The organism is Limosilactobacillus reuteri, assembly GCF_002254085.1.
In the GTDB taxonomy this organism is placed as follows: Bacteria; Bacillota; Bacilli; order Lactobacillales; family Lactobacillaceae; genus Limosilactobacillus; species Limosilactobacillus reuteri_K.
Window position 1 is genome coordinate 57,672 of the sequence record NZ_NGPY01000044.1, and the last position, 57,671, is coordinate 115,342.

Below are 57,671 nucleotides of genomic sequence, written 5' to 3' on the forward strand. Positions count from 1 at the left end.
CATAGTTATTCTGTGGGTTAATATTTGTACCTGGTATATTACGGTTAAAGGTATCGTTTTGACTTGAGTTTGTCCCATAGTGACTGTTAAATTGGTCATTGCTTACATTAGGATTATTAACTTGCTTGCTAAAATCATTATTAGCAATATTAGGGTCATTCGGATCCATTGTAGGTGATTGATTCATTTGGTCCGCCCATTGACTGTTTTGTGCATCATTGATGCCAGCAGTATTTGAGCTAACTTCATTTGCATTATTCATTTGATCCGCCTGCTGTTGGAAATTACCGTCCGCTGGTTCATTCCCTAATAGGCTATCCCAGTTACTTGAATCCTGGAGGCCATTATTAGCTGCTTCCTGTGAAGGTGTTGATGAGTCAACGTTAGCAGTAGAATCCGCATTATTAATCTGATCAGCTTGATCTGCAAAACTTGCGTTAGCACCAGTTGTATCTGGATCATCAAAGTTAATCCCAGCTGGTTGTTGATCTTGACCGTCAACTGCCTGACCATTATCAACTAATCCTTCATTTGCTGGATTATCTACTGTATCTGGGGCTGCAGTTGAGTTGGTATTGTAGCTGCTACTGCTTCCTTGACTATTACCCTCATAATTATCTGATGATTGACTGTTTCCATATGAACTATTGTTAGCTTGTCCATAGCTAGATGATTGACCCTGACTAGTATTTGAACTATTACCTTGGTTATTTGTTTGACCATTGCTAGTTGAAGTATTAGTGCCATAACCGTTACTTTGAGATTGTCCAGTAGCAGTGTTAGTACTATCAGACTGTCCGGTTGAATTACTGTTACTCTGTGCAGAGTTACTACTTTGATTTTCTGACAAACCAGTAGCGGTATTTTGTGATTGAGCATCACTAGTACTGAGTCCAGTATTATTAGATGTACTGTTATTAGTACTATTAGCAAAGCCTCCCATTTGTGATGAATCAGTATTGTTATTCTCAGATAAGCCAGTAGCCTTATCGGTTCCATGAGACTTAGAACTATTATTAGTAATCCCATGAGCATTACTCTTATTTAACATACCACCAAGCATTGAGACACCTTTACCTGCACTACGCATAGCAAGGCCACCAACAGCACCTGCCATGGCACCAGTGGCCATTAACTGTCCGGCTTCTTCACTAAGACCTTGAGATACTCCAGTAACACGTTCAAAATAAGAAATCCCGGCGAAAGCAGCATAGCCACCAGCTGCATAAATAATTGCAATTGCTAAACTTCGCTCAATCCAGTTTAGATTATCTGGTAGTTTAGTTGGAGTTACGTTAATAAAGATAAAGTAAACTTTAATAATCAGAACCAATAGTACTAATGAAAGGAACCAGCCAACTAATGAACTAAGGAAATCTCGCCATTTTTTTGAACTCCGGACACTTTGGGCTGCAATAAACGGTGCTGCCAAATTCATTAGAGAGAGTTCAAAAATATCTTTAGCCACCCTAAAGGAAGCTACAATGAGCACAATTCCTAAAATGAGTGATTGACCAATTAAACCAAGCCAGTTAACAGAATATCGTGAATAGTAGCTGTTCATCCATTTAGCAAATTTATGGTAATCATTCTTTTCAATTGAGTATCCGCCATCAGCTTGTTCATGTTCATCAACTAGATGGTAATTCATAACTGCCTCAGCATCTTTATGTTTTTTATCCAATCCTAATCCTTTCATAGTTGGTTCATCCATAAAGTCACCAAGGTCCATATTCTCAACATCATCATCATTGGATAGAACGTTCCAGTTAGCAACATTTTTAATCTTGCTAGAATCTGGCTTATACTGATAATTCCCCCAATCTTTCCGGATCAAGGTACTTAAATCAATTACATTATTTTTGATTGGCTGTACAGCTAAATCTTGACTCATGCCTTTATTATTAGCACGATTAATATCTGAACGGGCGCTAATAGCAATATCTCCAAATCCAGGAATTGTACTATTACCCCCAGCCACACGCATCATCATTGGTAAGATACTTAACGTAATTGAAACCATGATGATGTTGGGCAGAATTTCACTCCATTTTGAAGCATGTCCCATTGTCTGCATAGCTACTAGAATAATTGCCAAGACTAATAATGACCAGCCAATCGCCGAAACCACAACATACAAGCTATGTAATGGTGATCCAGGGCTTGATAAAGTACCATCCCATCCTAACAAGCCAAACATGGCATCAAAAATCTTCTCAAAACTATGATTAATCCGAAAAATAGTTTGAACTATCACATTTTGAAAGAACCCAGCAACAGCATGCAAGGTTCCCCAGGACAAATGAAGATAATTTCGCCAATTCTCATAAAAGCGAATTATCGTTCCCGTATCACCATCCGGAATATTAGAATATGGTCCTCCACTAACAGCTTGATCTAAGCTACTGGAATTAATCGCTAGTAACGATAAGCATAAATTTTTAATCAATATCCACATCTATTACGCCCCCTTTTTAAATTGATTAATAAATTCAATTGCATTTTCATATAAAGCTGAATTTCCTTGGAACAAATCTTCTAGTTCGGCGTAACTATTATGATTTTTCCAGTAATTATAAGTATCCTGAAATAGCCCCATTGCAACCTCTTTTGGTTGGACACTATGAACTAGGCTATAAATGTTGCTGCTAAGACTTCTTAAGCGTTCATGATCATTTAGTTCCGTATCAGTAAAAATTAGGTCATTTGAAGCCGCATGCGAGATTACATCATCATTAACCTCAGTAGGAATACTATCGTTAAACTGAGCTTCAAAGTCTTTCATAAAACTGCCGCTAACTGATTCCTGTGGATTACCGCTTAAATCTAAAATTTGTTTATAGGCGAGATCATAATTAATTCGCTTTTCCTTTAAATTTAATCGTCGATGCAAAGAAATAATTCCGATATCTGACAAGGTAGTTTGATCATTGAATTCTTTCTGTAAGAAGGTATTTCGATATGGCATCTTAGTCTTTCCATGATCAAAAATCGGTTTGGCTGAGATTGAATTACCACGTTGATCCATTCGATAAACTGATCGTAACACTACCATTTCACCACCCATGAATTGCATTAATTCAGGAACCGATAAAATATCTTGACTAATTAACTGACTATTAACACTAGCACTGTGCCAGTTTCCAACTTGGCCATTAATATTTTCAACAGAGACTGTCCGCTTTCCAATTCGTTTAGAAATACTTTCAGCAGTTGTCGTTGAATTGGTCAAAATATATAAAATATTAGAACAGTTGCTTTCAATAGTTTTAGCTTCCTGTTCGTTATAATGAATTTGTAACTGTTCTAGATTTTGTACGACAATATCAAACATCATATTAAAACCTAAACAAATTGAAATTTTCTTAGTCATATCCCGAATGGTCGGCAATTCAGCAAACTCATCTAAAATAAAATGGACGCGACGAAATAGCTTTCGCCCATTGCTTTCAGCCATTCCATATAAAATATTGAAAGCTTGATCAATTGCAAACGCCGGTAATTGATTATATGTTGTGTTATTAGGCGGCGTAACCAAGAATAAAGCAACAGGTGCTTCTGAATATTTAAGCCTTGTCTCTGATTCTATAAGTTCCCCAGAAAGTTGATTGCTTTTCACTTTAAGTGAAACATCCTTAAGAATCGGCTTCTTAGTATAAGGGTCTAGTTTAAACTTTCTCCCTAATCCTTGTTTAGCATAATTTTTGTGACCTTGAAGTACAACTTCTTGATCAAGCACATCTGCTGAATTTTTTCGATAATTGAAACTGATTTTAATTAGAAAATCATCTGGCAAAGTAGTCTTAATTGCATATTGAAGATTCCCGACCTTATCAATTAGCTGTGTACGCTTTTCCAACTTATTTCCATGAAGATCATCAAATTCAACAACTGCAGTCTTAAACTGATATTTCGGATCAGAAAATTTTACTTTAAGCGTTCTAGGAAAACCAAGCTTAGTAAAATCAAGCGAATTCAAAGAAGTCATTTTAGCAATATCGGATTGCTGATAGATTTTGATTCCTTCCATTGCACTAGAGTAAATATTCCCAGAAGTTTCATCACCGGCAAATTTACTTTGTGCAAATGCATCTAAAGCCATTTGTCTAAATTTGCTGTAGTTCTTTTCGTTAAGCTTTTGCAATTTAGCAAAATAAACTAATAATTTATTCTTTTGCGAGACCGGCTTATTATCTTCTGGCATTTCTAAAAGTCCACTATCTATTTCGTCATCAGTAGGAATAATATCCCCAGATGAATTTAGTAAAACTTCTTTAGAACCTAGTTCCGTCATCATATGAAGGACATTATCCATCGTGACTTCAGCCCAGTTATTATTTCTTTTAGCATGATCAATAACTGCTAAAATTAAAGAATTTAGTAAATTAATCGATGAATTTTGCCAAAATTTATCTTTGGCATTCGGATCTACATAAATACTTGAAGAAAGGCTATTTACCGCTTGCTGGGTCTCGTCATAGTAGCCGTCTTTAGCATAATCAATAATCTGTTGTAATGGGTTATAACTCATTGAAAAATCAGGATTCTGAATGTTAAGAACTTCAACCTCATAGCCTCGTTTACGTAAGGTTTCATAAGACATTTGATAAAGTTCCCCTTTGGAGTCATTCACCAGCATGGAAGACTTTTTTTGTGCTCGTGACAAAATATCAACCAATGGCATAACTTCCGTTTCACCTTTACCAGAACGAGAGATACCAATTAATAGACTATTAATAGTTGTTTGATCAATTGAGTAAAAACCTTTAGCTGGTTCAACAAACTTAATCTTCCCTTTTAATCCAGGAAAAACAGATACTAATTGTAAAACTTTAGGGCATAGATAGTAACTTGTATAAAGCCCTGGATGGTACTTAATAAATTCTGAGTTCGGTGTAATGTGCGAAACTGGAATTCCACCATAGCCAGGGAAAGAGGCGCCCCGATCTGCAATCTGTGGATATTGACGAAGTATTTCCCTCTCTGTCGCTAAACGATCATTTCCATATTGTGAATGTTTAGTTGGCTTCCAGCGAATTCGCATCTTAATAATCATCGGAACCAGGATCAAACTGAAGAAAAGTTCAATTCCCCAGAAAAAGCCGGGTGCCTGGCGCATTACTCGATAGTTTCCTAAATTATTAAACTCCCATCCTGCTGCCACTGAACTAAAAGAGTCTTGAGGAATAATTCCATTGAGAATCTGCGATAGAAACTGTCCGGAGGCTGGCGAAGTTACCCAATAATACGAAGTACTAATTCCACTGGCTAACCAGCAAACCACATAGCTCACTACAATAGAGTAAATAAGCCATATTCCAATTAGAAATATCGGTGATCCTAAAACTTTCTGATCCTGTCCGTCTTTACGATGACGTTCACGATCATAATTTTTTGCCATGACCTAACTTCCTTTCATTTAAATTCCATCACAGCATAAAAAAGTTACAGAAATGTTTAAGTTTCGCCAAAAAAGCCAACCATTTTACTGGTTGACTCACGTTTTACTTCTTTCTTGTTTTTAGGCCAACATAAGCTCCAATTGCACCTGCTAGAATTACCACCCCAGCAATAGTCAAGTAAAATTGATTCGTGTTACCAGTTTGAGGTAATGCTTGGTCAGCTTTGCTTTGGCTATTTTCTGATGCTGGGCTTGATGATGTATTTGCGCTTGATGCGCTACTAGTATTACTGGAAGAATTAGCTGGACTGCTTGATCCACCTGTTTCAGTAGTAGAAGAACTTGCGCTATTTGCAGAACTATTTCCGTTTGGATTCATGCTAGTCACTGCAGCTGCTGAAGAAGAAGTTCTGGTTGGTGTAGCTGCTGAACTAGCTTGAGAGGGTGTATTGTTAGCTAGTGAAGCCTCTGTACTACCATTTGAATTCATATTTGGAGCAGCGCTAAGATTATTAGCTTTATTTTCGGAACTCGCAGTACTGCTACTAGCATTAGAACTACTATCAGTTTTATCACTTGTAGTTGCAGTTGAATTACTGCTAGATGTATCACTGGCATTATTCTTGGCCATATCTTGAAGTTCTCCTAGTGTAATTCCTTCAATAGTTGCAATCGTTTCTCCTTTAGAATTAAGTAATGTAATTTTTAGCGGATCTGTCATCAATGTTTTGTTACTTAGCGCAGTTGAGCTAAGATTAACTTTAAAACTGATATTGTCATTTTTTCGTTGTATTTTCCCAGAATCAACAGTTTGATGTTCCTGGGAGCCATCGCTATCAGCATCAATATCAGTTGCTACAAAATTAAGCTTTTGATCATTTCCCTTTACCTTATTTGCTGGTAACTCAATCTTAATTGTCTGTGAACCATCGTCATTGTTAGTTACCATAGCATTAAGATTGGTGTCCTTAGTCTTATAAGTATCTGGTGAAGTAATTTGAACTGTATTATTAATATCTTCTGCGTGAGCAGCAATTGGAGTAGCTGAAATTCCTAGGCCTAAGATGCTTGTGGCAAGAAGTGTATTGAGCCATAAATGTTTACCAACAGAATTTTGAGTGATCTTCTTTTCCATACCAAAAACCTTCCTGTTATTTTATTCAAAAGTTTACTTTGAAAAATGCCGGTATAATCGCCTCCTTTATCCGACACCCTAATTAAAAAGGACTAATTTATTTCTTTAACTTTCGCCAAAAGAAAAAGCCAGCACATAGGCTGACCTTAGTGAAATAGATTTATTTATTGGCTTGAGCAACCTTATCAGCTAGTTGATTATTATTAGCTTTCGTTAATAAGCTCTGTGCCTGGCTAGCACGGTAGCGATCATTCATATTCAAGTTGTTCATTTTTTGAATAACATCGTTTGCCTGTTTCGGATCATTAGCAATGATAGCCTTGTCCAAGTTATAGTAAGTCTCAGTCTTGTACTTATCTAACTCATTGGCATTGTTGCTATGTAATGCAGCAACTGCTTTAGAATTAATTTGATCTTGTGATACTGTACTTAATCTTTTTGCCGCTGCAACCCGATCATGCATTTGTTGTTGAAGCTGTGCAACTTCTTGTTGATGTTGGTGGTTTTGATATACCGTATATCCAGCAACGCCAACTACAATTAATAATAGGGCCACTACAAATCCTATTACCATCCGTTTTACGCCCTTAACCATACTAGCAACTTGATTATCTGCTTTTTCTTCTGATTCAGCTGCTGTTTGTGCTGAAGGACTAGTTTGTGGTGTTTGAATTGTTACTGATTGAGGTTGATTCATTTTTTGTAAACTTTGTGCCAAAACTAACTGCATAATATCATTAACGTTTTTACTATTTTCTTTGTTACTCTGTTCTATTCGTTTATTAGTATTTTCCTGTTTTAAAAGATCAATTTCTTTTCGCAACGATTCAATCTTATTATCACGAGACTGTAACTCATGTTTTAAGTTAATAACGTCTTTATTATTAGCATTTCGTGCAGCTTCCGAAGTACTTAAACGGGCAGTCAAATCTGAAATTGTCTTATCTTTTTGTTCCAGTTTTTCATGCGGATATTCGACTCGACTCAACTCAGCCTGTGAACGATTATGAGCAATAATTGTTTGCCGTGCATTCATATCTTCATTTGTAACATTAGTTCGGGTACTATCAAGTTCCTTACTGCATTTCTTTAGTAATTCTTGCAATACTTCTGTCGCGTGAGCCTGAACTTGACTAGCATCTTCTTGAGCTTGAATCTCATAATGGCGATTTAATTCCGCTTCTAACTTCTTTTCATTTTCGTTAACTTGTTTTTCGTGATCTTTCCAAGCTCGATCATAGCGATCTAGGGCCTTGCTATTATATTCCTTATCTAATTCTTGTTGGGCCATCTTTTTCTGTGTTCTAGCTGATTCGTCAATTTGTTCTAAAGTCTTTTCATAACTTCTTTTAGCCTCAGCTTTATCGATATTTGCTTGATTATCAATTTCTTTATTTTTCTTTGTAAGGGCTTGGTTATAATCATTCTGAATACTTTTTTCTACTTCATCATGAATGGTTGCTGCGTCATTAGCATGAAGTTTATTATATTCAGCTAATTTTTCTTGAATATTTTGTGCATAGATATTTCTGCGACCTAGTAGATATTTTTCATTTGAGCTATTGAGTTTATTAGCTGCTTGTTCTAGCACCTTGTTTAAGGTTTTTTTCTTTTGATTTACTTGATATTCAACATAGCCCTTATGACCTGGTTCTACCGGATCTAGAACTTCAACAGCAAACTTTGGTGCTTCAACGTACCCTTTATTGCGAACATCTTCAATCGTTTTAGTGACTTTTTCTTCAACGCTATGTTTCTCTTTCCGAGAATTATACGTATCCATCTTCTTTGCACTTGGCTTATCGTTATGATTTTGAATTACTTGTTCTTTTGGATTAGACTTCTTTATCATAACGGTCTGTGAAGTGTTCTCCGGATAACTATTAGATAGGTCACCTTGGTTAGAGTTAGTTTTTTGTGAAACCTTTTGATTATTATTCATAGGCGCTGCTTCAGAAAATTTTCCTGAGACTGGATCGTATATAGGCGCTTTATTTGTACTATCATTTTCTTTTTTCTCAATATTATCAAGCGCTGGAATTGAAAGAGTTACTCTACCTTTTTGTGTATCTTCTTCAGTTGGTAAAATAGCAATGTTATCGTCAGTAGTTCCTGTGGAATCTTGATAAGCTGTTTTCAATTTCTCACAATAATTTATCTTCTCATCATAATCGACATCTGAATTAGAAGGATCATTAAAAATTTCTTCAAAGATACTTTTAGTCAAGTTCTGGTAATCATAATCAATACTAAAATTACTTAAAGTAATAAATTCATGAGGGTTCCCATCCGCTGATCCTTTTTTTCCTATTTTTGCCTTTTGTGTTTTATCAAATTCCCAAATGGCAAAATATGAAAACGTAACAGGCTTAGCTGTTGTTGCAGCAAGAGTCCGTAATTCATCAAATAAATCTTCAGCTGTTTTAAAGGTAGCGAATGGTAAAGTTTGATTTAATGGAGCGACATTTTCATTTTCCTCACTTTCTGATACCTGCTCAATAATTTTGCGAATTTCATCGTTATTTTCTGGTGCAAATTCATCATCAAATTCTAAGCGAACGGTGTATGGATCATCCAGCATAAATTGATTTTTCTTTTTTAATTTCTTAAAAAATCCCATTATTTATACTCCTTCTTCGAATTAATTTACATCCTTAAATTTATCTGCTATTTTTCATTACACAACTTTCGCCAAAATTAAAAAACGCCATGAATTTCTCCATGACGTAAAGCATAATAGCAAGCAATTAAGCACCAAACGACTGACTAGTGTAGTTCTTTAAAAATTCAACAATAACAAAGGCAATCAATCCTACAACTAGTCCAATAGTAGCCTTTAGCCACTTCTTTTTACCAGATCGTGCACTTTCTTCCCCACCTGATGTATAGAGAATTGCTCCCCAAACAACGATAAATGCAGCATAAGCCACAAGAATGACCATTAAGCCTCGTGACAATTTATTAAGTAAACTTGAGGTACCACCAATTGGATCAGCACCAAGAGTTAACTCATTCATTGCTTTGGCATATGCGGTTGGGAAATTAGTCATTAAAAACTTATCCATCAAACCGAATAACCTCCTTAAAATTAAGATGTCATCAATGATTGTTGATGATCAGTCATCAGTTTAAAGAGGTTTTTAATTTATTTAACTTTCGCCAAAACTTACTTTTTCTGGTCAGATTCAATAATTTTATCTTGATTATTTTGATCTAAAAAATTTGTAGTTGGAATTCTTTCTTTAGCAACTTGGAAGAATTCATCTAGTTTTTTAACACTATCTAATTGCCAATATTTCATAAGTTTAGTTGCAAATTCGTTCAGTTGCTTATCCGTCTCTTCTTTTTGTAAATCACGCAGTTCACTTTTTTCCTTAGCTAATTTCTTTGCTAGTTCTTTGATATAATTTTGCTTTTTAGCTGTTTTTTCAGTTTCTAACGTTAATTCTTTCTTTCGAGCCATTAAATTCGTCTCCAATTTCTGTTATTTACTATCTGGAATCAATCCAAAATTGATTTTACGACCGTTTTTATTATGATGTTGCAATTTACTACGTTCAAATTGGTCACGAGGATCATAAACCTTAGCACTAATTTTGTGGTAGGTATTATCAGATTTATTTTCTAATTGTAAAATAATCATTGAAAGTGGCGCTGTTACTTCATTTTCAATTGTTCTTTCAAGCGGTCTTGCACCATTTTTAACATCCGTTCCAATATCAGCTAGATACTCAATTAGGTCATCGCTATAAGTAAATTGAAAGCCATGTTCTTTCAAACGGTCATTTAATATTTGTAAGTCATTTTGAGCAATTTGCTTAATAACTGGCCGGGGAAGCATATTAAATACAATTTTATGTTCAATCCGATTTACAAATTCCGGACGAAAAATATTAGTTAGTTCCATATTGACTAACTTCTTAAATGCAGTATTTCTCCGAATCCGTTGACGTTCACTCTGGTCAATTTCGTTCCCTTCAATCGTTTTCTCACTTGATTGGCGGTCATTGATTAGTTCAGCTGCAATATTGGTTGTCATAATGATAATGACATTTCTAAAATCAGTTGATCTTCCAAACCGATCCCGTAATTCACCAGCATCCAGGACTTGTAATAGGCGATCATGAACTGCTGAACATGCTTTTTCAATTTCATCTAGCAATAAAATACAATAAGGTCTGTGTTTTATTTGATCCGTTAATAAAATTTGAAAATGATTTAGGGAATCGCGCTCACTAAATTCAGACATATCAAACCTCACTAATGCGTTTTCGCTATCAAACATAACCTTAGCTAATTGCTTAGAAAGAGCTGTCTTTCCAGTTCCAGTCGTTCCCAAGAATAAAAAGGACGCTAATGGCCGATTAGGTGCTTGCAACCCTGCTTTGGCAATTGTAATCACATTAGCTACTGATTGAATTGCTTCCTCCTGTCCTTTAACTACCTTACTAAGTTTATCTTTGATATTACGTAAACGACTTGTATCATTACGCAAAACATTAGTAATGGGAATTCCTTTCATTTCCTGCAGTACTAATGCTACTTGTTTAATATCCACATCAACCACATGATTAGTAGCAGCAATTGCGCCAGCTTGATCAATCAAGTCAATTGCCTTATCTGGCAAATAGCGATCTGCAATATAGCGAACTGATAAATCAACCGCCCCAGCGATTGCCGAATCATCATAATGAACGTGATGATAATCTTCATAGTTTTTCTTAATTCCATTAAGAATCTTGATTGATGTATTCCGAGAAGGTTCTTCTACCCTTACTTGTTGAAAACGCCTTTGTAATGCTGGATCACGCTCAATGAACTTTTTATATTCATCAATTGTCGTTGAGCCAATTAACTGAATATCTCCGTGGGCCATTGCTGGTTTTAACACATCTCCTAAGTCCATGGCTCCTCCCGTTTGATCAGCACCCATAATTGTATGAATTTCATCAATAAAAAGGATATTTTCCCCATTAGTTTGTTTAAATTCATTAATGATATTCAACATTTTCATTACTGTATCTTGTTGTCCCAGCGCTGCAATCTGAAGAACTCGAATATGTTTTCCTTCCAGTTGTTTACCAGCTTTATGTAAAGCAATTAATCGAGCTAATCCTTCAATAATAGCTGTCTTCCCTACACCAGCTTCGCCAATCAAGATTGGGTTATTCTTAGTCTTTCGATTAAGATTAATAATGACTTGCTTAATTTCCTGGTTTCGAGCAACAGCTTTATACTCGTCTGGATTCTTAGCTGCCGCGACAGTTAAATCATCCGTATATCTATCAATGTTAGGTGTCTTTTTTAATTCTTCAGTCAATTACTAACACCCCTTACTATGGCTGACTTAATAACACAGCTTCTAACAAGCTATCAGTCTTCTTTAGAATTTTTTCATGGTTCTCTATTCCATATAAATACGCTTTAATTTTGCCGTGATTCTTCTCAAAAGTTACAATGATCTGTTTAGTAATAAATGGATTATCAATTAACCATTCTTCTTGATTAATTTGATTACTAACAAACCAAAATGAACTATCAAGACCCGCCTTTTTTAATTCGCTATCAAGTTCGTAAAATCGCAAGCGGCTTAGATTACTCTTTGGCCATAGCTGCTTGCTCCAGCCTATTGGCGTTCTTATTTTAGTATCTAAAACATTCAATAACGCTTCTTCACTCCAGCGAAATGCATTGACTCGTGAGTACTGATTAATTCGCTCTGCAGTTTCCGCTAAATATTCTTTTTCTAACTCCATCACAATTCCTTTTCCTTCTTAGTATTACAAACCAAGGCCTTCATCATCATCTCGTCCGCCAAAATAATCATTAATATCTATATCATCTGCTGGTTGATCAGTATCATTATGGCCTTTAGCTTGTTCAGCCTGCTGATAAGACTCATCAATTTGCGAGCTGTCGCCTAAATCAACCGTCTCCTCTTCTGGAGCCGTTTTAGTTGCTGTAGGTTTTTTTAACTGGAAATCACCTTTCTCAGGAACAGTTATATCGTAGTTGTTGATATTAATTGTTGAATCAGGGTCATCGTCACTTTCGGGCTTATACTGTGAAACGATATCATTCATGCTAGCTTCTGTTTCATTATCACCTTTTTTTACATTCCTTAATTTAATTGGTGGCTCTGATTCTTGCTGATCATTACTATTTTCCAAAAAATCTTTGCCGGGTTCCGTAGGTTGTTTGGCCTTATCACTTTCTAATACTCGTAATTTTTTCTGTAGTTTATCCTGCACTTTTTTAGCTGACTCTACTTCTCCCCGCAATTTTTGATTTTCTGATTTAAGCTTGTCAATAGCTTCAAAATAGTCACCTTTTGACAGATAAACCATACTATTAATTTCTTTTGCTTCTTTTAACTTAAAGATTATACAATTCAATTCTTTGATAATAACCTCGTCTAAAGTTAATAACCAAGTCGAATTTAATTGTGCTGAATGCGCGAAGAACTTTTCATATTGGTTATTATTAACTAACAGTCTTAGTTTAGATTCGCTATTACTTTGACATTCAAAATCTAATAGCACATCATTACCCTCAACTTCTTGAGCTTTTAGTATTCCTGTAATCTTCATCATTCTTTATTTACCTCGCTTTTTAAAATCTGGTATAAAGCCAATAAATTTGCGTCCCTTATATTCACTTTGGCCAAGTTGACCACTCAAATTACCTTTCTTGTACTTGAAAGTAATTATCTTTCCAGCAGATAAATCCTCAAGTTCTTGGTCAGTAAATGTATGAGTACCCCACTTACGACTAATCTGAACCGCTTTTCCTTGGAATTTAACAGTCACTTTCTCTTTCTTTTCGTATTTAACTTTCTTTGGCACCCCTAGAACATCTCTTAAGTGCTTAGCATTTTCCTGCATAATGGGAATATCATGCTTAATGACCTGAGTTACTGTATTTAGAACCTTATCTGAATCCATTTCAAATTTAGCAACTACATCCATTGCATCAAATAACTGTGCAGTAATTTTAGGTGAAGCAATATAAGTGTTATAGCCAATTAAAGCCGACATTAATCCGGTATCGGTTAGATTTAATTTAGCCCCTTTTGCTTTCAATAAGCCGTTATTACTAGTAATTGCAGCCAAAGTACTTTGTTGAGTGGCCGGCGTTCCAATCCCATATTTCCCATAAGTAGAAAGTTTACGATACAGCCATTTTTTAGTTGGCCAAGCCGGCTTAGGATTGGCTCCCTCATCAATAAACGTACTTGCCTTACTACCAATTAGTTGTTGCTGCTTAGGCAAATTATCCTCACTACAGATAAGACGATAATTATACTCGACCGGCTGGTTAAAGCGCGTTACAAAATCCGGATAATTAACTACACATGCTTCATAAGAATCGTAAACATAATCTTCTGCAAGAATAGATAATGCACTAGCGGCTACTAATTTATAAATATCTACTGCGCAATCTTGTGCTTTTTCACTCTTACTAGAGATTGCTTTCTTTAGTTCATCCATTGTCTCCGGAACTTTTTCACCAGGCCGATTAGCCCCATGAGTTGCTGAGTCTTTAACAAACTTTTCTCGTGGTTGTCGGTGTGTTAAGAGCGATTGATCAACGTTAATTGTAGCCGCAATTCGATCAGCATTATTAACCAACTCAATAAACTGGTCATTAGTAATCACCTTGTCTCCCGTCCGCGGATAAGATAGATAATGTTTTTCATAAAGTTCTTGGTAAACCTCTTCAACCATTGTAGAAGAATACCCCTTTGCTGCCATTGCACTATCAATTCCGGTCATATCAATTAATGTATTAGGTACTTGTTTTTTTCGTGTACAACTTAATAATTTGACTTCTGCGGGCGATGAGTAAGTGCTTTGTTCTTGTTTCGCTAGTTTAATATCAGCATGACGAATCTTTTTAATTAGTTCTTCGTCTTCTTTTCTTACTTTGCGAGCATAGACATGGCCATTATTATCCTTAAATTTAACTTCGTAGTAAGGTTTTTTTTGATAATGCTTGATTCGCTGCAGTTGATCAAAAGTAAAAGCAAGCATTACTGACTTTAATCGTCCTTGATTAATAACTTTTACCCGATAACCTTCACTACGAGCTAATGTTGTGGAAACCCTTGTTGCTTGCATAGACGCAAAATCCCATCGCTGCCGTAAAACCGCTTTAATGTAGTCACCATCTTTTTTCTGACTAGAAATATCTCGTAAATTACTTAATGCTTTTTGAATTCCCTTTTTACTTTCATCATCATGATATTCACGATAAACTGGTCCTCGCCAATTGATAGCATTAATAATTTCCCAAGCAAGAAGTTCACCTTCTCCGCTTGGATCATTATCAGTTGCAATAACAATTGCTTGTGCTTGACGACTCTCATTAGCAATTTTTTTAATCATTTTCTGTGCTGATCCATTTTTCGCTTTTTTTCGCCATGTTAAATCTTGTAAGTTCCAGGGCAAATCTTTTAACTCCCAAGATTCATATTTATCTTTCAAATTTGGTGCAACTTGATCTACTGGATCTAAGAATTCTAGTAGGTGCCCTTGAGCATGAGTTAGTTGATATGTATGGCCATTAACTGTTCCTGTTTCTCCACCAAGAGCAGCGACAAAGTTATCAAATGCTGATTTCTTTTCGGTTAAGATTAAATAATCAAACATAATTTCACCTGATTTTCTTAGTTAATTTCAACTGAATTTAAGATACAGTAGCTATTGATTTACGAAAGTTTCGCCTAATTTCGTCCAAATTTGGACAAAGTAAAAACGCCATGAATTTTTTCTTCATGACGTGATCATTTGAACTTTAACGTTCTTTTCGCTTATCTTCAAAATGTTGTTTAAAACTAGCTTTTTGTGGATTTACTTTATTGGTTATTGCTTTACTGTTTCCCATATTACCAGCTAGCATTTCATCCATAATTTGTCGAATCCGTTTTACTCCTAATTCTTTAGTCTTACGATTAGCAAAGTCGTGCATGGACTCAGCATAGTATTGCTTGTCATTAAGTTTCAAGGCATCGTTCCAATCTTTATTATTGCTGTTGGGCTGATCTACTATAATTTTCATATTATCCCAACCTTGTTCTTTTCTAAGTGTTTCAAGCCTCCCATTAATGCGTATAATACCCTTCAATCCTGCTGTATCAGTATCTAACGCTAAATGAATTTCATCTGGAACACCAAATCTAGTTATGTAATTACTAACGGTATTTACCTTGGTAGCAGCACCATTAAGCGATAGAAAAGTTTTAGCACCTGGTTGGTTACCATGCATTTGAAAATAGGACAGCATATCAATTGGGCTTTCAAAAATATATAGCTTTTTAGTGTCATCGTTTTTTGAATTGGCATTAAAACGAAAGCCAAATTCCCTAGCAGAACCTTTTGCAATCATTTTAATGGTGCCACGTTTCCCAAATCTTTTATGATCAACTATCGTTCCCTGCACATCACCACCAATTTCTTTCATGTTTTTATCTCTCCAGGAAAAGAATGCACTACCGTTACGTAATTGCCTAATTAAGCCATGTTTAATGAGAACTTGAATCAAGCGCTCGTCTAACTTACGAGTTTTAGTGAAATAGTTAATCATTTGTTGATTTTGCCGACTACCTGGCCACTTTTCTGGTTGGTATTCAACTACCTGATAATGGTGTTGTGGTGCCTTTGCTAATTCTGGAGCTAGTTTCTCTAATTGATCTAGTGCTATTTTCTTTTCTAGTCCTTCATATGATCTTAAAAAATTATACAGATTTCCTCCAACGCCTTGCGAATTCCAATAGAAAGTCTCGTATGGCTTCTGTGAGGTTATTCTTGTATCGACAACTAGTGAATCATGATCAGTTAGTCTTAAATAATAACCTTGTTTTTCATAAGGAATTCCTTTAATATCTAAATATTTCTGAATAGATTGCCGACACAATTTATCTACGTTTGATAATTTCTCTTCTGTAACTGCAGCCATTGTTGATCACCTCTCCGCCCGCATTAGCCGTTGCTTTTGGAGAAGCTGATTAAGTTTATCAGGACGAAATCCCGACCATTCTTCTGTATCTGTAATGACTACAGGCACCTTAAGATGCCCCTTATCATGAAGACTCTTAGCATACTGAGGACTTTGAGAAAGATCAATATCGATAAATTTGATGTGGTGAACGATAAAAAAATGCGTAGTCATTAGACAAGCTTTACAATTAGGCTTATAGAAAACTCGAATCATGGGTTATCACTCCTTAACTTTTTCTTCAAAAGTAAATTGGAATGAGCTTTTTAGTATCTTTCGCCACACTTTAACCATTGTAAACTTTTGATTTACACAAATGTAAATAAAGTGTAAAATAGAAACAACAAATAAATAGAAGGGCGGTTACATCAATGTTAAATTTATATAACAGAACTATTGGCAGAATAGATAAAGGTTATATTTTTTCTCACTATCTATCAGTTTATTTTGTTATCTTTATTCTTTATAACTTTACTGATAAAAAAGATGGTATCTTTTGTTTAATTCTATGTGTTCTAGCCCTTTTTTACCCTTTCGCCACATTTGGATGGGATTATTTATTCCAAAATTTCAACTCCAACGTATTCTTTTTTACTGGCTTTACTTTTATTCTTTGGATTTTCTGGAAGATTAGTAAATTTTTCTTTCTACTAGCCTTCGCACCATTAATCGCTATTGTAGTTTTATTCTTTATCTATCTTTCAGGAAAATAAAAAAGCGACAGTAACCAAATACCACCGCTGAAAATGCTATTTAAATAGTCGCATAGTTTTTTATGTGCTTGTTAGGCACAATTAATATTATGAATGCCGTGTGCTGTAAGTATTTCCTAGCTCACAAGTAGTCGGTTGAGAGGGCGTTCTAATAGGCGCTCTTTTTTATTGTCTAGAATTTAAAAATAACGATGATAATCACCGTTGAATTTACTTAGTTATTCTCATTACCTGTTAAGAATTCGTTGCCTTTGCCGTTGTTGAAATCCTCTAGCAATAATTAATCTTTTGACCTTCTCATTTGGATTAGGCTCTAACGCTAAGGCTTCTATACAAGCACATTGTTGTTCTAATGGCAATGTGGCTTCTAAAGCTAACCAAGTAGCAGTGTCCCTGTTCATCCCGGCTTGACTGAATTTTAATTGGGTTAATGATAATTGATCAATTGTATTTTTCATAATCTTCTCCAAAAAGTGATTCCTGATAACTAATGTTCTTATTCTTTTTGCTAAATGTATTCCTAATTAAGTCAATTGCTGTTTGATAATACATCCACTGAGTTATTTCTTTACTTGAATAACGCGATTTACTAGAAACCCACCGACCATATTGATTACATGATGTTTTAGATTTTATTTTTAACTTATTAGCAATTCGTCCGATCATATTAGGAGTAGTCCCAATCATTTTTGCTACCTCACTAGCGCTGTATTCCTTTTGTTGGGTAATTGACATAACCGTTGTTTCGTTATAAACAACACCTGGCATTGAAATATCAATTTCTTTAATCGAATAGTTGCTTTTAGCGCTTGCCTCAAGTCCTAATTTTTCAAGGAGATAGTCTATTGCATCTGTTTGAGAATAGGCAGTTACCAAGTAATATAACTTATTATTTGAAATTCGATAAAGTTTTAGGCTAAATTCTCTTTTATCCATTTTTAATCCCGTCCAATATCAAAATTGCTCTATATATTAAAATCCACTATTACACTAAAGGAGAAAAAAAGAAGTTTCGCCATTGACACTGTTCACGCAAAAAGGCCCAGCAAACTGCTGAGCCTTTTTTAAGGAGATATGAGATTTTTATGTGTAAAACAAACTAATTAATTTCGCTTTTTCTTAAGACTAAATGCGCCTAGACTCACTAGGAATCCAGCTAATCCAGCTACAACTAATCCACTTTCATTTGCATTACCAGTTTGTGGCAATGCTTCTTGAGGAGCAGCAGAACTTGGTTGTTGTGGTACTGGAGTGGCAACTTGAGCAGGAGTTGCTACTGCAGCCATAACCGGTTCTTGCACTGGCGTTACTTGTGGAGCAGGAGTTGGTGTTGGGGTTGTCTTTGGTGTTTCAGTTGGCGTAACTGGAGTTTCCGGCTTCTTAGGTGTAGTAGGTGGTGTTTCTGGCTTCTTAGGTTCTTCCGTAGTTGTTGTAACGGTATTAGAACTAAAGTCAATGTTATTAATTGAGTTTGTGTACTTGTTTTGTACTGTACCACTCTTTACTCGCTTCATCTTAAGATAAGCTGTTGCTCCAAACGATGACTTAGAAAGATCAACGTTTGCCAAGAAGTTTTTATCAAATTCAATGTCTACTTTACCATTTTCTGTATCAACAACTTGTGTTGTGTATTTTGTAACATCAGTATTCTTCTTAAGCACAGTTCCATCTTTTAACGTAATATCATCATTTAAGAGGACAGTATAACCCGCATTATATTGATCATGCGTTTCATCATAATCATCGTGAAAACCATATTCATTAAGTGCTGTTACACTAGCCGGCAATTGTGACCCAATCAATTTGTAATCAAAATGTTGACCTAACTCAATCTTTTGGCCATTGAGACTCTTCTGATTATCAACACTAATTACTACATCCTTCGTTGGATTTGGTAAGAAGGTTTCAATCCAAGGAGTATTAGTCTTAACCGTATGATTATTGATTGTTGATGATCCAGCATTCTCAAGTTTAGTGCCTGAAGGAACATCCTTGTGAATATTAAATGTTAATAGCAATTGTGCATTACCGCCTGGTGTCTTAGTAGGGTCTTTCCGCGTTGCGATAACAAAACCGTCACCTTTTTCAAGGTTATACTCACTAGTTGCTAACTTCCCATTCTCAAGAACTTGAACATCAGTAAGGTCAACATCCTTAGCGAATTTCGAATAATCATCTTTAATTGACATATTAGTAAGTGGATCAGTTAATTGTGATGGGTCCGGTAAGGTAGTAGTGACCTTAGCATGTGCTACGGATCCATCAATAACTACCCGGCCATCAACAATTTGATCATCTTCTACCCAATGTTTTTCAGCTTCTTGGGTATAGGTAGTAATTGATGGTGTATTAGTTGGAATTGTCTCATCGTTAATTGTTCCGGAACCGTGATTTTCAAGAACAGTACCATTAGGAATATCACCCTTGATCTTGTAATCAACCTTCATTGAAACTTGGCCACCATTAAGATTTTCAGTGTCATTCCGAGTTGCTGTTACATGACCAGCACCATCATCTGAAACAGTGTAATTAGCAGTGGCTTCCTTACCATCTTCATAAACATGAACAGCTCCTGGTTGGGCATATTTGCTGAAGTTAGTATAATCGTCGGTTACTGCTACCTTATTTACCCCTTCGCTAGTTTCTGGAAGTTGCATATCAACTTGTGAATTGATCTTGCCATTAGCTGAAGATACATGAGTTTGAATAAAGGAAGCATTGAATAATCCGGCCCTAGCGGCAAAAAGGTTATTGTTTAAGTTACCAGTTGCTTTAGTGACTAAATTATTAGTATCTAAGGAATCCTTAGCATTCATTACTGCCTGCATAGTAACTGGCAATTCACCTTGATGATTATTAACCTTAGATGGGTCCTTGCGGGTTGCAACAACCTTACCATTTGGATCAATAGAAATATCATACTGATCAGTTACATCTTTATCACCTTCAAAGACATGGACTCCTTGCACTTCAACATCTTTAGCAAACTTAGAGAAGTCATCGGTTAATTGAATTTTATGAATCTTACTACCAAGAGTTGAGGACTTAGGAAGGGTCATATCAACCCGAGCAGTAACGATTCCATCATTGATTGCAAGCTTATTATCAACTACTTGGCCACCATTATTAACCCAATGCTTATCTGTATCTTGAGTATAAGTCTTAATTTGACGATCAGGGGTTGGAACCAGGTCATCATTAATTTGACCAGAACCCTTGTTAGTAAGCACTGTCCCAGTTGGAACGTCCTTATGCAAAGTCCATTGCGCCCGTAGAATTACGAGTCCGCCTGGCGTCGTTGCAGGATCTTTCCGCGTTGCAATGATTTGATGATCCTTAGTCACTTCAAAGTTATAAAGATCGTTTGCATCTTTTCCGTTTTCGGTAATGGAATACCCCTTAAGATCAACCTTATCCGCAAAGTCCGCAAAGTTATCAATTACTTGAACTTTCTTGAGCTTTTCAGCCAAGTTCTGTGGCTCTGGTAACGACATTGAAACCTTGCTGCTTACATTATCACCAGCGATGAAGACCATATTATCAACAGATTGATCATTATCATTGGTCCAATGTTTATCGGTTTCTGGAGTAAAAGTAACTACATCTGGTGTATTAGTCTTAACGCGGCTGCGGTTAATAATTCCGGTACCTTTGTTAGTGAATTTAGTTCCCGAAGCCACATCGTGATTAACTTTCCAAGTAACGTTCATGGTTAAGGTACCTGCAGGCGCCTTAGATGGATCCTTACGAACAGCAGTAATCACGCCATCCTTTAAGGTTACATTATATTCGGCACTAGCATCTTGACCATTTTCATAAAGTTTAACTGTTGGTAGTCCAACTTTATCTTTGAAGTCGCTGTAATCATCTTCAATTTCTACATCTTCTAATGATTTTGCTAAGCTATTAGGTTCCGGTAAGGACATCGAAACTTCTGAATGAATTACATCGTCATTAATAACAGTCTTACTGTCAACATCTTGGTCTCCAGCTTTCCAATGCTTTTCTGCTGTTTGTGTGAAGACATAGATATTGCGATCAGGGGTTGGAACTAGATCATCATTAATCTGTCCTGAACCACGGTTAGTCAAGACCGTACCGTTAGGGATAGCAGTATTAAGTTTCCAGTTAGCTTTCAGATAAACTACCCCACCCGGTGCTGAGCTAGCATCTTTGCGAGTAGCAGTAACAATTCCATTTTCATTCTTAACATCATAGAGTGAGGTTACGTCTTTATCGTCTTCGTAGACATTAGCACCCTCATAGGTAACCTTATCCATAAAGTTACGATAATCATCAATAACGATAACCTTAGAAAGTGGTTTAGCTAACTGCTCTGGTTCTGGCAGTGTCATTGAGACATTCCCATGCACTTCATCACCGGCAACGTAAGTCTTATCATCAACGTCTTGATTACCCTCAACCCAGTGCTTATCTGTCTTTGGGGTAAAGGTAACAGTATCAACACTAGGAACCTCTACACGGCTCTTATTGATTAAAGTGTAACCAGTATTACGCAGTTTAGTACCGCTGGCAACATCATGATTGATCTTCCAGTCAACCAACAATTTAGCAACGCCACCTGGTGCTGAGCTGGCATCTTTGCGAGTAGCAGTAACAAAACCGTTATTATCAACTACTACGTTATATTGATCAGTTGCATCCTTATCATTTTCAGTTACACGATAACTAGTAACCTTAGCCTTGTCTTTGAAGTCAGACCAATCATCAACTAATTGAATTTCGCCAAGTTTCTTAGCTAATTGGCTTGGATCTGGTAAAGCGGTAGAGATTTCAGCATGAATCAAATCATCATTAATCTGAGTTAAGCCATCAACCTTGCGGTTTCCTTCAACCCAGTGCTTATCACTATCATTATGGAAAGTATAGATTGTTCGGTCCGGTGTATTTACAGTTTTACCGTTAATCGTTCCTGAACCACTGTTAACCAACTTTGTTCCACTAGGTAAACCAGTATGAGTAGTCCAGATAACATTTAATTGAACCTTACCAGCAGGTGCTGTACCAGGGTTCTTGCGGATTGCTGTAACTACCCCATTCTCGTTAACAATGTTATATTGATCAGTTGCATCCTTATCGTTTTCAGTTACCGTTGCTGACTTGTAGTCAACGTCATTAGCAAACTTAGTGTAATCATCACGAATAATTACATTAGATAATGGTTTGGCTAAATCGCTTGGATTTGGCAAGGACATAGTAACTTGACCATTAACATTGTCACCATCAACGTAAGTTTTATCATCAACAACCTGGTTACCATCAACCCAGTGTTTGTCCGTAGTTTGTGTGTAAACTACTACATAAGGTTTGCCGGCTTCTACTGTATGGTTGTTAATTCGACTAGAACCCGTATTTACTAGTTTAGTACCAGAAGGAACATTATCATTAATTTTCCAAACTGCTACTAGGCGTAAAGTACCTCCTGGCGCTTTGCTTGGATCGTTTCGCCGTGCCGTTAAGTGTCCATTGTTATCTGTTACCGTGTATTCACTAGTAACATTGCTGTTGCCTTCCCATACTTGGTAACTTTGTAATTTAGCTTTATCCATAAAGTTAGTGTAATCATCATCGATTGACAGGTATGTTAATGGTTTAGCTAAACTATTAGGATCAGGTAAAGTGGTTGTAATGTTTGTAGTTGCTACATCATCTGCAATATAGGTCTTAGTATCAACGGTATTTGAACCTTCTACCCAATGCTTATCAACGCTTTGCGTAAAGGTAACAATTGCTGGCGTATTAGTCTCAACTGTATGATTGTTTAGCCGGCCAGATCCTCGATTTACTAACTTAGTACCATTAAGAACATTATCATTAATCTTGAATGTTCCGATTAAAACAACTTCTCCTGCTGGAGCCGCTGAAGCATTCTTACGAACGGCCGTTAAATGACCATTTTCGTTAGTAATATTGTATTGGTCAGTTACATTAGCACCATTTTCCCATAATTGATAAGAAAGAAGATTTGTCTTATCAGCAAAATCAGTATAGTTATCATCAATTGACACATAACTTAATGGCGCAATTAAAGTACTTTGGTCTGGTAAAGTCATATGAACTTGAGTAGTAACAATATCACCGTTGATTTCAGTTTTATCATCGACAATATTCTTGCCTTCCATCCAGTGCTTTACTGTTTCTTGTTCATAAGTTTTAATTTGTGCGTCATTCGTTGGGACAGTTTGATCATTGATGGTTCCGGATCCTGAATTTTCAAAGACAGTTCCAGTTTTAACATTTGGCTTAATCTTAAAGTCAATTACTAAGGAAACTTTACCACCATTGGCAGATTCAGGGTTCTTTCGTGTAGCCGTAACCTGTTGGCCATTATTAGTAATATCATAATTACCTGTCGCAAGTTCTTCATTCTCGTAAACTTGTGCTCCAGCATAGTCAACATTATTAGCAAATTTGGAATAATCGTCAGTAACCTTAAGACTATGCAAACCACCTTCAATCTGATTTGAACCAAGATAATTCATATCAACTTTGGTAGTTACCACATCGTCATTGATTCCTACCTTGTTGTTAACGCTTTGAATACCATTAACCCAGTTCTTTTCAGGCGTAGTCTTAACATTTAAGTCATGAAGTTGGTAATTGACTGGTTGATCACCAATTGTAGTCTTAGGTACCATCACTGTATTGTAGTGATAGTGAACTTCGGTTGTTTTTCGAACTGGTGGAAGCATACTAATACCATTTAAAGTATTATTCTTAATTGAAAAGTAATACCAACCACCATCTTTAGCATCTTCATGAGACACGGTAAATGAAGGAGTATCCGCCTTATCTTTCCCACTGTTTGGATCATAATTTTGTTGCAGATTCCATTGCAATGTCATTCCATTTGAGACGGATGCGATAACTGCACCACCATCATGATCATATCCATTATCACCATCGCCAACTGGATGGTAAGGAATCCGTTTGGTGTAAATAGAAGCATCTTCATAGGCGTTACCATCCGCATGAACAACTGCTTTTCCTTCAGGAAGATTATAGAGCTTAGAACCATTGATAGCCTTAACTGCTTCAACATGATCCTGATTAGGATCTACCATTAGGTTTCCATCATTATTATTTGCCCATCTTGTTAAAGAAGATAAAAAGAGCCATGCTGTTCCTGGAGCAAAATTAATAGGATTACCTTGTTCATCATAGAATTGATAAGTAGCATTCACAGATTTGATATAGAACGAATCTACATCACCCCAACCGGTGCCAGTAGCTGGACGGAACCATGCTTTCATTCCCCTAAATCGTGGCCCTAGAACTAGATTACTATATGTAACGACCATCTTATCAATATTATGAACATTACCATTCATATCAGTATACTGAGCACCGTTAATGTCAGTGTATGTTGCTCGTAAAAAATCGCCATTCATATTATTGGAGTACCAACGCCCATCGCCAATGGTCCCTTGATTAGGTTGTAAATTTTCAACCTGCATTTTTGCGCTACTATTCTTTTGGAATTTAAGGCCTTGAATAATTTGATCTGGGACAATCGTTTGAGCAGTTGCTAAGCTATCTTGATATTTTTTTAATTGATCTTGATATTTTTTACTTGCTTGATCAAATTCACTATTATTTCGTTTCTGAGTATCGATAGCGTTTTGAATGCTCTGAGCTTGATCATTATTACTTTGGGTTGCATTATTAACCGCTTCTTGGATACCTTGTGTATCAGAAGCTTTTTTTACAGTGGTTTGATCTTGATCATGTACAACGGTTAATCCGGGGATTGATTGTGCTTCTTTTACCCTAGCATCAAGCTGGGAAGTGTCTCCCTTAGAGCCATTAAAGTTATTAACATTAGATACTTCTGTTTGATGTTGTCGAGTAATTGTTTGAATCCGTTGTGCTTGCTTAGTTTCGTCATTTTGAATATTTTGCTTGGCAGCATCAACTTGATCTTGGCTTACCGTTTGAGTAGTTGTTGGTTGCTGATTTACAGTCAATCCAGCCTGTCGAGCTTGGTCAACAGCATTATTTAGTTGCGAATGATCAATATTAACTGGTTGCGTAATTGTGCCAGCTTGTCCAGATGTTCCACTTGTAGTAGCCGTTACCGCATTACCACCAGTAGCAGTTTGCTGTGTGTTATTAGCTGTTGTGGTTGTATCAGCATGTGCTGTCTGTAACTCACCTGTAGCAACCATCATACCGGCCATTGATAATGTAGTAATACCAGCCGTTAGCCATAATTTTCCACCTTTATACATCTTGTAATGTGTAGATGATTTTTCGATTGGAATAACTTTTGATTTTTGTTTTACAATCATAAAAAAATCTCCTTTGCAAATTAATTTATTTTTCAAAGGAGAATTTATTCTATTTTTCTATATTTCAAAGTTTCGCCAAAATTTAGTGTTTTTTCAAACTATTTAAGAAATCATTTTAAAATCATTCGTACAATTGCCATTAAATATTTAAATTACAAAGATAATTAATTGAGTTACTCAGAAACAAAACTATGCTAAATACCAATCTCAATTAAATGATTTAGCAAAAGATCAACACGTTACAGGGCAAGTTAATTGGGATAATGGTGGATACATGAATGCTCATCCAACTTATGATATTACATGGCACTACGACTTACAGCGTAAGAAAGTTGTCGTAACTAACGTTCACTTAACGATTCCATCAGGATTAGCACCTAAAACAGGTGGCGGTTTCTGGGACACTTATGTCATTAAACGTGCAATTGATCCTGTACCAGTTAAAGATCCAACAAGATGGCCTTTTGGGAAACAAGGAGATGCCACTGGTGTAGACGGAAACTCGTTAAAGGAGAAATATTTCCCAGGATCACTTGCCTTCTACGCACACAATAATAAGACGCAGGAAGAAGTAAAGGCTATTAAGGATTATCATGGCAGTTATGATGCTATACAGAATCCAGACGGAACTTGGAGCTTAATCACAATTTATGATCGTTCTGGAACAAGCATTCAGCATGATTATCCAAGGTATGGAGACCCAGCGTGGGCCGAATGGGGTGAAACTACACCGGTGGCTACTGTTACGTTACCCAAACTAAATACCACTTCAGCCAACTATCACTACAATACATCCGTCATCCGCTTATAATCCCGAACAATAGACGAGAATAGTTTCTTTCTCCATACCGCAAAATAAAAAAAGCGCCAACCGAAGTCAGCGCTAAGGTTACTACTTGAGCAGCCATTTAATTAGATGTTTAATGTGCTTACTAGGCACAATGAGAATCAGTACACACCAATGCAAGGGAGTCACCTCCAAACTTGCGCTTAGTAAAGGTTGATTAAGTCTTCGGTGCGCTTAATCATTGTATCACAATTTATTTATGTTATAATACATATATGAGAATTAGTATGCCGGTGTGCAAAATGGTTTCAGTTGATTACTTAAACCGAACCGGTTGGGGCGCTTAATAGGCGCTCTTTTTTTGTTTTAAAATATCAAATCATCTATATGGTTCGAAAAATTTAAGTTAATAGCGGATGTATTGTAGTGATAGTGTATCTCGGTAGTTTTCTTTTCAGGAGGATAGATAGCCTGCATTGCTAATCCTGTATTTCCCATAATATGTGTTGCGTATGGCGATACGACATTGCCACCATCAGCACCATTACTAGATCCAGGCGTTCCTGATGTACCATAAGCGATTGTTGAACCATTATTAACAAGATAAGTAATTCCAAATTTTGTTAATGCTGCTTGATCATAATCACTACCAACAAAAGCTTTATGATTAGGTGATTGAGCAAACATTACAGAGGCTACTTGAGCTGCCGGTCCCGATACAGACTGTACAGTCGGGTTAATATAAGAATCACTACTGATAAAGGATCCTAAAACGCCAGAAATTGGGGAAGAAAACTCATATCGTTCAGCTCCTGGTTGTGCGTCTAGTGAACCAGCACTCCGATAATACGGCTTATCATATTTAATTCCCGTATCAGCATAGACAAGATTTTCAGTAACTCGTAGGCCCGCAATGTTCCCCCATGCAATTTCATCCATAGGGTTATTAAAGATTGTAATATATGGCCCACGCATCCAGTTGTCAACATTCTTTCCTAAAGAAGCAATATCGCTCAAGGTCCATACAATGTTTAATTTCCTACCATTTTCATCTTGAGCAGCGTTATGCCATGTAATCTCTACAGTACCTGATGGGTCCCAAATTAACCAATAATTGGATGACCCGTGAGCCCAGGCAGCCATATCCTTTTGAATTTCAGCATCTAGTTGGTCTTTACTTAATACGGTTTGATTACTACTGATAGTAACGTCCGTTGTGCTATTTGTATAGGAAACTCCGCCATATGTGTATACCTTATCAGTAACTGTAGCTGATAGTGGATGACCAAGTTGTTCCTGATAATGTTTATCCCAGTCAGCCTTGCTTTCTTGATACGCGTCATTATTTCGTTTCTGAGTAAGAAGCCAATATTTTACAGTTTTAGGTAATCTTTCCTAATTTAAACCGAATAATTACTAAGTTAAATTCAAAATGGTAAGGCTTTTTCCCTTTTGGTTCGTCCAAATTTGGACAAAGTTTAAGACAATCGAATCATATTTTCCAATATTTTTTGATTATCCCGCGCTTCCAGTTCCTTTACTATGTGTAAATAAGTTTGCTGCGTAGTGATTGTGTTTGAATGACCTAATCTTTTCGCAACACTAGGAATTGAAACCCCATCATAGATTAATAACGAGGCATGAGTATGCCTTAACCCATGCACAGAAATAACATCAACTCCGGCTTTTCTACAATATTTGGTGAGGTGATTATTAATAGTAGAAATATATATTCGCTTACCTGTTTGTAGAAAAATGGGTTTGTCAGGATTTAAATCTTTAGTTAGCATTTGAAACTGTTCTGATGTAATCGGGTCTACACTGATGGTTCTTACTGAAGAATTATTTTTAGTTTCTTGAAACTTGCCATTTTTTGATTTGTAGTCCCATGTTTTATTAATTTGCAACTGATGATTTTCAAAATCAAAGTCTTTAACTGTAATTCCTAATGCTTCTGCATATCGTATCCCTGTCTTGGCTATCAATAAGATTAGCCAATCTATATTTAAATCAGCCTTTAAGTCCAACTGGTTAACTAAACGCTTCAAGTCTAACAAACTTAAATATTTAATTTTCTTTGTTTTTGGACGTTTTCCTTTGATTGTTAAGTGTCTAGTTGGATCTTTCACAAGTAGTCCATCTTCAATTGCATCCATGATTGCTGCTTTACAATGATGATGAAATCCCTTAACGGTTAGGTATTCATGAGTTTCAGCATATTCATTAATTAACTTCTGATAATTATAATGATTAATGCTTTTAACTTTCATGAGTGGCCACCTTTTTTGTAATTCTCGATGAGTTAAGTAGTACTTATCTAATGTTACTTGCCGTACTGATCCTTCTTTATACATATGAATCCATTCTAAATAATAATCCGTAAATAATTTATCCATTATTATAAATTCCCCTTTAAACTAAAAAAATCTGTGTTCCTCATCTTAACAAGGAATACAGATTTTATTTAGCAATCTCTTTTGTATTTGCCGTTATTCTTTTCTCGTATTTAACTACAGATTTAACTATTTGCTTTTCTATACTAGTAATATGGTCTTTCATATATTCAATATCAAGATCTTCGCTACTATTCACTGGTAACTTAACTTTAATCTTTGATATATTTTCTAAAGAAAATGATTGTTGCCCCCATGTATAATAACTTAAAACCTTTTTTATAGTTGAAATAAGGTATAAAGCAAGTTTCTCATCTAGCTTACCGTATTTTTCATTAAGCTTAAATATTTGAATTTTATCACCAGTAAAATATGGATTAGGTTGATAATACATTGTTGCTGTATCTTGACCGAAAGATATTGTATTAGCGGAATTAAGGAACTCTTCACTATAATCTATTAAGCCCCTAATGCCATTATTACTGTCACCACGTGCTACATATGGATATTTTCCATTAAAACTAACTATATTAGCATTTATCTTCTTTTTTGTCGGAATAATATCAAACAAACCATCATCATCAACCAATATTTCACGGCCTCGTTTAATATAGGAATGTCCTAATTTAAAAGATTTATATTTTACTTTTCTATTATTAAATTTACTGTTTTTTAATTCAAAATCGCTTAAATAATGATCAAGAGCCTTCATTTCGTATTGTTTATAGTTTTCCATTTTGCTCTCTATAAAATCAAAATCAATTTTATTTTGTTTATTAACTGGAACAGTTATTTTTATTGAAGCTAATTCTGATAATTTATAGCCGCTTTGTTGACCATTATATAATTCAACAAATTTTCGAACATATGTCATAAAATAAGCTGCTATATTATAGTTAAGAGGTTTATTAAACTTAGGTTTGAGAGTTAGTTTATTAATATTCTGTGAACAATAATATGGCTCCGATTGAAATTTAACATACTTATAATTACCAATCACAGTAACAGTAATCGTATTAGGATCATTCGGTGGGAATGATTGTAATTTTATTTTCCCTTGAATTCCATTATTAGTATTTGTTCTTCCTATAAAATTAATTCCTGTCTCAAAAAATTGCAAACTACCTGCATCAATTGATTTGGTACTAGTAACATTGAAAATATCATCTAATTTAACAGTTTTATGCATTACGAGCATTACCCTTTCCTTTAATAATAGTAGTAATCTCCCAACTCAAATAATCTGCAACAGTTTCTTTAAAATCATCTTCAGTTGGCGTTATATCCACTTTATGGTGTTGATTGAATGTCCAATCATCACCATTTAAGCTAATGGCTTTACGAATAATTTTTCCATTAGATTCACTATAATAGTTAGTTTTAGGTTGCTTATTTAAGATAATTGCTTCTACTTCTGCATAACGTTCTTTAGCATGGTCAGTGTCCCTTAAATTTACTGCTTGACTTGATTTCTTACGGTTTTGTCGAGTATAGCCGTCTTCTTCCATATTAACAAATGTAACCAGATTATCTGGATCATGAGGTTGATTTACTTTAAAAACATAAATAGCTGCTTGAACACTCGCTTTTCCACCGAAAATATTGCTTGGCATATGAATACTAGCTAAAAGCGTATTATTTTGAAGTATCTTTTTTGTAAACGGCAATCCTTTACCTGATCCCGCATTTTCTTGAATTAAGATTGCTGCATAGCCTTCAGTCATTTGCGATAATGCTTCTTGTACAAAAATAAATCCTTTGCCTTCAGCAGAATAAGGCGGATTTAGTAAAAAAACATTAGCAGGAAAATGAAAATTTTTATAGATTTCATGGGAATCGTTCTTATACATATGGGTAGATCCATCTCCCATAAGAATCATGTTAAGAACAGCTAAAATATAAATATTAGGCAGTATTTCAATACCTAATAACTGATTTTCCTTAATATTCTTAATCTTTTGTTCTAGTTCCTTTTGATCCTGAATCTTTTTTTGGGCATCCTTAATCATTATATCCATTGCCGAGACAAGGAATCCCCCACTTCCCATTGCCAAATCCCATACAAAGGAATCTTTATCAGTCCTAGCTAAATGAGCCATAAAATGGGTAATATAACTAGGTGTTAAAACGACATCATTAGCTCTATCGTTTTCAATTGATACCCAGTCACTAAGAGAATTTAAAATCTTTCCTGTAAAATCTAAATGTAAATTACTTTCTAGCAAAGGAATAATATCATCGTTGATTTGAGTATATAAACTCTTAATCAAGCTTTCTCCATTATTAGGTTTCCACATAGTCTGATCATTAAAAACGTTTTTTAATAATCTTTTTATTAAACTAATCTTATCGGCGGCAGCATTACGAGCATTTAAAAAAGCATCAATATGATTTAACACTATAGAACCATCATTCCATGTCTTACTATCGTTAGAGCTTAAATCACTTGGTTGTAAGTTTTTCACACCCTTGGTGCTTAAACCAGCCATTATTAAACCCGCAAAAACGTAAAGTTTATCATTTGTCGATAACGATGTTTTAATCGAACTATCGTCGTATAGGCGTTGATGAATCGCTTTAATTTTAGCTTCAAGCTCATCTTCGGTTTTGGCTTGAATTTCTTCTCGTTCATCTGCTGTTAAATTTAGATTATCTAATAAAGAATATAGTTTCGGTACATTTTCTTGCTGTAAAAGAGCAAGAGAGTTATCTAATTCTTTAATGTGCTTGGGGACACCATTATTTTTAACGGATAAATAATATGCCTTCTGCTCAGGATCAGAAATTACTCCCTTATCATTTAGAACAGTTCCATTTACACCAATTATTATTACCTCATTATAGTTCGAATTATTTAGAATTGCTTGACCATAATGCATGGCACCATTAGTAGCATATGTAGTAATAGCTGAATAATTTGGATCACCCTTCTTATGAGGATTACGAGCATTAGGCTTTGAATCAGTTAAAAAAGGTGTTACTTGAGTAATGTTACCCTCTTTATCCAACTTTTCTAGTTTTTTTCGTCCACCCTTAGCTTCAATCATTACTGGAATCCAACGTGAATGGTTATTATCCAACAATAATTGAATATCAGGATAATTCATTCCAGAACCACCTGACTTTGATTTAGATAACTGTAATGCACGATTAATATCTTCATTAATTTTTTCATTTTTACCAAAATGTCGAATACCGAGTCGGTCTAAATATCTTTTGTAATATTCTTCAACTTTTTCTTCAACTGATCTAACCATTATTTAGACCGCCTTTCGTAAGGCGACAACTTTACTACTAAAAAATGGAAGTTCCCCTAAATAGTCGATTAGGAGGGTACTTTTACCCCCCCCCATCAATTTATTTATAATTTCAACATTATTAATCATAATCTTATACTACACTCCTCTTAATACTTAATATAACTGTTTCTTATATCTATTACGAAAAAGTAACAATACTATACTAAAAGATAATTACATCTTGGTCAATTCGTATCTTTTTCTCTTAGTTCCTAAAAAAAGCTGTGTTTCCCTCTTAACAAGAAACACAGCTTTTTTATCAAGATTATCAGTATTGTCTAGGACATTCCCACACCTATTCCTGCTCCAACAATCATACATACCATAAAAGCAATTAATATGGGATTTGTAATTTCAACCATAATCATTATTAATAATATCAAGTTAATTATCACTGAAATAACTAAAATCATTAGTGCATCAGAATCTTCTGATATATTACGCTTCAATTGTGAAACCATAATTGCAACTATAATCACTTGAATAAAAACGAATATAAATGCCCAGATCAGGAAGTTAAAAGCTTCTCCTCCACCATAAGCTAAAATTTCAAAAGATTTGTAAAATAAGTTTTTAGTTATTATACGGGAATCTAGTTCTCTGTTAAATATAGCTAGAAGTATTAGGTATATTACAGTTGCAATAAAATTTATTATTTCCACTATCCAATAAGCTAAATACTTATTTTTCATAACCTTCTTCTCCTTGCCTGCTGTTTTTTACTTACACTTGTTTTGCTTTCCTTATCATTTTCTCTTTGCACTACATACTTTACATAATTCAATTCACTTTGATTAGAAATTAGTAAATATATATACCATAAATAAAGAAAAAAGATTGCAATCCCCAAAGCAATAGCAAACACTAAATAAACATTTTCTGCTATTCTATAGTATTTTTTCTGAATTAAGTTTTTTAATACCTGCAAGCCATGACTTCTAATTTTATCTCCAAAATCAGAAAAGAAAAGAGCAATAATAATTCCACTGACAACACTAATTACTATTTTTGCTCTTTCTACTTTGTTTTCTAAACTTACTTTTATTAAATATAGATCGTCTATACTGTAGCACTCATATTTCTTTATGTGCTTTAATTCTTTACTTTTACTAAATTTCACCATCAGTAACTAATGTTCCCGTCGCTTATGAAAATAATTGAAGCCAATATAAATTAATACTACGAATAGTACAGAAAGAATACTGATTAAGGGTCCCATAAATAAATTTTGTACTAAACTACCAAAATCACCAAAAATAATAATAAAAAGTGCTAAAAGTATAGTTTGTGCAATACTTATGAATAAATATAAAGTTTTCTTATCTGGAATAATCTTAAAAAAACGGTTCATCATAACCTCCTCCTTCAAAAAGAGCAACTAAGTTAAACTAAATTTTCTAAAATTATTATACAGCATTAACCTTAGTTCAAGAAAAATAACCTATAGAATATTCATTGAATTATTGCACTTAATTAAAAATTCTATTTGAATATCCACTCTCTAAATCTATTTTATTCCTGAAACTTTACTAATTTGATCATCCTTTATGAGGCTTAAATCAGTACCCTTGCTCCCAATAATATGTCTGGGCGCTCCTCTTAGTAATAAACCATAAATATATATTCGATCTTTATTTTCTTTTATAATTTTTTCATAGAGAGCTTTACGAATCTTCTTACTATTTGCTTTTCCACCTGGACATAATACTATCTTTGAATTACTAAGATACTTAGATATATATTTTGAAATAAACTCTATACTCTTCATATAACTTTCAGCTTGAACTCGCTTTAAATCACTTGCTTGTAAGGTTCCAGTTGCACATATATCAAGAAAATATATCGATCCTAACTCGTTAAAATCTTCCAACCTTTCACTATGATTTAATGCACGATTCCATGCAGAACCGTTAGCAACGATTTTTTCCAAAGGTTCTTTAGCTTTAGCTCTTTGCTTATATACCGCTAAAGGTGATCCATTTCTAGCTGGATTCAATCCAATGAAAACAATATTTCTTTTCCCATTTTTGATATTAATCTTTGCATACGAATAATCATCATCAAATGCTTCCTCTACATTAAAGATTCGACCTTTAGGAAACACGTAGGTTAAATTTCTTTCTTGAGCTTCTTTATGAAGTCTTTTTACAACATTCTCAAATTCTTCAGGGGTCATATCCATAAAACTTCTCCTTAAATTTTAGACAAAAAGGTTCAGCCAATTTGGTCGAACCTTTTTACATAATAATACTTACATTTTCTAAATTAGTATTCACGTTTCTTAATACCGAACAAACTCAACATTGCCGCAAGTGCTACTCCAGTAAGTGAAAGAATAGCATTGTTATCGTTACCAGTTTGTGGTAATTGATTATTGCCCTTCAATTGTTGCTTGTATTGTTCAAGAGTTTGCTCAGTAGCAGTTGATACTGGATTTGCTGATTCGGTTGCAACTACAGTCCTAACACTATTAGCAGTAACACTAGTTTGTGGTTGTACTTGACCTTTACTATCAACACTGACATTGGTTGTTACAGAAACAGCAGGATCTACAGTAGCATTAGTTGGACTAACAATTTGGTTACCTTTAACTGTCCAGCCAGTGACACTATTACCCTTAGCGTCAACAACTTGGTTATTTTCGATATGGTAGCCATTATCTTTTGCTTCCTTTTCAGCAGCTAATTTAGCTTGTTCTTCGGCAACTTGCTTAGCGAGAGCTTCCTTTTGTTGTAACTTAGTTAATGCTTGTTGTGCTTGATTTAATGCTTCTTTAGCAGCCGCTTCATTATTCTTTGCTTCTGCAAGAGCTTGTTGTGCCTTAGAAACATTTGTTGCAGTGCCAGCAACAGTCTGCTTAAGGCTAGTTAATTTATCATTAGCTACATTGTAAGCTTCTTGTGCATCAGCTAAATCCTTTTGAGCAGTAGCAACTTGTTCCTTAGCAGCTGTTAATAACTTAGGAGCGTTTTGTAAGTCACTAAGGTTATTCTGTAGTTGAACTAGTTTATCATTATCAACTTTAAGGGCTTCCTTATCATTTTCAACTACTTGTTTCTTTTGAGCTAAATTGTTATTAGCATCACTTAAAGCCTTATTAGCATTATCTAAATCAGCTTGAGCAATTGCTAAACGTCCTTGTTCAGCTTTAAGACTATCAGTAGCCTTTTGAAGGTTTGCTTGCTTTGTTGCAAGGTCAGCGTCAAACGAATCAAAAGTAGTTTGAGCCTGCTTTTGGTTAGCTTGATCAGTGCTTAATTGATTTTGCAGAGCAGCTAAAGCCTTTTGAGCTGCAGTTAAGTTGTCATTAGCATTTTGAGCAGTAGCTGTCTTATCTTTAACATCATTTTGAGCTGCTACGAGTACTTGATTAGCCGAAGATAAAGCATTTTGAGCATCATCATTAGCCTTTTGCTTTGATGCTTGATCAGTTTGCTTGATTGATAAATCGTCTTTGGCATCAGCTAATTTTTGTGTTAGTGCATTAATTGAAGGCAATGTATAACTATTTTCTTCAACTTTTTGATTTGCTTCAACTAAATCATAGTGTGTATTGTAGAACTTATCTAAAGAAAAACCAACAGCTTGCTTTTCAGCTGCAAAGTTATCAATTCCAGCAAAATTAGTAGCGTGACCCCAAGCTGAATCTGCATCATCAAACATCATTGAAATAAAATCATCATAAATCAAATGCTTGAGATCATTAATTGTTTGTTTATTTCCAGTTGGTAATTTGGTTCCATCAGTCAATACGGTATAGTCTGTTGTAAAAATTGACTGATCCAGTCCCATATTTTCACCGTTCCAGCTTATATTAAGTTGATCAGTTGCATTATTGAGAGCACTTTGATCATGCTTTCCGTTATCTGCAGAATTCCAATTATCTTTATTATAATTTTGTGATACCTGTTCTGCATAATCATCTGCTGCAGGAGATGAGATCACAAGATTTGTACCCATTTGTGTCCGAACTTGATTAATAAGTGAAGCAACAAATTGGCTAAGCTCTGCTCGATCTGTTGAATTAAGATTGTCAATATCTACCACTCGATCATCACTTAAATTATCCTTAAATTTATTCTGGCTCATTGCCTGATCACGATATTTAAGAAGATCTTGCGCTAAATTATTCGCTTCATCTTGATTATAGTTACTATTACCAAAATAGTTATAGTATGCAATTAAGTCATCTTTGTATCCAGCAGGCAAAGTAATAGTATTGAAGCTTGCTAACTTGTCATTTATTGTATCAACCTTAGCTTGAGCGTCCTTTACTGCAGCATTTGCATTAGCTAATGCTGCACTTGTCTCATCAGCAACTGCTTGCTTAGCATCCTTATCCTTTTGTGCAGAAGTTTGTGTATCATTGGCGTTCTTCAATGCCTCGTCTGCGTTTTTCTTAGCTTCTGCTGCATTGTTAACATCAGTTTGCTTGTTATTAACATCAGTAGTTGCATCAGCAACTTTTTGGTTAGCCTGATTCAAAGCATCTTGGGCTTGCTTTTTAGCCTGATCACTGTTATCAAGAATAGCTTGAGCATTCTTAACTGCATCGTTAGCAGCATCAACATTTTTTTGTTGATTGTCACGAACAGTAGTTGCATCATTAACTTTCTTTTGCGCTGCATCAACTGTGCTTTGTGCATCGCTAACGGCTTTGTTAGCGTCATTAATAGCATCGGTGTCTTTACTGATTTGAGCTTCTTGATTAGCAATAGCATCTTGTGCCTTTTGAATATTAGCTGACGTAGCTTGATCCGCGTTCTGTTGTGCCTTTGTTTCAGCATCTTGCGCAGTGCTTACTGAACTTGTAGCAGCATCAACTTTAGCTTGAGCATCATTAACAATCGCTTGTTGACTGTTAACATCAGCTTGTGCTGCACTGTTAGTCGCATTAGCACTATCTAGTTGTGATTGGGCTGCGCTAGTGGCTTGGCTGGCTGAATTAACATTACTTTGTGCTTGATCAACCTTAGCTTGTGCTTGTTGGTCAGCTGTTTGTGACGTTGCTGCAGCCTGAGCATTATCAGAAGTTGTATCAGCTTTTACCTCATTTGTTGAAGCAACCACTCCTGCAGTAGCAACCAAACTAACTCCTGCTAATGTAACAATTTTCTTTTTACTATTCATAGTCTATAATCCCCCAACTTCTTAAAGTCATTGTATTAAATTATTTACGATTTTATTTTAACACCATTTACGAATTTGTAAATACTATTTTGACAAATTATCATTTAAATTTGGTTTAAATGGTAATTGCTTACTTAACGCTTTTAGCAGACTTGAATTTTCTTCTTTTAAGTCACTAATAATTACTGTCGCGATTGCTTTTGTATAATCTGTAACTTCAATATTAGCTACATTAGACTCTAAAAGCTTAATCAATTCCTGCCTGGTAGTCTTAAATTGTTTATCTTCACGCTGAACTGTATCAAGAATATCTTGAAATTTAACAACCTTGTCGTAGAGCATGGCCGCTTTATTTACAAACGAACTACTCATTGTTTCTGGATGTTGAATGTATTTATACAGCGTTGGCCGCGAAACATCAGTTATTTTAGAGAACTCAGTAAGGGTCATTCCCTTACCATTAAGTTGCTTAATCTTATCAATATTCTGTAATAAAAAAATCGCCTTTTGAAAATTATTCAAGTTAACTTCACCTCTCATCCTTGATACTAAATATATTTTATCACGATTTACATAGTTGTAAATAATAATAGCGAAAAACGTAAAACAAAAAAAAAACGACAGCCTATTACTGTCGTCTTCTAACAAATCGCGTCGAACAATCCTCTTTACTTAGCAATCTAGTATTTGATAATCATCACTAATGCTATAAATTCCGCCAACTTCAATATTGTTAGCTTTCTCATCTGGAATAATCACTTTAACTTTCCGACCACTAGGAATTAAATTTACTTGCGCTACCCCATAACGAAAGTACTCTACTTCAGCTAATTCATCACTCATCATATAACTTCCTCTACTCTTTTTTCTTAATTATACTCATTTAATGTTTAATTGTCTTGGATCTGTTAAGCGGCAAACTAATATTCTTAGATATTGTTGGTTGAAGTTTCGTCCGCAAATTCTTTTCCTCTTTACTGGCAGCTTCAGTTACTCGTAAATACATAACTTTTAATAACTCGGGAACAGCTTTATTTAATAATTCGCGCTCCTCATTAGTAAAGCGAAATGGCTGTCGATTAACCTGTCCGCTTAATGAATCAAGCAAGATATATCTTTCAGCGCGCTTAAATGCTTTAGTAATTGTATTATCACTATTCTTAAATTTCAGGCTAGTTTGATCTAAAAGTTTTGTAACTTTTTCTTGATTATACTGTTTTTGCGGTTTGTCTAATGCTTTTAATTGCTTTGTTAATTCTAAGTCACCCTTTGCTTGCTCTAATAAATCAGGCAAACTATACATTTCCGATGATACCCAATGTTTATTTGATTTTTGCACAAACCCACGTACCTTATGAATTCCTTGATCCGGCGTCATCTTCAACTGTTTAAGTTCTTGTGCCGGTACCATTGTAGGCAATTTCTCCAACTGCAATTGATCTAATGCTAATAAGCGATTAGGATTATTCATTTGCATTGAAGTCCCCGTAACACTAATCAATTGTTCTAACTTCTCTGGATTATCCGTCCATCGCTGCAGAGCCTTAACCGATAAATCTTTAAGCACATGCGCATCACTTAAATCTTCTTTTGTTTCTAACGGCTTTACTTTTTCAAATTGTGACGTATCAATTGCTAGTTCTGGCTTAATTTCCTTTAGCTGTGGAATTTGATCAAAATAATTAAATAATCGTTCTCTTAAACCACTATCAAAGGCTTGATATTCGATAGCTCCCGTTTTAGCGTTATATTCTTTTTCTTGACCAATTAAATTTCCACGTAGCTTAGCACTTTCATAGGACCATAATTCAAAGCCTCGTGCAAATACTTCTGTTGGCGTAGTTAAGTATTCAACTTTACTATCAGACAGATTGGAACTTGCTAAATTTTTTGTATATTGCGTAATCAGTGGTTTGAAATTATTTTCTAATGATAAAGGCCATTTACTTAAACGATAATCAAGATAATGACCATACTCATGAATAAATGAGCTAATTCCAACCGTATCACCGCTTGAGTCTTTACGTACTTCGCTTTGCTTCCTAAATTCTAAAACGATTGTATCTAATGAGAGCACATACATACCAAGCGCTCGATGATTCCCCAGTTTACGTAAGCGTAAAATATTTTTGTCATTTGCTAATGGCATATGGCTCATTAAGCGCTTTACTTCATCTTCAAAATAACCAAATGCTTTCAAATCAACATCGTTATCCAATTCAATCTTACTAAAATATTGATGAAGACTGCTTCTATCCATAATTTGTTGAGTGGCTTTATCAATATTCTTTTTAGTTTCCCAAGATTTAGCATGAGTTTGTTTATCCAAATCTCTTTCGTAGCGTTGCTGCCGCACAATGTTATAAGTCTTTTCAAGGTAATTTTTGATAAAACGATTAATTTGATTTGTTTCATAAGCTGTTTGCCAGCCCCTTAAACGAACCCTACGTCCTAAATACTGTTTCGCAAGCTGCTCGTTATTCTGTAAAGCAGATGCTTTAAAACGTCTAGAGATTCTTTTTAATTCTTCAGGACCTTTTCCTGATAAATCTTCCTCATTTTCGACAATCGGTTCTGTCATGGTCATAAATTCTTGATAGCTCAAATTACCTAAAGGTGTCTCTTGAAACTGAGTTTGCCAACTCTTTTTAGCATATCTATGAGACGTTAATCGATAAAGTTGAGCTTTAAACTCATCAAGCGGAACTCCTTGCTTAGTACTCTGCCATTCCTGCATTAAATCGTTAAGGAGCTTACCATACCCTAATGTATAATTTTGATTTCCAATTACCCAAGTAACATTGGGGTCATAGACTTTATAATAATTATCCCCCTGATGGCTCCAAGATTTATCATCTTGATCAAGAATGAAATAAAGTTTTTTACTATTTTTATCTTCATAATTGATTGTATATGTATTTCGATTTGTTCTTAGTACTTGTTGGCCACCAGGATCTTTTACTATGCTTGCAATTTCTCTTTTGTCAGTATTACCTCTGCCAGTATTTTCCAAGTAGGATTTAATGGCATCTGCATAATCTTGATCATTCCATTCTCCATTTTTATAAATATAATTCGCAATTTTTCGAAAAGCAACAAATAGTGAATCATCTGAATTCAGCCTTAAACTGCTTTGTCTAGTAACCCCATACTTTTGCTTCATTAGGGTTGCCAAAGGATGTTTAATTTCATCTTCAGACATTAAAAAGCCCCCCTTATATGTTGTGTGTAATTCCATCATATAAGCGGGCTTGCTTAATTTTATCTTTTGCCAACTATCGTTCACGTGACTTAGTTGTAGGCCTGTTCAGTTTTTTGCCTTTATGATGCTCTTTTTCTTTAATGAATTCTCTTTTTACTCTTAAATTCAACTCACGACTTAATTTTTGTGCTTCATTAAAGATTTTTTGCCTATCATTAACTGGTAGTTGCTTAAATAATTCTTTTTCATCATTTCTAAGCTTAAATTCTTCTTTCAAGCCAGTAGAAGAAGTGGTCAAATATCTGGCAATATGGAGCGATAAAGCAGCCTTAGGATTATCTAGCCGTTGATTTGTTAATACTAGCACCTTATTTATCTGTCTTATACGATCCGTAACTGGTTGTTTTAAGAAAGAATTATTTCTCTGAGCAATCGTTAAAGCATTTTCCAGCAATTCAGGATGTTTTTTACCAATTTCTTCGACAGCATAAACTGTAGCCGGATTTAACTCTATAATTCCCTTCTTGATTTTTGGTACAAAGATCTTAGTTCCATGTAATTCTTGAAAATTAATCTTACTTAATGAATTATCCTTTTGGTACTCGCTCGCGGGCGCATAGACAGTCCCAAATCGATGGTCAGCCAGCAACAATTGATTGCCATTTTGATTGAATTTATTACCGTGCGCTCTGAGTATTCCCATTCGATTCACCGTTCGTTCAAAACTCTCAGGATCATTTAATGTTACGTTCAACAAATGGTTAGCTTTAGCAGTCAAAGTATTCCGCTCTCCAACCTCTTGTGTTAATTCAAGAGAAGCTTTTAAACTTTCACCGTTATCAATTGCACGTTTAGCTTCCTCATAGCTATGATATTCAATTGGTTCTTTTAATTTACCATCACGATTATCTAGACCAAAGTAAGTGCCATTTTCTTTATCAAAAGCAACGTACGTACCCTTATAGTCGCCCTCTTGCTGCTCTGTTCTTGCTAGGACTTCACCAAGTTCATACATATTAAGTACTGTTTTACGCTGATTTAGCTTAATTTCTGGCATTTCTTGAGGGTCCTTAGTTAACTGATACTCGTTATCTTGCAAATATTTTTTTATTGCCTCATCAGTTACCATTCCATTTTGACTTTCATATTCGGTCATTTCTTCCACCTCTGTTACTTTTTGCATTCAAAGTAACTGAGATAACGAAAAATCAATCTTACGCCAAAAGAAAAAGCCAGCTCATTAAGCTGACTTTATTTTTCATCTATTCACTTCGTTCAAATTTGGACAAGTTGATTCTGCTAATCCAACGTCCTTGTATCAACTTTGTATCGACATTTAACTAAAATGGTGTATAATATAGTTGTAGCAAACAAGCTACTCAATCCTAGTATGTTTATTATTGGAGTATTTTGGAGGGATTTGCCATGAACAGCACAAAAGGAGTACTCACTTTATCAAAGTGGGGTAATAGTTTATCTATACGAATACCAAAAAGTGTATTAGATGTTCTAAAGTTAAGTAACAATGATAAAGTATCGTATCAACTAAAAGACAATAAAATTATATTAAAGCCTGAAAAGAATGAAAGCCCATTAAGAAAAATGTTCGATGGTTTTGATACCGAAGCATATTTCAAAAATGAGCCTAAGAATAAAGAAATTGATTGGGGCAAGCCACAAGGCAAAGAAATGTTTTAATTGCTGGAGCCAGCACGTTTTCGGCGAAGGCAATAAAATATTTCTTAGAAAGGAGATTTCATTAAATGGAATCCTATAAAGACTTAAAGCAAGGGCAAATCATCAAAATTAGTCTTGACCCAACTGAAGGACATGAACAAAGTGGATATCGTCCCGCTTTAGTAGTATCAAACAACGATTTTAATCAGCTATGTGGTGGTATGGTAAAGATTATGCCAATCACATCTAACGAAAAGTATTTCCCGTTGCATATAAAACTACCAAGGCTTGATAACATTCATGGCGTTGTTGAATTGGAGCATGAGCGGTCCCTTGATTTAAGTTTTCGATCTTTCAAACCTGTTGACGAAGTTCCAGAGGACTTTTTAGCAGATCTTTTAAAAAAGAATTCTGCTACATACTAAAAAATCCATCAGCTATTAAGTGATGGACAGAATAGACTATGTACTCGTATAACAACTTAAGTATATAGTCTTTTTTTATGCTCGTAAAGAAAACAGATGTTTACTTACCATTGTTGACCAATGTGTTACTGAGGCTGAGAAAAATTTTAGTTTTTCTCAGCCGCAAACTTGTGTATCTATTTATCATAATGAATGGTACTTAAGTTGAATTATTTGTATTTCTTTACTCGTTACTCCATATACCATTCGATGTTCACTATTAAGCTTGCGAGACCAGAAGCCAGATAAATTATGTTGCAATGGTTCAGGTTTACCAAGACCAGTAAATGGATGACGAATAGTATCACTAATAATTTCATCTATCCGTTTTACCATTTTTTATCATCCTTTTTCCAATTTAAATATTCTTTCCAAGCATCTTTTGTAAAATCAATGTTAAGCTTGGTCATTAGCTGCTGCCATCCTCTCAAATTCTTCCGGAGTTAAGAAATGATGTTTAGTAGAATCATCTAGCTGATTAATAGAATGTGCTAAAGCTTCTTGATTTGCTTTGCTCTTTAAAAGGTAGTTAGTTTCTTGCCAAGAGTTATATTCTTTTTCAGATATTACAACAACATTCTTTTGTTCTGGACGGGCAACAATGATTGCTTCATTATAATTTGCTACGTCATCAGCATATTTTTTAAATGATCTTCTGAAATCTTTTGTTGTAACTGCTTGTACCATAGTGTATCACCTCTATTTATATTAGATCAGCCCCTTTAATATTTGTACACACATATGTACAAATATTTGAATTGATGTAATAAAAAAGCCAGTCACCATTGAACTGACTTTCAATTAATTATTAAATACATATATTGCTGCTCCACCAATTATATACACGGATAAGAGTGCCCTTAAAATAGGATTTTGAATCATATAAATAATAAAAATCATATTTATTATCGTAAGTATAGCGAGTATAACTACTGTCAAAAGTAAGTAATCTTTAGTAGCTGCCTGCCACAAATTACGATATAAAAAGAAAAGGTATAGTAGCCCCACACCCAGTAATACTATACTTCCTAAAAGGTATAAAGGAGCTGAACTATTTATTGCAATATCAAAATAGGTTCTACCTTTCAATGCCTTATTTAAATTGTTTAAATTTATCAAATACCACCCAGAAAGCACTTCATATATAACAAAAAGAATTACTTTTAAGCTATTATTTTCCCACCAACTTTTCATGACTTTTATCTTCCTTCATACTCTTTATTTTTTTATTAATCAATGTTAAGTGATTATAAATTATATTTTTTTCAGACTGGATAATAATTTCAATTATTGCTAACAAAATTAGATAAGCAACAAGAATAATCAGCCAAGTTCCAATCATACTTGGAAGATCTTTACTATGCTGAGATGTAGCAAACTTTCTAAGAGAAAGAATACCACTTGCAACAACACCTACTGTTAGTGTGGTTCCAATCCATAAATATATTTTTTGTATTAAATCTATATTTCTTTTTTTAGACTCAAACTTTAGTTTTATTGGAGTTAAATCTTTTTCTTTATGGTAGTAGTCATCTAAATAACTATTAAAAATTTTAACTGGAACGTTTCCTAAAAATCTCAAGTTATTTTTTAATCTTTTTTGGTACTTTTTCATTTAATATCACCTTCATAATTATAATCTATATTCAAGTTATGCAAAAGTCGAATCACAACATTATTGTTGATAAATAAAGTCAGTATGATCCAAGTTAATCGCCACAACCATGTAGCGGCTTAATGATTGTTTAACCTCTTCTCGCATTTTTATCTCAAATGGTTCATTAGTACCTATAATAACGCCCGTTGCAACGTTACTGGTTAAGTTAGTAATTAACCCAATATCATATTCATTGTCCATAATTTATCAGTCTCCCTAAAGATTAATCTATTTATTTAGTAAACTGATATTTTTTATAGGAACAAATTTCGCCAGCAATAATTAATATTTGGCACTAACTTATCTATCGTTCATAAATTTCCTCTCGTTCTAATTCACGGTCCTCTCTTTCAATATCATCTTCATCATTTAGATGTTTTCTTAACGCAAGAACTCGTTTCCGACCATCTTGATTAATTTGACCCAAAAGCCGACTTAAATTACTGTTAAACATTCCTTGATGCTTTGAATTTTGCTGGTATTTCTTTTGATTATTATTAATATAAGTCAATTGACGTTTCATATCAGAATCAATTAATTCGCTATCTTGAGCAAACTCATATTTTTTCTTAAGGTCAGCGAAAAGTGGCCGGTTAAGTTCATTGCGTCTAGCTAAATCATTTTGATATGCTTGATTATTTTTATGAATTTGTAATTTTGCATCTAAAATATCTTCTAAGTTCTTGTAATAGGCAGTTGCGTTCATTATTCGATAATCGCTATTAGGATTAGGAATTACTAAAGAAATTGATGGATCATCTGTATTGCTTTGAATCATTGCAATTTCCGTAGCCAACTGTTTCTTCCTAGCTAAAACTGATTTTGTAGTTACCAAATTAATCGGGACTTTATTTACATCCATATAACGGTCTTTTAACTCATTAAACCGTTGCATTAATTTTGGGTTTTGAGTTAAACGATAACGAGGCAACTTTCTTAATTGAATTAATTCTTTTTGTTCATTCAAAGAATTGAGGAAAAATTGATTTAAGTCTGTTGATGGTACGCCTTTCAATTGAGTAATTCGCATATCTAAACTTTCTTTTTGTGCATCTAAATTAATCTGTCGAATGTAGTACTTTCTTAATCCAATTTGCATTCTCAATCTTTTGGCTTCTTTTGACTTTGGATCAAGCTTCTTCAATCTTTCCTTTTCTAAATTTAATAATTTCTTATTCTCAGTGAGACCTTGTGACTTAATTTGTGCCATTAAGTCTCCTTTTTTATTTCTATTATTCTTCTGATATTGTTCCTCGTTATCCCTTAGTAAATCATAAACTCGATTAGCAAGATACTCTCTTAATTTTTTATCTGCTGGATTAACCGTATCTTTAATTTTTTGACCATATTTTTTACGATTAATTGCATCTTGGGCTTTTAAGAGATTTATATATTCTGAATACTCATTATTTAAGCTTGTTTGCAATAAACTATTAACTAATTGATCTGTTAGTTGCTTAGCCTCTTTAAAATCAACACTATGATTTGAAGAGCGCCATTTTCTTTTATCTTTATAATCCGGTAAAGCATTAGCAATTTGCTGTAAGTAATTTTTTTGTTGAATAGTTACATCGTTTGTTAATCCGTTAGTTAATTTTTTCTTGGTAGCATCAAGCGCTTTCTCAATTTCAATCATCCTTGAACGACTTTTTTTATTTTCTAATTCATGATGGATTTGAGATTTAAATAAACGAATCGATTTATTCTTAAACATTCCCTTAGGAACTCCATTTTTTAATGGGCGTGTATTACGGCGTTGACTAATTGCCAAGTGGACATGAACATGATCTGTATTCAAATGAATATCACCCCACCAGAAAGTTTCTTGATTATCTAATCCTTCGTTCGCAAGAAAGTTTGGCATCGCATTTTGAATTGCTTTCTTAATTAATTTTTGATTTACCTTTTTCGTTTTCGGATCATATAGCCCTGCTTTGGTTAAAAATTCTGGACTAAAAGATATAACGCCGGCCCATAACATCGCTTTATTAGTTTGAGCCTCTTTTAAATTATTTATTAATTGTTGATGCTGTTCTTCAGATAATTCATAGACACCTTGCGAAAAAGTAGGGTAATCCCCTTTTAATTTTTTATCCAGGTCATCTTCCATTTTTGTGGCAGCTTTACGATCAGTATATCCAAGATAACCTTCAAAGTTTTCTGGTAAATCTGGATCCTGTTGAAAATTTTTATTGCTAATTTCAATATCTTCTGGACTAGGATTAATTGCTTCTTTACGTTCGGTATATTGGAGATACCTTTCTCCATTAGCAATTCTGAATTGTTGGGTATAAATAATATCTGGTGCTTGATTATTTTTTATCATTTGTTAACTCCTAATCAAATAATTACGACTTAATTACAATGATTTTTTCTAAATAAGCAACCTTTGCCAAAGAAAAAAGCCAGCTGTTAGGCTGACTTCAACAAATATATTAGCAAAATAAATTTAATTAGTTTATACATTAAATCGCAATCCGCTTATCCTGTTTCATTAGTCCTTCATATCATCAGGCTTTGTCGACGTAATCTATTATTTCTTCCGCAAGTTTTATACTTTTTTCACACTCTTTTGCAATTTTATGACTACTAGCATGATAATCCGCATCCACTCGGAAATCTTTTAGTGTCATGGCATTTTGAAAATATCTTTCTTCTGACTCATCTCTGAAGGCTTCTCTCCACATATCATCATGTGAATTAGGGCCACGGAATTCTGTCCCATATATTCTTCTATGTTTCGTATAATTAAATGCTGCATAATAGGCACGACTAATAGCAATTCTTTGACTACATTCATCTGAATTTTTAGCAAGTTCTTTCGCAACATTTAAATATTCTTTCCAATCAAACATAAATACTATCCCATAGCTAAATGACGATTTTTAGTTAAGTCTTTTGGCAAATCAAACCAAACATTCTCACGAAAATTCCAAAATTCGTCAAAAAGTTTCTCTTCAGATATTCTAGAGTTTTTTAACTCTAAATAGGTAACTGGTTTCCCAAATTCTACATTCACAATTAAGCCAGGGCTAAAATACTCGCTCATATTTTTTGCAAGCAACTTAAAATTACTTGCATCCATTAACGACGAATTTGCATTATTATATATAAATTTTATATCATAGAAAGTTTCAGTAACAATATCTTGAAAATAATTTTTCCTGGTTTGATTTGATTGTACATAAAAAACAGAAACCATTTCGTGATCGTGATTTTTAATCGTGTTAACTGTATTAGCAATCATAATCAACTTCCTCCTGGTTAACTAGATTTTTAAACGAGTTTAACGCTTTTTTATAAAGCTCATTCATGTCGTTACTATCTTTTCCTTTCTTAGTATCATGCGATATAGCTGAAAAAAGCGAAATTTTATTTCTTTCTGATCTAATCGATACCACTAATTCGTCCCCATTTAATTCTGACGTGAAAGATATATCAAAATTACCAATTGACGTTGTCTCATTATCTGAAAATTTATCTGTTATTGCTGGAAAAACATTTAATACACTTCCAATATTTACCGGATTATTTATTTCTGACGTATTTTCTAAAACGCCTTGGATGCCAAGACCATACGTAAAAAAGGTTATTTTTTCATTATTATCTAGAATATAACGAAGAATTTTTTTATATTGCTGGAGTAAACCACGCAATTTTATATTACCAGTAATCAAAATCCGATGATCATCAATAGATAATTTGATATCATCACTTTCTTCTTGGAAAAACTCTTGCGGTATTGTTATCTGTTGATCATGCTTTTTAAACGTAATTAAAAGTATTAGCTTCTCAGCCCGTTCAATATAATTCATATTAAATCTCACATTCTAATTATTTCTAATTCAATTATGAAACATTTTGACAAGTTCTTCAACTAAATTTCACTTGGACTTAAATGTTTTCCGAAACGATCACGAAGTTCAACTTCAAACTTAGGATGTATTTTTTCTCCTGGTTTCAGTGGCTGATAGTCGTGACGAATTGTACTTTCGGGGATATTTAATATTTGCGAAATTTCTTTATTACTTAAATCAAATCTTTTATAGTAAGTTACCAATAATCTAATTGCATCTTTTTTAGCTGCACTTCTCCACAGTTGCGGATCTGTTTGCAACTTATCCCGAACTTCTTTTAATAAATTTCGTTCTTTAATGACATCTTTTACTGCAGTATTTAAATCCCCATCATCAATATAAGTATTTAAACGACTCTCTTGGCCAACATGGATAAACCAATCTGGATCCAAATCCTCTAGCTCATGTAACTTGTCGTAGAAATCCTTATTGTTTTTTATATTCACCATTTTAGTCATTCTATTACCCCCGAAATAGGATTAACTTATTTACTCTTTTGAAATAATTTTTTGTTATCTGTTTCTACCATCTGTGATAACTTGGCATAAATTTCATTTTCTCTTGTTCCAAATTCAAACATTGATTGCATGTTTTTCCAGTCATCTTTATCAACTCGGACGATTGCTTGATTAGTTGCCATTAACAAATATAGAATTTCATTAATTCGATTCATCTGTTTTTGTTCATGCTTAATTAAATTATTTAGTTTTGTGTCATGCGTCGATAAAAATTCTTGATAAATAGTTTCGTACCTTTTTCGAGGACTTTTATTCCAAGCAGCAATTATTAAAGTAAGATAATCATTTAATAGCATATTAATCAGGCCATTATTCGAGGATGGAATATTTTTAATTAAGGCAGGATTATTTTCAAGTTTAGCTTCAAAATAATTAATTTTACTTTCGGTGGATTTTGTCATTCTTAAAGTAGTTCTTGTCATGTTAGTTTTCCTCCTCACCATCACCATCGTATTCATCAAAAAAGATCCGTAAGTGATCTTCACAGTAATTAACTGATCGTTCAATACGTTTTTGTCGTTCACCAATTACGTTTAGAATTTCAATTAATTGCTTCAACGTATCTATATATTCTGGAGTTAAATTCGCAACAGTTTTATTTTTGAAATAATCATCGACCACCATGCGATAAAATTCTGCTTTGGTCATGTTATATTTCTTAGTTTCTTTCAAAACTAAATTACTTAAGTCTTTCGTTAGTTCAAAATGTTGCGTCATCATTTTATTTTGCATTTTCAATTAATTCCTTCCGTTTTTAATTTAGTCAACAACGAAATAAAAGATTATGCCAAGTACTCTTTCTCTAACCTCCTATCAACTTAGCGATACATACGCCAAGTCCAATCCCAATCACAATCGCTAAACATCCTACTAATTGACCACTGAATGATTCTGAATTTTTTAACAAAATCATTACACCGGAACTAAACGAAATAAAACTAATGACAACCAGTGGAATTAAATAGTACATAGCTAATATCGTCATTTCATAACACCTTCTATTCTTCATTTTCTAAATGCTATTTTGATTAATGAGCATAAGGGGAATCTGTCCTCGCGAAGGCTCGGACCCGCCAGTGGCGGGGATTCCCGATTGGCCTAAAATTTTCTCGTCTGCCGACTATTTGACACTCAGAAAAATGCGCTTTTGCATCACGCAAAGCTACAAAAAGCATCATCATTTGTAGTATATTTATTGTTGATACTTTTCAAAGTTTCGCCAAAAATTTAAAATTTTATCTTGGGGGAAAAGAAATGCACACTAAAAATATCATTTTGTCATTCTTAGTAGTCATATTAATTACTTCTTCACTTGTTGTAATAAAGCCAATTTATTTTTTGTACGTATATTTATTAATTAGTCTATTTACTTTAGCAATTATGATATGGAATTATATTCAGGCACTTAAATTTGCTTTTTCAAAGCCACCAGCTTATATGCTTTTTACTTTTTTTATAATCCCTTTATCTTGGATATTTTCTGGATTCCTGTTTCCAATATTATTAAAGATAGAAGTTGCTTCAATCCTTCCTACTAATAATTCTTTAATGCCAACTAACATTTTTAATAGTTTTAAGTGGGGAGACTTGCTAAACTTGCAAAATTTAATCAATGATTATCAAAGTCTAATTTATAATTACTCTAATTTTTTACCCAATACATTGCAGATCTTTGTTTGTTTTTTAGCAGTCTTAATTTATCTAGGTATACAATATGCTTATATTGCAGGAAGCTTTGAAAGATTTGAATTTAGTAAAACGTCCTGCTTAAATATTTTATTGAGTATTTTATTATTTGTAGAAATTATCGTTACTACAATAATTTTTTAACTTAATCTATCACTTCATCCTCTTACTTAAATTAAATATCAATTTTTTTAAATCAGAAATAAAATATGTCAGGGTAATAATCCATAGGAAAACAAGAAGCAATCCCAAAATTGAACTCTGCAATATATAATTTATTTCTCTACTTAAGTTATTATTCAGTAATTGATTTTTGATATTTCCGATGTAAATGATATACAAGTCTGTCATCCATAAGGGTAACAATAAAGTAAAACTTTCAATTAAAACTAAGAATAATTTTGTTATCAATTGTAAATTGTTCTTGATTTGCATTTAAATCACCTCATTTTTGTTAGTTATAACTAAAGCCAGCCTACGATCGACTGGCTTTTTTAGCTATATTTATTTCTAAATTTTATTATTTAAAAGTTATTGAGCGTCCCCAATTGAACCTGCACATTTGTTTTATTATCAATGGCATCAACTACATCTTTATTTTCGACAGTAATAAAATTTGCAGGTCCAAAGTCCTTATTAATAATTTCATCAGTAAGAATGGTGCCTTTTTTTAATTGCTTAGCTAGAATAATTGGGGCTAAAGTATTTACTTTCAAATATTTTCCTTCAAATTTAATAACTTTATCATATCTTGTACTCATCATAATCTTCCTTTCTATTTAAGACGTAACTAATAATTGCTCATAATCTTTTTGTACCGCTCATAGAACATTGTCGGCGCAATTTCTAATGGCACATCAAGATCAGCTCCATCAATATCATTTAATAGTTCATTCAGATTGATACTTTGAGAAGCAAGTCTAGCAATCTCTCTATCTTTTAAATCAAGTTGTAATGCCTGTTTCTTCATTTCAGCTCGTTGTATATTATGAAGACAACGTGCTCTAAGCAAAGCAACAGAATTCATATATTCAACTAGGCCGGTTAGTTGAATACCCATTAAATTGATAAAAGGCTTCTGTAATCTCAAATCAATTAATGCTGGATCAGTTGAGTCTAATTCTGATAATATTTCAGCATTTGTCAGTAATAAGTCATATTTTTTAGAGAAGAATCGCTTCTGAATTTTATATACTTCACATTTAGAATTGAAACGATTTCGCTTTATATCCCAATAATTATTGTTCTTGTACCAATGAAGGTAAACTTCAAATCCTTGCCATAAATTTGTATCAAGATTTATTTCTTGATTATGACTTCCTGCAATTAATTCCAAATCAGCGTTTTTATACCATTGTTTAAATTCTGCTGGACTAATCATATTGTCTCCTTTAATTTTTCTATTTTTAATTTTCACTTACTAATCGTGTAGTTCCTAAAACTACATATCCTTCTTTTTGCTTATAAGATGTAATATAAGTAACTTTTCGTACTAAGAGCCTACCAGTATATTGACTATCTTCGTATTCATGAAGGAAAAGTAAATCTCCTACTTGATATCCACGATCATTTTTTCTAATTTCAAAATTCTTATTTCCTTTTTCTTGAGCTTCAAAATATTTAGGTTCAATTTTTAAGTCAATTGTTTTCGGTTGCTTAGGTTGTTTTATAATGGCTTCTATTCCTTCTAAATTTTCAATCCAGTTTGGACTTAGATGACCTTTCCAAATCTCTTGCCAATATTTAACTCCTAAATCCAATACTTCGCAGTGCAAAAAGCTATCATCAATAATTCGGCTTCGTAGTCTTACAGAATTATCTTGTTGCCATAAGCTTGGAAGAATAATTACTACTGCGTCTTTTTGTAAGTTTTTTGCATGCTGCTTATAGAATTCGGTAATTCCTGTAATTTTGAAATATTTATCGCCATTCTTTTTTCGCCCTAGTGAATAATATTTCCTAATTATTGATTTACTACCAGTTTGATTATCAATAACCTCAATCATTACTGGAACTACTTCAAAGGATTTTGTTTCTATTTCATTCATTTTAACCATCCGTTCATTCTTTCAATTTCTACCAGCTATATTACAAGCCATCCTTTTACAACATCTTGATACTTGACACTTTTTTAGCGTTTCGGAATATATTAGCGGGCTACTTCCTGTTTTAGAAGGAATGGAAATGACTAGGTTAAAGGATAATTTCTCCACTCCCAAATGACGCAACATTTTTAGTCCTTCATCTTTAATATCAATAATTGCTTCAACTTTATTCATTACTGGGTCAGTCACAAATTTAATTGAATAGTCTTGAAAGAGAACTGACTTTTGCTTTTGACTAGAAGTCATAATTTCTAGTTTTTGTATATTGATACAGTTAAGATCATATTCACGAGGAATATCAGTAAATTCAATTTTTTCTTCAATAAGAGTAACGTCACGTAATGACTGCTCAACGTAGATGCAAAAGGCACTGTTTCGCTCTATGCTTGCTGCTTTTACTGTTTCATCATCAATTATAATCATCAATCTATTTCCTCCTTGAACTCAAATTACTTTGAGAAATAAACAAATTATTATATCTACTAGCATTGCCAACCCAAACAAAGAAATACTCAAAAGCTTCCTTTTAGTTTTTGGTAATACCTTTAACGGTTTACCCATTGCAAATCTTAATACACTCACGCACACTCCCAAACTTGTCCAATAATATCCAAATATTTGAACTACTTTATTGAGTATTGGAAAATTTGTTCCAATTCCATTACATATCTCATACAAATAAAACCCAGCTAGCATCAGCGTACATAGGATACCGAAGGTGTATAAGCGATCTATAATTTTCATCCTAACTATCACCTTTCTTTTTGATAACAATTGAACTTTTATCAAACTTCCTATTCTTTTATTTTTGAAACAAGAATGAAGTTTACTATAAGAAAAATAAGTGTTACCAACATAAAGGACCCAAGAGCGACAATATAACTACTATTAAGCTTTACAAAATTTATTGATGAATCAGTAATTATTATTGGTGCTGATATTATTGATTTTATAAGAAAGAGAAATTTTTCTTTAACTGGGAAAAGATTCCAAAAAACATATATAATACCTGAAATAAACAGTGCTACATATCCATATAATGCACCTTTTAGTTGATCATAATCGAAATAATATTTTAAGGAATATCCAACTGAATAGAACAGACTCTAAAGTAAACTAAAAAATATAAATAATGTTAAACTCATATTCTTATTTCCTCCTATTCCATCTTTTTAGTTGCAACTTTTGCTGGGAACTTATACTTACCAGATTGAATATCATCAATTTGTTTCTGATAAAGCTTGATTTGTAATTTACTTTGTTTGATTACCTTATTTACATTCTTAATATTCTGCTTTTGAGTCGCAATATCTGCTTGAGCTTGCTGAATATTATCAGAATTACTATCTTTATCGACTTGATATTGTTGGTTATTCTTTGCTTGAGAAATTGCTACTTGATCTGCAGCTAGTTGTTTCTGATAGGTAGTCAAAGCTCCTTTTTCTTTCCGAATTTCTCTATTCATTAACTTGATTGATTCTTGTAATGATTGAACCGCATATTCTTTTTGGGTTTGTCTAGTTAAATGATTATCAACAAATTTTTTATCTTCATTAATGACAAATTTGTAACTATTTTTGCCTGCTCCTGTCTGGCCATTCCCACTGCTTGATGATGAAAATTCGCTATCGCTAGAACTTAAAGATTCTGGATCAATACTAGAAGAAGCATCATAAGTAATTTGCGAACTGTCTCCTTGTTTATTAATAGCTTCTAGCTGAATTGCTTTGTATCCTTTCGGTAAGTTATCAATAACTACTACAAAGTTATTATTAACAAGTGGAATAACCTGATAAGAAGCATCTTGTTTTGTTAATGTACGAACCTTAAATTTAATATTTTTAGGATCGATATATTGACCAGATTGTGGAGCCACCTTAAAGCGCGCAACCAGGAATTGTTGCTTAGCATTATATTTACGGGAAGTTAATGCTATTGTGGCATTACTGTCATTACCAAAACTCTCTGCTGTATTTAATGGAGTATCGGCAAAGCGCGATTTGCTTGGTGCAACTCGTGTGCCAACAAGCAACCCTATCATTGTTAAAAAGAGTGTGCCACTAATAATTAATTTACGTTGCATTGCGTGGTCATCATACCAAGTCTTAAATTTAGCAAATCTTTTTCCATACTTATCAATCCAGAATTGGATCTTTTTTCGCCATTTTCTTTTATTCATTGGTTACCCCCCGCTGCTTTTCTGTCGGTTTATTTATTTGTAAGTAATGGTAGATGTTAGCAATTACCTGCTTATTAGTACCTGAATATTGATAAATATCAATTCCATTCGCGTTAGCAATCGGTTGTGGTTTTCCATTGCGATAAACCATAAATGTTGGTACTGAATTAACATTGTTTTGCTTAAACAGCTTTTTATCTTCATTATTTTGCCATTGTAAATATAAATTCTTATGGCGATATGGTGATGGCATCAACTTACCAATCGTGGCTTGATTTACTGTTACTTCCCAAGCATTTTTATGAACATCAATCGCTACTTTTTTACAATATGGACACGTTTTAGAGTAGTACATTACTACCACCGGCTCATTGCTTTTAAGAGCTGCTTGTTGCGTTTTTGTACTACTTCGATGAAGCACTCCAATTCCGTAGAGAAAACTCGTTATAAGCAATATGACGGCTACTATTAATACACTAAAAGTAATCACTCTACGACGATGCAATAATTCTGGATCATATCTATTCATTAAAAACTTACCCCCAATTAATCTATTACTTAGCATCGAATCACTTACAGAAAACTAAGTTGCTGAGCCTGCATCATAGGTTTTTGTTCTTTCAATTGCAGTAATTCTGCTTCAACTAAATTCATTCCCAAGTCATGAGTACTATTGAAGGTACCCTCAATTGTTAAGCGTGTATCTTTATTTTTATAAAGGACTAAGTGGTATCGCTTTTCGTTATATTTTTGAAATGTTGAAAACTCTAAAGTGCTTTCTTCCGCATTCAAAAGATATTTACCTAAATTCAAATCATGCTTTAATTCATCAAGGCTTTCTTCTTTGAGTAAAGTAATTACAGCGTAGCCTTTATAATCATCAAATTGAAATTTTAATTTGTATTTCAATTTTTCTCTCCTTCTTTCACTATGATTCACCATCATTTTTTAAGCTAAAAACATTACCAACTATTCTTAATTCCGTTGACCTATAATCACATACTGGGATAAATTTGCCGTGGTTAAACCTGACAGTTTGCTTTATAACAGGTTCTTGATCATGAATTATTTGAACAATATCGCCTTCATAAATTTTCTTCCCATTTTGATCATTAACTCCCGTGTACATCATAATTTTGGAAAGTGAGCCATTTGCAATCCATGAACTTCCCTCATCAAAAGGAGAAAAGTTAAATCGCAGTTCGTTTTCTCCTTCTAACCTAGTTGAATAAAGCAATTGATTTAGGCCTTGATTATATTTCCGCAATTTAATTTCTTTCATAACTTCAATTTCCTCCGTTTAAGTCAAAATAATCTTAATCATTGCTGCAAATAGCAGTAAGAATACCAATAGAATCAATATTAAAAACGTCAACAGCATGGTATACAAAATATTTTTAGGTAATGCTTTCTTCCTTAACTCCCGTCGATATATCGACCGTTTTGGTGGCAATTTTTTCCTAATCATGATTTAATTTTTCCTTATAACTCATAAATTTTGTCCCCTTAGTCACTGAAAAAAGTGATACAAATTCCAAAAAAGCAAAAAAATAAATAAGGTCAATACAATGGTGCCTAAAATAGGTGCTATCCATCGACCAGTATTTTTCCTATTTTTTAGTTGTGTTTCGTGCTCATTTGCTTCCTCGTCATTCCATGATCCATTAATCATCTTGTGGCTAGCCCGTTGGCGTAATTCTGCTCGGGTTAATCGTCTACGATAAATCATTGCTTCGAGCCTCATTTAGGAAGGTGGTGAACATTAGGGTCAAGTTTACGATTTAGACTTGGCAAATGAAGAGCTGCAATTTCAGCAACCGTAATGTTTTTTAAGTCGTCCGGAAAACTCTGAACTAATTTAAACAATTCAATTGGCCGGCCGTTACTTGCTTTTAAGATTGCAATTAAATTGCCTACACTTTTTCCACTATTAGGAAGTGTTTTGATGATTTTAGGTTCAACTTGAGCTACCCTTACATATTTCCGTCTATCGCTAACCATTACTAACACCGACTTTTTCTTGTAAAGTTGTATGGCCAACTTAAAATCCCGTAATTTATTCGAGGAAACTGCAAAATACCAAGGCCTTTTTTCAAGTCCATTAGCGTTAACAAATCTTCCTTTCACGTACATCATCTCTTCATTCTCCCCCCTTAAGCCTCCTTAAATTCACCGTCAATTACTTGTTTATTATCATGAGTGGCCAGTAGTTTTTCGCGAATTTCTGACCCCTTGTTTTCAAACATTTCTGCTAGTTTTACTAAATCAGTCTGAGCTAAATCCTTCTGACTTAAAAATTTGGTTTCAGGTAAAACTTGCATTAGGTCAAAATCTTTTACTAAGTTTGCTAACATTTCAGATGAAAGCGACGAAACACGCTTAAAGGCTTCGTCATGTTTACTTTCCACTGATTCTTGTTGCTTAATCTGTGTCCGCAACGCATTATTTTTTTGAATTAAGTCGTTAACTTGTCTAGCAAGATCATCAACCTGTTGTCCTGATTCTTGAGCAGCTTTTAACTCTGCTTTAACTTTTTTGAGTTTTTCTTCCCGATCAGCAAGTAAGCTTTCAGCTTCTTCTTTATCAGCCTTTAATTCATCATAATCATCAGGTGCAACTTCAACCAATTCCGGCTCCTTGTTTTTTTGCTCTTCCAGTTGCATTTCTAAGTGTCTTTTTCCTTCTCGTAAATCATTCAGCTCATTCATAATTTCGGCCCGCGAGTTTTCAACATCTGCTAAGCGGTTAGCTAAACGCTGATTTTCAGAATTGAGCTTTTGAATCTTGTCAGATTGACTTTTAGCAAGTTCGTTTTTCTTACTAATTGACTTAGCCATTTCCTGCCAAATTCGTGAACTACGAGCTTCTACAGTTGCGTGCAACAAATATTTTTCCTGTTCCGGATCAGCCTTTCCGGTTGCGATTGCTAATTGGGCCATTTTAGGAAGGCTTAGGTAATTATCAAGCATCAGCTCTTCATCCGGATCATTCTGTGCTTTAATTCGATAATATGCTTGCGCAATGTTAATAGCGTTATAGGCATTCCCCTTTGAAACATGATGAGCCTTAATCCATCGCTCAAATGTAATCTTGTCTTTATCACGATTTCCTTGACGACTAGTTTTGTCTTTAATTTCTTTTAGAATTGTGCCAAAACGGA

Annotated in this window: 55 protein-coding genes (2 of these 55 cut by a window edge); 4 read left to right on the top strand and 51 right to left on the bottom strand. The window is 34.1% G+C overall.

Going from position 1 to position 57,671, the window contains the following annotated elements; all coding sequences use genetic code 11:
* The 15 genes from CBG10_RS07855 to CBG10_RS07930 all read right to left on the bottom strand — a co-directional run.
* Positions 1-2,458: the 5' portion of a pLS20_p028 family conjugation system transmembrane protein gene (locus CBG10_RS07855; RefSeq protein ID WP_094512208.1), read on the bottom strand. The gene continues 257 nt to the left of window position 1, outside the view; 2,458 of the gene's 2,715 nt are visible here — the first part of the coding sequence; its start codon is at positions 2,456-2,458; the stop codon falls past the left edge of the window.
* Between the two features lie 3 nt (positions 2,459-2,461).
* A complete protein-coding gene (locus CBG10_RS07860) occupies positions 2,462-5,401 on the bottom strand; it encodes a VirD4-like conjugal transfer protein, CD1115 family (RefSeq protein WP_094512209.1) in 2,940 nt (979 codons plus the stop codon).
* 103 nt (positions 5,402-5,504) lie between these two features.
* Complete coding sequence (locus tag CBG10_RS07865; protein ID WP_094512210.1) at positions 5,505-6,536, bottom strand: LPXTG cell wall anchor domain-containing protein; 1,032 nt, start codon at positions 6,534-6,536, stop codon at positions 5,505-5,507.
* Positions 6,537-6,696: 160 nt separating this feature from the next.
* A complete protein-coding gene (locus CBG10_RS07870) occupies positions 6,697-9,156 on the bottom strand; it encodes a hypothetical protein (RefSeq protein WP_094512212.1) in 2,460 nt (819 codons plus the stop codon).
* Between the two features lie 127 nt (positions 9,157-9,283).
* Positions 9,284-9,601, bottom strand: coding sequence for a pilin (locus CBG10_RS07875; protein ID WP_086878929.1), 318 nt, complete (start codon positions 9,599-9,601; stop codon positions 9,284-9,286).
* A 101-nt stretch (positions 9,602-9,702) separates the two neighbouring features.
* A complete protein-coding gene (locus CBG10_RS07880; protein ID WP_086118111.1) occupies positions 9,703-9,999 on the bottom strand; it encodes a hypothetical protein in 297 nt (98 codons plus the stop codon).
* A gap of 21 nt (positions 10,000-10,020) precedes the next feature.
* Positions 10,021-11,856 (bottom strand): AAA family ATPase, encoded by a 1,836-nt coding sequence (locus CBG10_RS07885; protein WP_094512213.1) that lies wholly within the window; start codon positions 11,854-11,856, stop codon positions 10,021-10,023.
* A 16-nt stretch (positions 11,857-11,872) separates the two neighbouring features.
* Entirely contained in the window at positions 11,873-12,295 is a 423-nt protein-coding gene (locus CBG10_RS07890; protein ID WP_143449683.1) for a hypothetical protein, read from the bottom strand.
* Between the two features lie 21 nt (positions 12,296-12,316).
* Complete coding sequence (locus CBG10_RS07895; RefSeq protein WP_094512214.1) at positions 12,317-13,129, bottom strand: hypothetical protein; 813 nt, start codon at positions 13,127-13,129, stop codon at positions 12,317-12,319.
* Positions 13,130-13,132: 3 nt separating this feature from the next.
* Positions 13,133-15,187: a DNA topoisomerase gene (locus CBG10_RS07900; RefSeq protein ID WP_094512215.1), complete on the bottom strand. Its 2,055-nt coding sequence runs from the start codon at positions 15,185-15,187 to the stop codon at positions 13,133-13,135.
* A gap of 145 nt (positions 15,188-15,332) precedes the next feature.
* Positions 15,333-16,493 carry a DUF3991 domain-containing protein gene (locus CBG10_RS07905; protein ID WP_094512217.1) on the bottom strand — a complete coding sequence of 387 codons (1,161 nt, stop codon included), beginning with the start codon at positions 16,491-16,493 and terminating at the stop codon, positions 15,333-15,335.
* Positions 16,494-16,499: 6 nt separating this feature from the next.
* Complete coding sequence (locus CBG10_RS07910; protein WP_094512218.1) at positions 16,500-16,748, bottom strand: glutaredoxin domain-containing protein; 249 nt, start codon at positions 16,746-16,748, stop codon at positions 16,500-16,502.
* A gap of 724 nt (positions 16,749-17,472) precedes the next feature.
* Complete coding sequence (locus CBG10_RS07920; protein ID WP_094512219.1) at positions 17,473-17,703, bottom strand: hypothetical protein; 231 nt, start codon at positions 17,701-17,703, stop codon at positions 17,473-17,475.
* Positions 17,687-18,181 (bottom strand): hypothetical protein, encoded by a 495-nt coding sequence (locus CBG10_RS07925; RefSeq protein WP_094512220.1) that lies wholly within the window; start codon positions 18,179-18,181, stop codon positions 17,687-17,689. The genes CBG10_RS07920 and CBG10_RS07925 overlap by 17 nt, the downstream gene beginning before the upstream one ends.
* Positions 18,182-18,348: 167 nt before the next feature.
* Positions 18,349-25,557, bottom strand: a complete 7,209-nt coding sequence (locus tag CBG10_RS07930) for an LPXTG cell wall anchor domain-containing protein (RefSeq protein WP_094512222.1) — start codon at positions 25,555-25,557, stop codon at positions 18,349-18,351.
* Between the two features lie 274 nt (positions 25,558-25,831).
* Between CBG10_RS07930 and CBG10_RS07935 the strand changes: the two genes are divergently transcribed.
* Positions 25,832-26,368: a hypothetical protein gene (locus tag CBG10_RS07935; RefSeq protein WP_094512223.1), complete on the top strand. Its 537-nt coding sequence runs from the start codon at positions 25,832-25,834 to the stop codon at positions 26,366-26,368.
* 342 nt (positions 26,369-26,710) lie between these two features.
* Here the strand turns inward: CBG10_RS07935 and CBG10_RS07940 are convergent, their stop codons facing one another.
* The 12 genes from CBG10_RS07940 to CBG10_RS07995 form a co-directional block, all read right to left on the bottom strand.
* Positions 26,711-27,487 carry a hypothetical protein gene (locus CBG10_RS07940; RefSeq protein WP_094512225.1) on the bottom strand — a complete coding sequence of 259 codons (777 nt, stop codon included), beginning with the start codon at positions 27,485-27,487 and terminating at the stop codon, positions 26,711-26,713.
* Between the two features lie 335 nt (positions 27,488-27,822).
* On the bottom strand, positions 27,823-28,740 hold the full coding sequence (locus CBG10_RS07945) for a tyrosine-type recombinase/integrase (RefSeq protein WP_094512226.1): 918 nt from the start codon (positions 28,738-28,740) through the stop codon (positions 27,823-27,825).
* A 64-nt stretch (positions 28,741-28,804) separates the two neighbouring features.
* A complete protein-coding gene (locus CBG10_RS07950; RefSeq protein WP_179231252.1) occupies positions 28,805-29,926 on the bottom strand; it encodes a restriction endonuclease subunit S in 1,122 nt (373 codons plus the stop codon).
* Positions 29,919-31,994, bottom strand: a complete 2,076-nt coding sequence (locus CBG10_RS07955) for an HsdM family class I SAM-dependent methyltransferase (protein WP_094512229.1) — start codon at positions 31,992-31,994, stop codon at positions 29,919-29,921. The genes CBG10_RS07950 and CBG10_RS07955 overlap by 8 nt, the downstream gene beginning before the upstream one ends.
* Positions 31,995-32,314: 320 nt before the next feature.
* Positions 32,315-32,728 carry a hypothetical protein gene (locus tag CBG10_RS07960; protein ID WP_094512230.1) on the bottom strand — a complete coding sequence of 138 codons (414 nt, stop codon included), beginning with the start codon at positions 32,726-32,728 and terminating at the stop codon, positions 32,315-32,317.
* Entirely contained in the window at positions 32,725-33,159 is a 435-nt protein-coding gene (locus CBG10_RS07965) for a hypothetical protein (protein ID WP_094512232.1), read from the bottom strand. The genes CBG10_RS07960 and CBG10_RS07965 overlap by 4 nt, the downstream gene beginning before the upstream one ends.
* A gap of 384 nt (positions 33,160-33,543) precedes the next feature.
* Positions 33,544-34,218, bottom strand: coding sequence for a hypothetical protein (locus CBG10_RS07975; RefSeq protein ID WP_094512233.1), 675 nt, complete (start codon positions 34,216-34,218; stop codon positions 33,544-33,546).
* 83 nt (positions 34,219-34,301) lie between these two features.
* Positions 34,302-37,166, bottom strand: coding sequence for an SEC10/PgrA surface exclusion domain-containing protein (locus CBG10_RS11545; protein WP_094512297.1), 2,865 nt, complete (start codon positions 37,164-37,166; stop codon positions 34,302-34,304).
* Positions 37,167-37,250: 84 nt separating this feature from the next.
* A complete protein-coding gene (locus CBG10_RS07985; RefSeq protein WP_063164509.1) occupies positions 37,251-37,688 on the bottom strand; it encodes a helix-turn-helix domain-containing protein in 438 nt (145 codons plus the stop codon).
* Positions 37,689-37,838: 150 nt separating this feature from the next.
* The gene (locus CBG10_RS11250; protein ID WP_172401351.1) at positions 37,839-38,012 is read right to left on the bottom strand and encodes a hypothetical protein; all 174 of its coding nucleotides are present in this window, start codon (positions 38,010-38,012) and stop codon (positions 37,839-37,841) included.
* Between the two features lie 37 nt (positions 38,013-38,049).
* Positions 38,050-40,368 (bottom strand): hypothetical protein, encoded by a 2,319-nt coding sequence (locus CBG10_RS07990; protein ID WP_094512235.1) that lies wholly within the window; start codon positions 40,366-40,368, stop codon positions 38,050-38,052.
* A gap of 73 nt (positions 40,369-40,441) precedes the next feature.
* On the bottom strand, positions 40,442-41,524 hold the full coding sequence (locus tag CBG10_RS07995; protein ID WP_094512236.1) for a hypothetical protein: 1,083 nt from the start codon (positions 41,522-41,524) through the stop codon (positions 40,442-40,444).
* A 269-nt stretch (positions 41,525-41,793) separates the two neighbouring features.
* Between CBG10_RS07995 and CBG10_RS08000 the strand changes: the two genes are divergently transcribed.
* Both CBG10_RS08000 and CBG10_RS08005 read left to right on the top strand, forming a co-directional pair.
* Positions 41,794-42,066 carry an AbrB/MazE/SpoVT family DNA-binding domain-containing protein gene (locus CBG10_RS08000; protein WP_094512237.1) on the top strand — a complete coding sequence of 91 codons (273 nt, stop codon included), beginning with the start codon at positions 41,794-41,796 and terminating at the stop codon, positions 42,064-42,066.
* 65 nt (positions 42,067-42,131) lie between these two features.
* Positions 42,132-42,470 carry a type II toxin-antitoxin system PemK/MazF family toxin gene (locus CBG10_RS08005; RefSeq protein WP_094512238.1) on the top strand — a complete coding sequence of 113 codons (339 nt, stop codon included), beginning with the start codon at positions 42,132-42,134 and terminating at the stop codon, positions 42,468-42,470.
* 183 nt (positions 42,471-42,653) lie between these two features.
* Here CBG10_RS08005 and CBG10_RS08010 read toward each other — a convergent pair whose 3' ends face one another.
* The 13 genes from CBG10_RS08010 to CBG10_RS08070 all read right to left on the bottom strand — a co-directional run bounded on the left by CBG10_RS08010 (position 42,654) and on the right by CBG10_RS08070 (position 49,526).
* Complete coding sequence (locus CBG10_RS08010) at positions 42,654-42,845, bottom strand: Txe/YoeB family addiction module toxin (RefSeq protein ID WP_405076825.1); 192 nt, start codon at positions 42,843-42,845, stop codon at positions 42,654-42,656.
* Between the two features lie 60 nt (positions 42,846-42,905).
* Positions 42,906-43,196, bottom strand: a complete 291-nt coding sequence (locus CBG10_RS08015) for a type II toxin-antitoxin system Phd/YefM family antitoxin (RefSeq protein WP_094512240.1) — start codon at positions 43,194-43,196, stop codon at positions 42,906-42,908.
* 114 nt (positions 43,197-43,310) lie between these two features.
* Entirely contained in the window at positions 43,311-43,703 is a 393-nt protein-coding gene (locus CBG10_RS08020) for a hypothetical protein (RefSeq protein WP_094512241.1), read from the bottom strand.
* Positions 43,681-44,124, bottom strand: a complete 444-nt coding sequence (locus CBG10_RS08025) for a hypothetical protein (protein ID WP_094512242.1) — start codon at positions 44,122-44,124, stop codon at positions 43,681-43,683. Before CBG10_RS08025 ends, CBG10_RS08020 begins: the two co-directional genes overlap by 23 nt.
* Positions 44,125-44,184: 60 nt before the next feature.
* Complete coding sequence (locus CBG10_RS08030) at positions 44,185-44,367, bottom strand: hypothetical protein (RefSeq protein WP_094512243.1); 183 nt, start codon at positions 44,365-44,367, stop codon at positions 44,185-44,187.
* Between the two features lie 103 nt (positions 44,368-44,470).
* Positions 44,471-46,492 (bottom strand): MobP2 family relaxase, encoded by a 2,022-nt coding sequence (gene mobP2, locus CBG10_RS08035; protein WP_094512245.1) that lies wholly within the window; start codon positions 46,490-46,492, stop codon positions 44,471-44,473.
* Positions 46,493-46,676: 184 nt separating this feature from the next.
* On the bottom strand, positions 46,677-47,021 hold the full coding sequence (locus CBG10_RS08040; RefSeq protein WP_094512246.1) for a HEPN domain-containing protein: 345 nt from the start codon (positions 47,019-47,021) through the stop codon (positions 46,677-46,679).
* Positions 47,022-47,026: 5 nt separating this feature from the next.
* Positions 47,027-47,413 (bottom strand): hypothetical protein, encoded by a 387-nt coding sequence (locus CBG10_RS08045; RefSeq protein ID WP_094512248.1) that lies wholly within the window; start codon positions 47,411-47,413, stop codon positions 47,027-47,029.
* Positions 47,403-47,981 (bottom strand): hypothetical protein, encoded by a 579-nt coding sequence (locus tag CBG10_RS08050; protein ID WP_094512249.1) that lies wholly within the window; start codon positions 47,979-47,981, stop codon positions 47,403-47,405. Before CBG10_RS08050 ends, CBG10_RS08045 begins: the two co-directional genes overlap by 11 nt.
* 62 nt (positions 47,982-48,043) lie before the next feature.
* Complete coding sequence (locus CBG10_RS08055; protein ID WP_094512250.1) at positions 48,044-48,481, bottom strand: hypothetical protein; 438 nt, start codon at positions 48,479-48,481, stop codon at positions 48,044-48,046.
* Between the two features lie 26 nt (positions 48,482-48,507).
* Positions 48,508-48,963 carry a hypothetical protein gene (locus tag CBG10_RS08060; protein ID WP_094512251.1) on the bottom strand — a complete coding sequence of 152 codons (456 nt, stop codon included), beginning with the start codon at positions 48,961-48,963 and terminating at the stop codon, positions 48,508-48,510.
* Position 48,964: 1 nt separating this feature from the next.
* Positions 48,965-49,273, bottom strand: a complete 309-nt coding sequence (locus CBG10_RS08065; RefSeq protein WP_094512253.1) for a hypothetical protein — start codon at positions 49,271-49,273, stop codon at positions 48,965-48,967.
* Positions 49,274-49,343: 70 nt separating this feature from the next.
* Positions 49,344-49,526 carry a hypothetical protein gene (locus CBG10_RS08070; RefSeq protein WP_094512254.1) on the bottom strand — a complete coding sequence of 61 codons (183 nt, stop codon included), beginning with the start codon at positions 49,524-49,526 and terminating at the stop codon, positions 49,344-49,346.
* A gap of 269 nt (positions 49,527-49,795) precedes the next feature.
* Here CBG10_RS08070 and CBG10_RS08075 point away from each other — a divergent pair, with 269 nt between their 5' ends.
* A complete protein-coding gene (locus CBG10_RS08075) occupies positions 49,796-50,371 on the top strand; it encodes a hypothetical protein (RefSeq protein ID WP_094512255.1) in 576 nt (191 codons plus the stop codon).
* 380 nt (positions 50,372-50,751) lie between these two features.
* Here the strand turns inward: CBG10_RS08075 and CBG10_RS08085 are convergent, their stop codons facing one another.
* From CBG10_RS08085 to CBG10_RS08140, 11 genes are all read right to left on the bottom strand, one after another.
* Complete coding sequence (locus CBG10_RS08085; protein ID WP_143452747.1) at positions 50,752-50,991, bottom strand: hypothetical protein; 240 nt, start codon at positions 50,989-50,991, stop codon at positions 50,752-50,754.
* 26 nt (positions 50,992-51,017) lie between these two features.
* Positions 51,018-51,608, bottom strand: coding sequence for a hypothetical protein (locus tag CBG10_RS08090; RefSeq protein WP_094512260.1), 591 nt, complete (start codon positions 51,606-51,608; stop codon positions 51,018-51,020).
* 25 nt (positions 51,609-51,633) lie between these two features.
* Entirely contained in the window at positions 51,634-52,275 is a 642-nt protein-coding gene (locus CBG10_RS08095) for an ASCH/PUA domain-containing protein (protein WP_225361559.1), read from the bottom strand.
* A gap of 21 nt (positions 52,276-52,296) precedes the next feature.
* Complete coding sequence (locus CBG10_RS08100) at positions 52,297-52,755, bottom strand: hypothetical protein (protein WP_094512262.1); 459 nt, start codon at positions 52,753-52,755, stop codon at positions 52,297-52,299.
* Positions 52,756-53,491: 736 nt separating this feature from the next.
* Positions 53,492-54,511 carry a hypothetical protein gene (locus tag CBG10_RS08110; protein WP_094512264.1) on the bottom strand — a complete coding sequence of 340 codons (1,020 nt, stop codon included), beginning with the start codon at positions 54,509-54,511 and terminating at the stop codon, positions 53,492-53,494.
* A complete protein-coding gene (locus CBG10_RS08115) occupies positions 54,504-55,040 on the bottom strand; it encodes a thioredoxin family protein (RefSeq protein ID WP_179225382.1) in 537 nt (178 codons plus the stop codon). The genes CBG10_RS08110 and CBG10_RS08115 overlap by 8 nt, the downstream gene beginning before the upstream one ends.
* Positions 55,041-55,084: 44 nt before the next feature.
* Positions 55,085-55,420, bottom strand: coding sequence for a hypothetical protein (locus CBG10_RS08120; protein ID WP_094512267.1), 336 nt, complete (start codon positions 55,418-55,420; stop codon positions 55,085-55,087).
* Between the two features lie 19 nt (positions 55,421-55,439).
* Positions 55,440-55,793 carry a YopX family protein gene (locus CBG10_RS08125; protein ID WP_094512269.1) on the bottom strand — a complete coding sequence of 118 codons (354 nt, stop codon included), beginning with the start codon at positions 55,791-55,793 and terminating at the stop codon, positions 55,440-55,442.
* 228 nt (positions 55,794-56,021) lie between these two features.
* Complete coding sequence (locus tag CBG10_RS08130) at positions 56,022-56,240, bottom strand: hypothetical protein (protein WP_094512271.1); 219 nt, start codon at positions 56,238-56,240, stop codon at positions 56,022-56,024.
* 11 nt (positions 56,241-56,251) lie between these two features.
* On the bottom strand, positions 56,252-56,647 hold the full coding sequence (locus CBG10_RS08135; RefSeq protein ID WP_094512272.1) for a hypothetical protein: 396 nt from the start codon (positions 56,645-56,647) through the stop codon (positions 56,252-56,254).
* Between the two features lie 17 nt (positions 56,648-56,664).
* A protein-coding gene (locus tag CBG10_RS08140) for a hypothetical protein (RefSeq protein ID WP_094512273.1) crosses the window boundary here: on the bottom strand, positions 56,665-57,671 show its 3' portion. The gene runs 202 nt beyond the window's last position; only the last 1,007 of its 1,209 coding nucleotides appear in the window; its start codon lies beyond the right edge, outside the window — the gene reads right to left on this strand; its stop codon occupies positions 56,665-56,667.

Coding starts and splice junctions, on each gene's coding strand:
- CBG10_RS07860 (WP_094512209.1), bottom strand. CDS start 5,401: ATGGCAAAAAATTATGATCGTGAACGTCATCGTAAAGACGGACAGGAT.
- CBG10_RS07865 (WP_094512210.1), bottom strand. CDS start 6,536: ATGGAAAAGAAGATCACTCAAAATTCTGTTGGTAAACATTTATGGCTC.
- CBG10_RS07870 (WP_094512212.1), bottom strand. CDS start 9,156: ATGGGATTTTTTAAGAAATTAAAAAAGAAAAATCAATTTATGCTGGAT.
- CBG10_RS07875 (WP_086878929.1), bottom strand. CDS start 9,601: ATGGATAAGTTTTTAATGACTAATTTCCCAACCGCATATGCCAAAGCA.
- CBG10_RS07880 (WP_086118111.1), bottom strand. CDS start 9,999: ATGGCTCGAAAGAAAGAATTAACGTTAGAAACTGAAAAAACAGCTAAA.
- CBG10_RS07895 (WP_094512214.1), bottom strand. CDS start 13,129: ATGATGAAGATTACAGGAATACTAAAAGCTCAAGAAGTTGAGGGTAAT.
- CBG10_RS07900 (WP_094512215.1), bottom strand. CDS start 15,187: ATGTTTGATTATTTAATCTTAACCGAAAAGAAATCAGCATTTGATAAC.
- CBG10_RS07905 (WP_094512217.1), bottom strand. CDS start 16,493: ATGGCTGCAGTTACAGAAGAGAAATTATCAAACGTAGATAAATTGTGT.
- CBG10_RS07910 (WP_094512218.1), bottom strand. CDS start 16,748: ATGATTCGAGTTTTCTATAAGCCTAATTGTAAAGCTTGTCTAATGACT.
- CBG10_RS07920 (WP_094512219.1), bottom strand. CDS start 17,703: ATGAAAAATACAATTGATCAATTATCATTAACCCAATTAAAATTCAGT.
- CBG10_RS07925 (WP_094512220.1), bottom strand. CDS start 18,181: ATGGATAAAAGAGAATTTAGCCTAAAACTTTATCGAATTTCAAATAAT.
- CBG10_RS07930 (WP_094512222.1), bottom strand. CDS start 25,557: ATGATTGTAAAACAAAAATCAAAAGTTATTCCAATCGAAAAATCATCT.
- CBG10_RS07935 (WP_094512223.1), top strand. CDS start 25,832: ATGAATGCTCATCCAACTTATGATATTACATGGCACTACGACTTACAG.
- CBG10_RS07940 (WP_094512225.1), bottom strand. CDS start 27,487: ATGGCTGCCTGGGCTCACGGGTCATCCAATTATTGGTTAATTTGGGAC.
- CBG10_RS07945 (WP_094512226.1), bottom strand. CDS start 28,740: ATGGATAAATTATTTACGGATTATTATTTAGAATGGATTCATATGTAT.
- CBG10_RS07950 (WP_179231252.1), bottom strand. CDS start 29,926: ATGCATAAAACTGTTAAATTAGATGATATTTTCAATGTTACTAGTACC.
- CBG10_RS07955 (WP_094512229.1), bottom strand. CDS start 31,994: ATGGTTAGATCAGTTGAAGAAAAAGTTGAAGAATATTACAAAAGATAT.
- CBG10_RS07960 (WP_094512230.1), bottom strand. CDS start 32,728: ATGAAAAATAAGTATTTAGCTTATTGGATAGTGGAAATAATAAATTTT.
- CBG10_RS07965 (WP_094512232.1), bottom strand. CDS start 33,159: ATGGTGAAATTTAGTAAAAGTAAAGAATTAAAGCACATAAAGAAATAT.
- CBG10_RS07975 (WP_094512233.1), bottom strand. CDS start 34,218: ATGGATATGACCCCTGAAGAATTTGAGAATGTTGTAAAAAGACTTCAT.
- CBG10_RS11545 (WP_094512297.1), bottom strand. CDS start 37,166: ATGAATAGTAAAAAGAAAATTGTTACATTAGCAGGAGTTAGTTTGGTT.
- CBG10_RS11250 (WP_172401351.1), bottom strand. CDS start 38,012: ATGATGAGTGATGAATTAGCTGAAGTAGAGTACTTTCGTTATGGGGTA.
- CBG10_RS07990 (WP_094512235.1), bottom strand. CDS start 40,368: ATGTCTGAAGATGAAATTAAACATCCTTTGGCAACCCTAATGAAGCAA.
- CBG10_RS07995 (WP_094512236.1), bottom strand. CDS start 41,524: ATGACCGAATATGAAAGTCAAAATGGAATGGTAACTGATGAGGCAATA.
- CBG10_RS08000 (WP_094512237.1), top strand. CDS start 41,794: ATGAACAGCACAAAAGGAGTACTCACTTTATCAAAGTGGGGTAATAGT.
- CBG10_RS08005 (WP_094512238.1), top strand. CDS start 42,132: ATGGAATCCTATAAAGACTTAAAGCAAGGGCAAATCATCAAAATTAGT.
- CBG10_RS08010 (WP_405076825.1), bottom strand. CDS start 42,845: ATGGTAAAACGGATAGATGAAATTATTAGTGATACTATTCGTCATCCA.
- CBG10_RS08015 (WP_094512240.1), bottom strand. CDS start 43,196: ATGGTACAAGCAGTTACAACAAAAGATTTCAGAAGATCATTTAAAAAA.
- CBG10_RS08020 (WP_094512241.1), bottom strand. CDS start 43,703: ATGAAAAGTTGGTGGGAAAATAATAGCTTAAAAGTAATTCTTTTTGTT.
- CBG10_RS08025 (WP_094512242.1), bottom strand. CDS start 44,124: ATGAAAAAGTACCAAAAAAGATTAAAAAATAACTTGAGATTTTTAGGA.
- CBG10_RS08030 (WP_094512243.1), bottom strand. CDS start 44,367: ATGGACAATGAATATGATATTGGGTTAATTACTAACTTAACCAGTAAC.
- mobP2 (WP_094512245.1), bottom strand. CDS start 46,492: ATGATAAAAAATAATCAAGCACCAGATATTATTTATACCCAACAATTC.
- CBG10_RS08040 (WP_094512246.1), bottom strand. CDS start 47,021: ATGTTTGATTGGAAAGAATATTTAAATGTTGCGAAAGAACTTGCTAAA.
- CBG10_RS08045 (WP_094512248.1), bottom strand. CDS start 47,413: ATGATTGCTAATACAGTTAACACGATTAAAAATCACGATCACGAAATG.
- CBG10_RS08050 (WP_094512249.1), bottom strand. CDS start 47,981: ATGAATTATATTGAACGGGCTGAGAAGCTAATACTTTTAATTACGTTT.
- CBG10_RS08055 (WP_094512250.1), bottom strand. CDS start 48,481: ATGACTAAAATGGTGAATATAAAAAACAATAAGGATTTCTACGACAAG.
- CBG10_RS08060 (WP_094512251.1), bottom strand. CDS start 48,963: ATGACAAGAACTACTTTAAGAATGACAAAATCCACCGAAAGTAAAATT.
- CBG10_RS08065 (WP_094512253.1), bottom strand. CDS start 49,273: ATGCAAAATAAAATGATGACGCAACATTTTGAACTAACGAAAGACTTA.
- CBG10_RS08070 (WP_094512254.1), bottom strand. CDS start 49,526: ATGACGATATTAGCTATGTACTATTTAATTCCACTGGTTGTCATTAGT.
- CBG10_RS08075 (WP_094512255.1), top strand. CDS start 49,796: ATGCACACTAAAAATATCATTTTGTCATTCTTAGTAGTCATATTAATT.
- CBG10_RS08085 (WP_143452747.1), bottom strand. CDS start 50,991: ATGATGAGTACAAGATATGATAAAGTTATTAAATTTGAAGGAAAATAT.
- CBG10_RS08090 (WP_094512260.1), bottom strand. CDS start 51,608: ATGATTAGTCCAGCAGAATTTAAACAATGGTATAAAAACGCTGATTTG.
- CBG10_RS08095 (WP_225361559.1), bottom strand. CDS start 52,275: ATGAATGAAATAGAAACAAAATCCTTTGAAGTAGTTCCAGTAATGATT.
- CBG10_RS08100 (WP_094512262.1), bottom strand. CDS start 52,755: ATGATTATAATTGATGATGAAACAGTAAAAGCAGCAAGCATAGAGCGA.
- CBG10_RS08110 (WP_094512264.1), bottom strand. CDS start 54,511: ATGAATAAAAGAAAATGGCGAAAAAAGATCCAATTCTGGATTGATAAG.
- CBG10_RS08115 (WP_179225382.1), bottom strand. CDS start 55,040: ATGAATAGATATGATCCAGAATTATTGCATCGTCGTAGAGTGATTACT.
- CBG10_RS08125 (WP_094512269.1), bottom strand. CDS start 55,793: ATGAAAGAAATTAAATTGCGGAAATATAATCAAGGCCTAAATCAATTG.
- CBG10_RS08130 (WP_094512271.1), bottom strand. CDS start 56,240: ATGATTTATCGTAGACGATTAACCCGAGCAGAATTACGCCAACGGGCT.
- CBG10_RS08135 (WP_094512272.1), bottom strand. CDS start 56,647: ATGATGTACGTGAAAGGAAGATTTGTTAACGCTAATGGACTTGAAAAA.